Here is a 57,671-nt window from a genome sequence, read left to right on the forward strand (position 1 = left end):
TAGGCTTGCTGGCGTGCCTGACGCAGGCAATGTAAATCTTCACTGTCGAGTAACCGCAGCGCGTGCGGACACGCGGCTTCGACCCGCCAGCCAAATTGCTCTTCCAGCATAAAACGGTCAAACAGCACCACATCCGGCTGCATTTCGCCAAGCCACTGATCAAAAGCATCATCGTTTAGAGGAATTTTTTTTTCTTCAATCTGCCATTGCGCTAATTCAAAACGATGCGGGCCCTGCTCGGCTGGACTGGCAAAAATAATCCGCCAACCTTGTTGCCGATACAGCTGCAACAAACTCAGCATCCGTCGTCCGGCTGCGGAAGAATCTGGCTCCGGCCAGACGTAACCCAGTACTACTAATAACATATGTTGAGTACCCTACTCAATGGCCAGTTCCGGCGCATTCTACCTTGGCTTTTGCCGCACGCCAAACAGACCTTGGCAGCCAGACTGCCAACAGTGGTATGATGAGTTTCATCCAGCGCCTATGAGCCCACCATGAGTTCCAAAGAAAAAAACTATCACGCCACCGAAGAACAGCTGCATTGTCTCAGTCACGCCGCAGCTGCAGTACTGAGCTTAGTCGGTTGTGGTTTATTGGTCGCCAAAAGCTGGCATCTTGGTGGACAAGCGCTGTTTGCCAGTCTGGCCTTTGGTCTGAGTTTATTTTTATTGTACCTGTCATCAAGCTGTTATCACGGCAGTCAGCACCCTGAACGAAAAGCGCTCTGGCGAAAACTGGATCACGCAGCCATCTACGTGCTGATTGCCGGCAGTTATACGCCATTTACGCTGATTAGCATGCGCGACAGCTGGGGTTTCTGGCTGGTTGCCGTGGTTTGGAGCGTGGCCATCATCGGTGTGTTGCTGGAATTTGTCGCCCATCTTAAATTTCAAAAACTCAGTCTGGTGCTGTATCTGGTGATGGGCTGGCTGGCGTTAGTGGCCGCGAATCCGCTGATGCAAACGGTGCCGGCCGAAGGCTTGTGGTGGTTACTGGCCGGCGGTTTGTGTTATTCATTTGGGGTGATTTTTTATCTCTGGCATTCGTTGTTTTTGCATCATGTCATTTGGCATCTGTGGGTGGTCGCCGGCAGTGTTTGTCACTTTGTGTCGATTTACTTTTACGTGCTATGACCTGCGATGACCGGCTTGGCCGCTTTAAAAAACCAATTCAGGTCAAACTCTGTAGTCTGGGCAACGTCACCCAAAAGCAGCTGCCCTGCTGTTCCTGGCTGACAAATCCAATCTGCCCTTGATGGCTTTCAATAATCTTTTTACAAATGGTCAGGCCAAGACCGGTGCCTTCCTGAGTACGGCTATCGGACGCGTCGGCCTGACTAAATTTATCAAACACCCGCGTATGAAAGGATTCCGGAATACCGACGCCCTGATCGGTGATTGCGACTTTAACCTGCAGCTCATCGCCGCAAAGTTCAACCAACACCGCGCCGCCCTGATGCGAGAATTTAATAGCGTTGGACAATAAATTATCCACCACCTGCCGAATGCGCAATGCATCGACATTCACCGTCAGTGGCGTTGCTAAATCGGCTTGTAACGTCACACTGACCTGGTATTTATGGGCATAAGCATTGCTGGCGCTGATCGCCTGCTGCACTAAATCGACCAAATCCACCGGCTTTAATTGCAGCACAAACTTACCGGCTTCAAATTTCTGCACATCCAATAAATCGTTGATGATGCTTGATAACCTTTCGCAATTATTGACTGCCGTTTGAATTAACAACTGATAGGGATCCGATCCCGGCTCCACCACCCGCTGAGCTATCAAGCCAACAGCACCCCGAATAGAGGTGAGCGGCGTGCGCAGTTCATGCGATACCACCGAAATAAACTCATCTTTGAGCTTGTCGAGCCGTTTTAGCTCACGGTTGGCTTTGGCCACTTCCTGCAGACTTTTTTCTAATTGTTTACTACGCAGCGACAGCGTTAACGAACTTTCCTCCAGCGCGCTGGTGCGCTCAGCGACTTTGGTTTCGAGGATCAACTGTGCTTTTGAACGCTCCTGCACCGAGTTCTGCAATAACCGATTGATTTGCCGCACATGCCGCAAGCGGTATTGATGTCCGGCTAAAATCAGCAGCAAGGTTACAATACCCACCAACACCTGGACGGTGCGGTATTGCCACCAGGACGGCAGCACCTGCAGCTGAATTTCAACGGTTTTATCGCTAAACAAACCGTGATTGTTAGAGCCTTTCACTTCCAGCACATAGTCGCCAGCCGGTAAATTTGAATAATAGGCGGCGCGTTTATCGGATTGCAAAATCCAGTCACTGTCAAAACCACGCAGCCGGTATAAAAACTGATTGCGGCTGACATCATGATAATCAAGGCTGGCAAATTTAAACTCGACACTGCTATCGGTTGGTTTCAGCACAATACTCGGCCATTCATTGCTATGGGCCAGCATCGGTAGCGGTTGATGATTAATCAAGATTTCGGGTACTGCTACCGTCGGCGGCAATTCGTTGACCCATAATAGTTCAGGTTCAACAATGGCAAGACCGGCAATAGTGCCAATGTAAATGCTGCCACTCTGATCATTAAAAATGGCTTTAAACACCAACTCGGTTGCCACCAGCCCATCCTGCCGGGTGAAGGTGATAAAACGCGAGCTACCGGCCGGTTTTAGCGTCAGACCTTTAGCCGACAACAACCAGACGTTACTGTCAGCGTCGGTATGCGCACCGACGATATTGTGGGTTAACAATCCGGAGCGCCCATCCCAGAGCTGCTGGGTTAAGGTTTGCGGTTGATACACCACCAAACCTTGTTCAGTACAAATCAGAATACTGTCGGCAGGACCTTTTTCGACACATTGCACATCCTGGCTTGGCAGTACCAGCCCGGACGCCTGATCCGCACTGAGATGACGAATGGCGCCGGAGCTGATGGTGAGCTGAAACAGGCCGGAATAGCGGGTGCCGACCCACAAAAAATCGCCTTGCTGATACAGTGCCTGCACGGCATCCCCAACTTTTTGCTGTATCATCTCGCGCAATAATAACTGGCTCTGCTGCGTTGCCGGATCCCAATACAACACGCCTTCGCCCCATAAACCCAGCCAGAACTGCCCCTGTTCGTTAATGACCAGATCACGAACGTTGTCATTTCTGGCTTTGGCCAAGGTAAAAGGCTGATCGATCCGCTGCAGCGCATCAGACGGCGGGTCATAGCGGAACAAGCCGACATCGGTGGCCGCAAACACCTGACCTTGCGGATCACGACGGATGGTATTTACCCGCCCTGAAGTCTGATAACGCTGCATTGTTTCTAATTTACGATCAATTCGGTACAAATATTCTGCGCTACCGAGCCACAACACATCGCCCTCGCTGAATACTGCCGTCACCGTAAAACCGAGATCACCGGCCGGCTCTCCTGGCAACAACGATGTTAACGATGAGAAAGCCGAAGCACTGTGTCTGGCATAAAACAAACCATTTTCGCGGGATCCCAGCCATAACACGCCGGTGCGGTCAATGAACATCGAACGCACATTAACCGTGGGTAACAATGAATCTTGTTTGCGGAACTTCAAAAACTTTCGTTGCTGCGGATTATAACGAAACAGACCGTTATAGGTGCCGAGTAATAAATTGCCATCGGAATCAAACAGCAAGTGATTGATAATAGGCGTGGTCATCGACTCCGCTACCGGCACCGGGGTTATGTTGCCGGTTGTCGCATCGAGGCTGAATAAACCCAATCGGGTGCCAATCCACAAGGTATTTTGGCTGGTGGTCAAAGCGCGGATTTCGTTGTCGCGACTGCCGGTCGCCGCATTGGGGTAAGGCAATGCCACTGGGCACAAACCAGTTTGCTCGTGCCAGCAATGTAAACCTTCGGCCGTCCCAATCCAGACAGTCCCGTCCGCGGTTTGCTGCAGACTCCAGATCCGTTGATGCTTGAGCGGTTGCGCTGAATTGGCCGCACCAATGCGGCTCATTTTGCCATCCGGGCTAAGCCGGTTCAGTCCGCCGGTGGTACCAATCCACAAATAACCAGCCCGGTCCTGAAATAACGCCTGCACCTGCATGCCAGCGATGCCCTGATCCGAGTTTTTATCGACGACATAACGACTGAGCTGGCCGGTCAGCGCATCAATCCGGCTCAAACCATAGCCCCAGGTACCCGCCCAGATGTTATTTTCACGATCGATCAGCAACACGCCAACGTCCTGATGGCCAAGGTGTTGCATTTCACTGGCGGTCAGCAGCGGAAATTCGGAAAAATTATAACCGTCGTATCTTAATAAACCGGAGTTGGTGGAGGTCAGCCAGATATAACCATGTTGATCCTGGGCCACGCTGTAAATCGTGGCATTGGGTAAGCCGTCATCAACACCAATCCGTTTAAAGTCGGTGTAGCCGAATGTCACTGAAGAGTAAAAAGTCAGTGTGATCAGCAAACAAAACAATTTATGGATCCAATTCAGACCCGGCAAATGAGAATTCAGCATGACCTCCGCATGTCTTTCCTGAACCGGCAAGTCAGCACCAACATGCCGCAGCACAACCGAACTTTGAGCCAACCCGAAGAACTTTGGGACAACCCGATTCACCTTAGCACAGCAAAGCCCGCTTTACAGGCTTGAACAATTAATTTCGTCCGCTGGCTTTCACCAACCGTTGCAATCCCATAAAATCGCCCCATCTAAGCGGGTAATAACTTAATTTTGCAGACCTTCCGGAGTTTTTATGTCAAATCCACAACACAGCCGTTTAATGATTCTGGGCTCTGGCCCTGCCGGTTATACGGCTGCGGTCTATGCCGCCCGTGCCAATTTAAATCCGGTATTAATTACCGGTATGCAGCAAGGTGGTCAGCTGACCACCACCACAGAAGTCGAAAACTGGCCAGGTGACCCGCATGGTCTGACTGGCCCGGCGCTGATGGAGCGAATGCGCGAACACGCCGAAACCTTTAATACCCAGATTATTTTTGACCATATCCACACCGTTGACCTGAAACAACGGCCATTTACCCTGACCGGCGACAATGGCGTGTATACCTGTGATGCGCTGATTATCGCCACCGGCGCTTCGGCTAAATATCTGGGTCTGGAATCTGAACAAAAATTCAGTGGCCGTGGTGTGTCAGCTTGCGCAACTTGTGATGGTTTTTTCTATCGTAATCAAAAAGTTGCGGTGGTTGGTGGTGGTAATACCGCCGTTGAAGAAGCGCTGTATCTGTCAAACATCGCTGCTGAAGTGCATTTAATTCACCGCCGTGACAGCTTCAAAGCAGAGAAAATTCTGGTCGATCGTTTAAATGCCAAAGTTGCCACTGGCAATATCGTGCTGCACACCCATCGCCAACTGGACGAAGTTCTGGGCGATGATATGGGCGTAACCGGTGTGCGTTTAACCTCCACCAAAGGCGAAAGTGATGAAGAACTGGCACTGCAAGGCGTGTTTATCGCTATCGGTCACCAGCCAAATACCGACATTTTTGCCGGTCAGCTGGAAATGAAAGGCGGTTACCTGATGGTGAAAAGCGGCATTGAAGGCAATGCCACTCAGACCAGCATCGAAGGGGTATTCGCTGCCGGTGATGTGTCAGATCACATCTACCGTCAGGCCATTACTTCAGCCGGCACCGGCTGTATGGCAGCGCTTGATGCCGAGCGTTATTTGGACGCTCTGGCCAAATAATTGCCGTTCGCGCAACGCCTGGAGGCCGATGGCTATTTATCTCCCTGAGTTAACGGCGGATCCTTTATGGTTTCCGCCGCTACACTCGACGCTGAAAAATCCTGACGGTTTACTGGCGATGGGCGGTGATTTGTCGGTGCCAAGGTTACAGCAGGCATATCGTAGCGGTATCTTCCCTTGGTTTAGCGATGGTGATCCACTTTTATGGTGGTCGCCATCCACCCGCGCCGTGTTTGCTCCTGGCGAGCTACAGCTCAATCGCAGCTTGCGCAAATATCAAAAACAACAGCAATTTCACTACAGTCGTAATTTAGCTTTTGCACAAGTGATAGCCCATTGTGCTGCGCTGCCACGTCGCAATCAGGCGGGTACCTGGATTGTCGACAACATGCAACAGGCTTACCTGGCTTTGCATCAGGCGGGGCTGGCGCACAGTATCGAAGTCTGGCGGCACAATCAGCTGGTCGGCGGTTTGTATGGTGTAGTTGTCGGCGGTTTGTTTTGTGGTGAATCGATGTTTAATCTAGAGCCGAACACCGCCAAACTGGCGCTTTGTATGCTGCAACAACAACTTACTGGTTACTCTGAAGGTTGGATTGATTGCCAGATGCCCAATCCGTTTTTACTACAACTCGGAGTTCAGCCGTTACCGAAAGCCAAGTATCTGAAGTTGCTGCAGCAATTACGTGATGCGCCTGTACCATCATCGGCCTGGGAACCGGCTGTGCTGGAATTTCAATGATGGATTTACGACAAATTCAGTTAGGTCTTACCGGTGAACACCACTGCAGTTATTTAGCAGAGCAGTCCGAACGACTGGTATTTACCCTACCCGACCAACCACTGAGCCCGGCCGTTTATCAGCAGCTGATGAATTACAATTTCCGTCGCACCGGCCAACAGCTCTACCGGCCTTATTGCAGCAGTTGCCAGGCTTGCCAAGCGGTGCGAATTGCCGCTGAGCATTTTGTGATCAGCACTTCGCAGCGAAAATTACTGCACAAGGCCAAAAAAGCCCAATGGCATTATCGAGTCATTCCAGCTGGCGATGGCATGCAATATATTGATTTATATCAGCAATATATCCGGGGTAAACATGCAGGCGGTGTGATGGATCCGCCGGATCCAGAGCATTTGTACTCGATGTTTCACTGCGACTGGCTGGATATCCTGGTATTGGAGCAATATCAGCAAGAGCAGCTCGTTGGCGTGATGATCCTTGATCAATTACCGGATGGCTTGTCAGCGGTTTATAGTTTCTATCAGCCAGACAGCAATTTAGCACTTGGGAAGTTAGCCATTCTGGCGGCACTTGAGTACCTTAGAGCCAAGCCATTGGCTCAGTTATACCTCGGCTATTACATTTTAGAATGTCAGAAAATGTCATATAAAGCCGATTTTGGTCCGCAACAACGACTGATTGCAGGTAATTGGCAGTCTTTTGATTAAAAAGACCCGAGTTGCTTTACTTATCCTCGTGATTTCGGCACAATCTGCGCAGTTTTTTTCCAGTTTAAACATATTTTTCTAAAGGGGCTCGTACGCTGCATGGCGAAAGAAGACGTGATTGAAATGCAAGGCACAATTTTGGATACCTTGCCAAATACAATGTTCCGGGTCGAACTCGAAAATGGTCACGTGGTTATCGCGCACATTTCGGGTAAAATGCGGAAAAACTACATCCGTATTCTGACCGGCGATAAAGTCACTGTAGAACTGACGCCATACGATTTGACCAAGGGTCGGATCGTCTTCCGTCAACGTTAAGTGGGTAAAGCCTGGTCACTGTTGCATAAAACAAACTAAGCTGCACTAACGTAAAAAAACACCCGGCATCACCGGGTGTTTTTTTGTTTGTTTTTTCAGTGGTTCAACAGCAACGCGGCAAAGAAATACTGCAACGATATAATGCAGAAAGAACGATTAGCTGATGATTTAAGCTAATCGTTTTTTACCATCTTTATGGCTAGCTCTATGACTAGGTCTATGACTAGGCTGGTACTGCCGAATCGAGATAATCAAAACTCAGTTCGTTATCCACCAGGTCAATTCTGACATCGCCGCCGTGTAACAGGCGACCAAACAAAATCTCATTGGCCAGCGGCTTTTTCAGCTGCTCCTGGATCACCCGTGCCATTGGTCTGGCGCCCATCGCTTGGTCATAACCTTTATCAGCGAGCCAAGCGCGTGCAGCCGACGACAACTCCATCGATACCTGCTTTTTATCCAGCTGCACCTGCAAATCACAAATAAACTTATCGACAATTTGCAGAATAATATCGCGTGATAAATGCTTAAACCAAATGATGCCATCAAGCCGGTTACGGAACTCCGGGCTAAAAGTCCGGTTGATTTCTTTGAGTGCATCAAAGCTATGGTCTTGTTGTTTAAACCCAATGGTTTTACGCACGGTTTCCTGGACACCAGCGTTGGTGGTCATGACCAACACTACATTACGAAAATCAATTTTACGGCCGTTGTTGTCCGTTAAAGTGCCGTGATCCATCACCTGCAACAAGATGTTGTAGATATCGGAATGGGCTTTTTCAATTTCATCCAGTAACACTACTGAATATGGATGTTTGGACACCGCATCGGTTAACAGGCCGCCTTGATCAAAACCGACGTAGCCAGGAGGCGCACCAATCAATCGGCTGATTGAATGCCGCTCCATGTACTCGGACATATCAAACCGCAGTAGCTCCACGCCCATGATTTTTGCCAGTTGCTTGGTGACTTCGGTTTTACCCACCCCTGTTGGGCCAGCAAACAGGAAATTACCAATCGGCTTTTCTTCATTACCAAGACCAGAGCGTGACAAACGAATTGCAGAAGTCAGCACTTCAATCGGTTCGTTCTGCCCAAACACCACCAGTTTTAAATTGCGGTCTAAATTGGCCAGCACGTCTTTATCCGAAGCTGATACCGACTTTTCCGGAATACGCGCCATTTTGGCAATCACATGCTCAATCTCTGGCACATTGATAACTTTTTTGCGTTTTGACAGCGGCAACAAACGCTGGCTGGCGCCGGCTTCATCAATCACATCAATGGCTTTGTCCGGCAGATGCCGCTCATTGATGTACTTCGCAGAAAGCTCAGCCGCCGCCCGCAAGGCTTTTTGGGTATACCGCACACCATGATGCGCTTCATACCGCTCTTTTAAACCCTGCAGAATTTGCGTGGTGTCATCCACACTCGGCTCCGTGATATCAATTTTCTGAAAACGACGTACCAAGGCCGTGTCTTTTTCAAAAATGCTTTTAAATTCCTGATAGGTGGTGGAACCGATACAACGCAACCGACCACTCGATAACAGCGGCTTAATCAAGTTGGAAGCATCCATCACACCGCCAGAAGCGGCACCGGCGCCAATCACGGTATGGATTTCATCGATAAATAACACCGCATCTTTTTCGCGTTCGATTTCTTTTAATAACGACTTCAGTCGTTTTTCAAAGTCACCGCGGTATTTGGTACCGGCCAGCAAGGCGCCCATATCCAGCGAGTAAATGGTGGCATTGGCAATCACTTCCGGCACCTGCTTTTGCACAATCCGATACGCCAGACCTTCGGCAATGGCGGTTTTACCGACCCCTGCTTCGCCAACTAGTAGCGGATTGTTTTTCTTGCGGCGACACAATACCTGAATGGTCCGTTCCAGTTCAGTATCACGGCCAACCAGCGGGTCAATCTGACCATTTTTGGCTAACACGTTCAGATTGGCGGTAAAGTTTTCGAGGTATTTATTATCTTCGACACCCACATCGGACGAATCTTCGTGTTGCTCGTCGCTTGGCTCAATTTTGTCGGCTTTAATCACGCCGTGGGAAATGAAATTGACGATATCCAGCCGACTGATATCAATTTTCTTCAGTAAATAAACCGCTTGTGATTCTTGTTCGCTGAAAATAGCCACCAGCACATTGGCACCTGTTACTTCGGCTTTACCAGACGATTGCACATGGAAAACGGCGCGCTGTAACACTCTTTGAAAACCAAGAGTTGGCTGGGTATCACGGTCTAAATCGCCGTCAGGAATGAGCGGCGTGGTTGAATCGATAAAAGTAGATAATTCACTGCGCAGCCGGTCGATATTGGCGCCACAGGATTTTAAGGCATCACCGGCGGCTGGGTTATCTAATAACGCTAACAGCAGATGTTCGACGGTCATATATTCGTGGCGGCGTTCCCTGGCAAACCGAAATGCCAGATTCAGCGTCAACTCAAGATCTTTATTTAACATGCACAGCTCCTAATCCACCTGAGTTACTGACTGATATACCTTTCATCCTTGAAGATTCGGGGTTGTTGGCCGTATCTTCAATGACTTTGGGTATTAGTACCGGCTAAGCCCTTTCCATCGTGCACAACAACGGATGTTCGTGCTCTTTGGCATAACTGCTGACCTGTTGTACTTTGGTCTCAGCGATTTCAGCAGTGAACACACCACAAACCGCCTTGCCCTCGTAATGCACCTTTAACATGATCTCACTGGCTTGTTCATACTGTAGGTTAAAAAAACGGGTTAGCACATCGATGACAAAATCCATTGGGGTGTAATCATCATTGTGCAGAACCACTTTATACATTGGAGGTGGTTCAACTTTCTGTCGGATTAACTCCGCTAAGCCTTCGCCCTGTCCTTTGGTCTGTTTGATGCCGCTCATAAACTATAGTCACGCCTGGTTGATCCATCAAAGGATGTGGAGGTTATATCTACGCTTTTCAATCTTGATTAGTTCGGTAAAAAACTTGACTAGCTGAACAAATTATCTACAGTAACTAATGGAGCTTGAAAAAGCTTTGACGTTGTCATCTTAGAATACAGAAATTAGCTAACTAAGAGAAGGAAGTATGTAGTATGGCTACCGGTAAAGTGAAATGGTTTAATAATGCCAAAGGATTTGGGTTTATTCGTGAAGATGGTCGTGACGAAGACATTTTCGCTCATTACTCAACCATTAGCATGGACGGCTACCGCACGTTGAAAGCTGGCCAGGATGTAACCTTTGAATTATCAGAGGGCCCCAAAGGCCTGCATGCGGTGAATATTGCCCTGCCAGAAGACGGCAAACAGGAATAACACTGCTCCAGTTAGTGACAGGCAGCAGCCATGCAGGGGGACCTGCCTGACACTCATTCCAGATTGATCTTGCCATCATCTGCTTTTCTTCTTTTATTGCTCTCTGAAAACTATCTGTAACTTCTTATCGATACTGATGTTCCGACATAAAGCGCGGACTCATTTCAGACGGTATTCCGCTATCATTTCCATAAAAAAATCCGGTGTTGCCACCGGATTTTTATAGTACAGCTTCGTTAATAGCAGAGCTTAGACTGCAGCCAGCGCCTCATTCAGAGTTGCGCTTGGACGCATCGCTGCTGTCGCTTTCGTGTCGTCTAACCGGTAATAACCACCAATATCCACTGCTTTGCCTTGTACTGAATTCAGTTCATGTACAATTTTCGCTTCGTTTTCAACCAACGTTGCCGCTAAAGGCGCAAAACGTTGTTGTAGCGCGACATCGGCAGTTTGAGTGGCTAACGCTTGTGCCCAGTACATCGCCAGATAAAAATGACTACCACGGTTGTCCAACTGACCCAGTTTACGGGTTGGCGACTTATCGGTATCCAGGAACTTGGCAGTTGCCTGGTCTAAAGTATCCGCCAGCACTTTCGCACCTTTGTTACCCGCAACCTGGCTCAAATGCTCCAGTGACGCCGCTAACGCCAGGAATTCGCCTAAAGAATCCCAACGTAAGTGGTTTTCTTCGACAAATTGCTCAACGTGTTTTGGTGCAGAGCCACCAGCGCCAGTTTCAAACAAGCCGCCGCCGTTCATCAGCGGCACCACTGACAACATTTTAGCGCTGGTGCCTAATTCAAGGATTGGGAACAAGTCGGTCAGGTAATCACGTAATACGTTACCGGTGACAGAAATGGTGTCCAGACCTTGTTTGATCCGCACCAGACTGGCTTTGGTCGCCTGCTCTGGCGTCATGATAGAAATATCAAGACCTGCAGTGTCATGTTGCGCCAGGTAACTGTTCACTTTAGTAATCAGCTGGGCGTCATGGGCACGCGCTGCGTCTAACCAGAAAATAGCTGGTGTGTTGCTCAGACGTGCGCGGCTGACTGCTAATTTCACCCAGTCCTGAATTGGCGCATCTTTGGTCTGACACATCCGCCAGATATCACCTGCTTCAACTTTGTGCGACATCAGCACTGTGCCTGCAGCATCAACCACATTCACCACGCCAGCAGCTGGAATGACGAATGTTTTGTCATGCGAGCCGTATTCTTCCGCTTTTTGCGCCATCAAACCAACATTCGGTACTGAGCCCATGGTTTTCGGGTCAAAAGCACCGTTTTCTTTACAGAAATTGATAGTTTCCTGATACACACCGGCGTAACAACGATCCGGGATCACAAATTTAGTATCTTTTAACTTGCCGTCCGGGCCCCACATCTGGCCTGAAGTACGAATAGCGGCAGGCATCGAAGCGTCGATAATCACATCACTTGGCACGTGCAGGTTAGTGATACCTTTATCGGAATTCACCATCGCAAGCAGCGGCTGTGCGGCGTAAACGGCAGCGATATCGGCTTCAATTTCAGCGCGTTTTTCAGCTGGCAATTGCTGAATTTTCGCCAGTAAATCGCCAAAACCGTTGTTGACATCAACACCTAAGTCTTTCAGCACAGCAGCATGTTTGGCGAAAACGTCCGCGAAAAACACCGTCACCACATGGCCGAAAATGACTGGATCCGACACTTTCATCATGGTGGCTTTTAAATGCACTGAAAACAGCACACCTTGCGCCTTGGCATTGCTGATTTCAGCCGCCAGAAATTCACGTAAAGCGCTGACACTTAATACTGATGCATCAATCACTTCAGCGGCAGACAAGCTGGTTTTTTCTTTCAGAACTTTTACTGAACCATCGGCTTGTGCCAGCTCAATCCGTACTGCGGTTGCAGTTGGCACTGTCACTGACTTTTCACTACCGTAGAAATCACCGCCGCTCATATGAGCGACATGAGATTTAGACGTTGACGACCAACCGCCCATTGAATGTGGGTTTTTCCGGGCGTATTGCTTGACCGATAACGGCGCACGACGATCCGAGTTACCTTCACGCAGTACCGGGTTGACCGCACTGCCTTTGATTTTGTCGTAACGCGATTTCGCGTCTTTTTCAGCATCGGTACGGGCTTCTTCCGGATAATCCGGCAGCGCATAACCTTTGGCTTGTAATTCTTTAATCGCAGCAATTAATTGAGGCACAGAAGCACTGATATTTGGCAGCTTGATAATGTTGGCATCAGGTTGTGTTGCCAGCTGACCTAATTCAGCCAAGGCGTCAGCCTGTTGCTGCGCCGGAGCTAAATAGTCAGAGAATGCGGCGATAATACGGCCAGACAACGAAATATCACGGGTTTCTACCAGAACGCCAGCCGCTTTGGCAAAAGTCTGCACTATTGGCAACAGTGAATAAGTAGCCAGCGCTGGTGCTTCGTCAGTCTGGGTATAGATGATTTTTGAAGTTTCAGTGGTCATGTAATTTCCTGGATCAGCAACAATGATGCCGATACTGGCTGCAGTTATAGCGGGATCACCACCAACCATCGGGTGATCAAGGTGCTATTTCCGGCCAATACCAGCTGGATTTGTTGAATAAGTTTATCAGTTAAGTTTCCACCGCAGTAGAGCGTCTGCTGTCGCAACTTCAAATGCCGGAAGCTTTCGCCATGCAGATATCAGATATGGAACAACCGATGAATCAAACAGCCTGCACATAGTACAGACTTCAAATAAAGAGCAAAACCTTTCGTGGCCTGACCACTTCAAAAAAAGTAGGAAATCAGCGAAAAATGTGGCGCTTTGTGCTGATCTTGCTGCGACGTCAACCGGACAATAGACCAGGATGCTGTTTTCGCCGTAGTATGAGGTCATCAATATGTGAGCATCAATTCAAAGCCTCGCCTTAAGGATCAAGATGGACCGAAGTCAGTTACATCTCACGGTGGCCGCCGTGGTGGTTTATCAGGGAAAATTTTTGCTGGTGGAAGAACGTGATAAACAAAGCCAGCGGCTCGTGCTGAATCAGCCGGCTGGTCATGTTGAAAGTGACGAAGATTTAATTGCCGCGATTGAACGCGAACTTTTTGAAGAAACCGGTCTGGTGTTAACAGCCGACGGTTGGCTGGGTATTTCGCAGCTGGTCGCCGGTAACGGCCACCGCTATGTGCGGGTCAACTTCTACTTTGAACCAGACGCCTTGCCATCCGGGCATCAGCCGCAGGATGCAGATATTCTGGCCTTGCACTGGCTGACCCTTGAGGAGCTTGCTGCGCATGCCTTGCCAGAGCGCAGCCAGCTGGTTTCTGACGCCATTTTGCAATACCAACAAGGGGTGCGGCTACCATTGGCGCTGATTAAAAGCCCGGTCAGCTCTGTGTCAGCGTCTAAAACGGTGTTATAATCCGCGCCTCGTTTTCGTCTCGAAGCCTGGAATATGTCAGCAAACAGCAGTAAAAAAGTCATTGTCGGGATGTCCGGCGGCGTTGATTCGTCGGTGTCGGCCTATTTGTTACTTCAGCAAGGTTATCAGGTCGAAGGCCTGTTTATGAAGAACTGGGAAGAAGACGACAACGATGAATACTGCGCTGCAGCGGAAGACTTAAAAGATGCGCAGCAAGTCTGCGACAAACTCGGCATTAAACTGCACAAAGTGAATTTCGCTAGCGAATACTGGGACAATGTCTTTGAGTACTTCCTGGCAGAATACAAAGCCGGCCGGACCCCAAATCCGGACATCATGTGCAACAAAGAAATCAAATTTAAAGCCTTTCTTGAATTCGCGGCTGAAGCCTTAGCGGCGGACTATATTGCGACCGGTCATTATGTGCAGCGCCGGGAAGTTGACGGCCACTGGCAGTTATTACGTGGCCTTGATGGCAATAAAGATCAAAGTTATTTCCTCTATACCATTGGCGAACAGCATGTCGCCCAAACCTTGTTTCCGGTTGGCGATCTGGAAAAACCAGCGGTTCGCGCCATCGCCGAACAACAAGGTTTAATCACTGCCAATAAAAAAGACAGCACCGGCATTTGTTTTATCGGTGAGCGTAAATTTAAAGATTTCCTGCAAAAATATCTGCCGGCGCAACCTGGTGATATCGTCACCGTCGACGGTGACACCATTGGTCGTCACGAAGGCTTGATGTACCACACTTTGGGTCAGCGTAAAGGCTTAGGCATTGGCGGACTGAAAGACGGTGCCGAAGATCCCTGGTATGTGGTGGCTAAAGATTTAGTTAATAATCATCTTATCGTGGCGCAAGGTCATGATCATCCAAGTTTATTTGCCAAAGGTCTGGTTGCCGATCAGCTGCACTGGGTCGATAGAACTGGCCCGTCATCTGCCTTACGCTGTACCGTGAAAACCCGATATCGGCAGCAGGATATCGACTGTACACTGACACCCAATCCCGACGGCACCGTCACGGTATTATTCGACCAGCCACAAAAAGCAGTCACCCCCGGTCAATCGGCGGTGTTTTATTTAAATGATGTTTGCCTTGGCGGCGGCATTATTGATCAGGCGGTACTCTAAGCATGCAATTTTCTTATACCACGCAAACCTTAGCCTTGGCCGCGTTATGTCAGGCCATTCGTTTAGTCCAGCAAATCGCCCGCGGTGATGAAGCAAGCAATACTGAGCTGGAATTATGCCTGCAAAGTGTCTCAGTGCAGGACGCGGCAGAGCCGGTGGATATTTTTGGCGGCAAACTGGCGGATCTGGCCAACGGTTATCATGTGTTACAAGCGCAGCTTGGCGATAACCCGAAAAAAGATCTGGAGCTAACCCGCTACGCGATGGCGGTGATCACGCTGGAACGTAAACTTGCAAAAAGTGGTGACAGTTTGCAGGCCGTGGGGAAACGCATTGAGCGCCTGCAACAACAACTGCAGCATTTTCAATTACTTGATGAGACCATTTTGGCGAGCATGGCCGACATCTATATCGAACATGTCAGCCCATTAGGTCAGCGCATCCAGATTGCCGGACAGCCTGCGGCATTAAAACAACCGATGGTGCAACATAAAATCCGCGCATTACTGCTGGCGGCAATCCGCGCTGCAGTGCTGTGGCGTCAGGCCGGTGGCCGTAAATATCATTTTATTCTGCAGCGTAAACGACTGCTGCAGGAAGTAAAAACCGTTTTACAACAATTAGCCCAAGCATAGGAGTTTCCATGGAACTGAACGCATTAACCGCCATCTCCCCGGTCGATGGTCGTTACGGCAGTCGCACTGTTGAGCTGAGAGACATTTTCAGTGAATTCGGTTTGATTAAATACCGTGTCACTGTTGAAGTGCGCTGGTTACAGCAAATGGCTGGTATTGCCGGTATTGCCGAAGTTCCGGCGCTGAGCGCTGAAGCAAACAACCTACTGAATGCAATTGTCGACAATTTCAGCCTGGCCGATGCCCAGCGCGTGAAAGACATTGAGCGCACCACCAATCACGATGTGAAAGCGGTGGAATATCTGCTGAAAGAAAAAGTTGCTGATGTACCTGAACTGGCCGCAGTCAGCGAGTTTATTCACTTTGCTTGTACTTCTGAAGATATCAATAACTTATCACACGGTCTGATGTTAAAAACGGCTCGTGACGAAGTGCTGTTACCACTGTGTGATCAATTACTTGGCGCGTTAAAAGAGTTGGCAGTGCGTTACAAAACCATGCCAATGATGGCGCGCACTCATGGTCAGCCAGCATCGCCAACCACCCTTGGCAAAGAAATGGCCAATGTGTATATCCGTCTGCTGCGTCAGCGTGAACAGATTGCTGCGGTGCAGATGTTGGGCAAATTTAACGGCGCCGTCGGTAACTACAATGCGCATTTATCGGCGTACCCTGATTTAAACTGGCATCAGATTTCTGAGCAGTTTGTCACTAGCCTGGGCCTTGAATGGAACCCGTTCACCACCCAAATTGAACCGCATGATTACATTGCAGAATTGTTTGATGCAGTAGCGCGTTTTAACACCATCCTGATTGATTTTGACCGCGATGTCTGGGGCTATATTGCCCTCGGTCACTTTAAGCAAAAAACCATCGCCGGTGAAATTGGCTCTTCGACCATGCCGCATAAAGTCAACCCGATTGACTTTGAAAACTCGGAAGGCAACCTGGGTCTGGCCAACGCCATTTTCCAACACCTGGCGAGCAAACTGCCAATTTCTCGTTGGCAGCGTGATTTAACCGACTCAACGGTGTTACGTAATCTGGGTATTGGTTTTGGTTACACGGTCATCGCCTACCACGCCACGCTCAAAGGCATCAGCAAACTGGAAGTTAGCGAAGCCAATCTGCTGCAGGAACTGGATCAAAACTGGGAACTGCTGGCTGAGCCGGTACAAACAGTGATGCGTCGTTATGGCGTTGAAAAACCGTATGAAAAACTGAAAGAACTGACGCGCGGCAAACGTATTACGCCAGCTGATTTACACGCCTTTATCGATAAGCTGGACGTTCCGGCGCAGGCCAAAGTGCAAATGAAGCAGTTCACGCCAGACAATTATATTGGCGCGGCCATCGCACTGGTCGACAGCCTGAACTAATCTTGGCTACATCGTAAGTTGTTTCGAGGCAGCACGTCCTTTATGGATGCGCTGCCTTTTCTTTCTTCTCCTTATTTCCGGAATTTAGCCATGTATCAACTGAACCTGCATGATTTAACCGTCGAGCAATTTCTCGCCGAATATTGGCAGAAAAAACCTTTATTAATCAAAGGTGGTTTCGCTAATTTTGAAGATCCAATCAGCCCGGACGAATTGGCTGGCCTCGCCGCCGAAGAAGAGATTGAATCGCGCATCGTCAGTAAGTCAAAAGGCGAATGGCAACTCGAAACCGGCCCTTTTGAAGATTACAGTGCTTTTGGCGAACAAGACTGGACCTTGCTGCTGCAGGCTGTTGATCACTGGCATCCGGAATCTGCGGTTCTTATCGAGCCGTTCCGTTTTATTCCAAACTGGCGGATTGATGATCTGATGATTAGCTTTTCGACACCAGGTGGCGGCGTTGGTCCACATTTGGATCAGTATGACGTGTTCATCATTCAGGGCATGGGTAAACGTCACTGGCGGGTGGGCATGCCGGACGCAACCTTGACCCAACATTGTCCGCATCCACGTTTATTGCAAATCAGCCCTTTTGTTGATTGTATTGATGTGATCACTGAACCTGGCGACATTTTATATATTCCACCAGGCTGCCCGCACGAAGGTATTTCGGTAGATGCCAGCCTGAACTATTCAGTTGGCTTTCGGGCTCCGGCGCAAAAAGATTTATTAACTGGCCTTGCTGATTATTTAATTGAAAACGAAATTCAGGGCGAGCGTTATACCGATGCCGGCCGCACTGTCGCCACCAACATTGGTGAAATCACATCAGCTGATTTAGCTTCTGTGCAGCAGATGCTGCAAGGCCTGATTAACGATCCAAAACTATTGGCGCAATATTTTGGCAGTTATATCACCCATGCCAAACATGAGCTGGACGCGACCGAACCGGATCCACATTATCATCTGGATGAAATTGCTGAATATTTATTAGAAGGTTCGGTACTAGCAAGACTCGGTGGTTTACGTTGTTGTTATATTCAGGCAACTGCTGCAGATGATATTTCGCTGTTTATTAATGGCCATACCATCACAGTCCCCGCCACTGAATTGTCGACAGTCAAACAGCTTTGTGAGCAAATTCAACTGGATGCACAAACCTGTATCGCCTTTGCCGAAGATCCGTCAAAACTGAAGTTACTGACGATGCTGATTAATCAGGGTTATTGGTATTTTGTCGAATAAGCAGCTTGCTGGTTAACGGCTTTATAAGCTCCTCAAATAAAAAAACCGGCATTGCCGGTTTTTTTACAGCGACACATTTCAAGCATTTGACGTATTGGCTTTTGCCCAAAATTGCTCGTTTTCAAACAAATCGTACAGTGAATGGGCTCTGGAAATCAGTAAGTTGACATAGTCTGCTGACGTTTGATCCTGCACCCCGGCATCGATCAATTGCTGCGCCTTCATTTGCCATCTGAACGAAAAGACACGCAGTGCGTCACGGGCATCGGCAGCAGCCGTCAATGCCAGGTGATCGGTGGGTAAATCACCGGAAATCACCCAGTAACTTTGCCGGTCTAAACCGTTAATTTTCCAAACGGCCACCATCGGTGGTAAATATCGTGAATCCTGCACCGCGACACTGTCCATCAGGATGCCTTTTTCGGCCAGAAACAGGTTGGCTTTTTGAAACTGGGCGCGGACCCATTCGCTGATTTGCGCTGCATCTAAAGCGGCCGCAGGCTGTTGGTTAGTGGATTCCATGATACTGCTCTTTCATTGATGTCAAAAATAACACTCTAAGCCAGCAGCCTCCTGATGACAAGTCACTCGATAAATTGTCGACAATATGCTGGACTGACCAGCGGATATTTTTGCAGATCCATAGCGAAAACTCAGCCGAAATGGTACATTCCGCCGCGAAAAACCGGACCGAAAGCGCCGCTGTACCCTACCCCCACAGCACGCTAATATTCGTTGCTGCAATTACCCACGCAGCGCGCATCACCCAACGGAGAACCAGACGTGGCAGTATTTAATCATCCAGAATTTGATAACCATGAACAAGTGGTATTTTGTAGCGATAAAGAAACGGGCCTCAAAGCCATTATCGCCATTCACAGCACCAAACTCGGCCCGTCCGTGGGTGGCTGCCGGATGTGGGACTATGTCGCCGACGAAGATGCACTGGTTGATGTGTTGCGTTTATCCCGTGGCATGACTTACAAAAATGCGATGGCCGGTTTACCAATTGGTGGTGGCAAATCAGTCATCATCGGCAATGCCAAAACCATCAAATCTGAAGCCTTGTTCCGTAAATTTGGTCAGTACGTGCATTCCTTAAGTGGCCGTTATATCAGTGCTGAAGACGTGAATATTACCACCGCCGACATTTCAATCGTGCATAAAGAAACACCTTATGTCGCTGGTTTAGAAGGTAAAAGTGGCAACCCTGGTCCATTTACTGCCCTCGGAACTTATCAGGGTTTAAAAGCGGCTGCACTGCATAAATTTGGTTCCGCTTCACTGCAGGGTTTAACTGTTGCCGTGCAGGGTCTTGGTAGTGTTGGTTTTTATCTGTGTGAATATCTGCACAAAGAAGGCGCCAAACTGATCGTCACCGACATCAACCCGGACGCTATCAGCCGTGCCGTTGCACAGTTTGATGCCACTGCAGTTGGCCTGGATGAAATTTATAGCCAACAGTGCGACATTTACGCGCCATGTGCTTTAGGTGCGACCATTAACGATCACAGCATCGAACAGTTTAAGTGCAAAATTATCGCCGGTTGTGCCAATAACCAGCTTAAAGAAACCCGTCATGGTGAAGTACTGCGCCAAAAAGGTATTTTATACGCGCCGGACTACGTGATTAATGCCGGCGGCATTATCAACGTTTATTCAGAAATGAGCCCACAAGGCTATGATGAAGCTTGGTCAACCAGCAAAGTGATGGACATTTACAGCACCTTGCTGAACATCTTCCAACGCGCCGATGCTGAACAACAACCGACGAATGCGGTGGCTGATTTAATGGCGCAGGAAATTATCGCTCGCGGTAAAAAATAATTCTGATTGTATTTGGTAGAAAAAACCGCCATTACTGGCGGTTTTTTATGGCGTCCGATTTATACCAATCGGACCAACCCTTCGTTAAATCATACACATAGTAACTGCTCATCTCGGCTGTCAATTTGGCGAACAAGTCATAGTTCGACAAATTTACCGTTAGAAAACACACGGCGCCGCAGTTTACCGGCCGGAAAGTTGAACTTGGTGACGCATAAACTTTGGCATCAAATAAATATTGCTCTGCCAGTTTTTTCACCCGAAACGCATGGTAATCACTGCTGACAAACACCAGCGGATGTTGCCGATCCAACCTATCTGCTAACTGATAAAACTCGTGGTAGGTGGTTGAACCGCCGTGAAAACAATCCAGATCGACGCCAGCCGGAACCTTAGGTCGCAGATAATCCAGATAAGGCTGACAAAATAAGGTAGTGATATGCACTATGGGTTGGTCGGTCCGCGTTGAAATAACACTGCTCAGCTGATCCAGCCGGCTACGGGCACAATCCGGGATCGCCGTCGCAGTGCCACCACAGCCCAGCACCACATAATTACCGCTAAAATCGGCGGCCACCGTATCGGTGCTGATGACGCTGTTGTACCAATGGCGCACCTGGTTAGCGGCGTAACCATTACCAAAAGCATAAAACCAGACGAACAACAGCAACAAACCGGTTTTACGGTAGCGTAATACGGCAAACAACAGGCCCCATAAAAACAGATTATGCGGGTATAAAAAGGGTTCAATTAAGTCTTTCACAGCAGACTCCATCACGACAATAACACAGTTGCATCATGACAGTTTGCCGCGGCGACTGCCAGTAGCCGCTTGCCCAACATAAATATTTTTGCCGCAAGCTATTCGCTCATGCTTATAAAACATTGAGCTGTGGTAAGATCTGGCGCAAAATCTACGCAACAACCAGCGTGAAATAGCAAGCAATCGGAGTGAAGCTATGTTGAAGACAGTCTCAGTGATCGGTTTAGGTTATATCGGCTTACCCACAGCCGCCATGTTGGCATCACGCAAGCTGCGGGTCATCGGCGTCGATGTGAACCAACACGCGGTCGATACCATTAATCAGGGCAAAATTCATATCGTCGAACCAGAGCTGGATTTACTGGTGCACGCGGCAGTCACTGGTGGTTATTTATCCGCCCAAACCAAAGCAGCACCAGCTGACGCTTTTATGATTGCAGTACCAACGCCATTTTTTGATGATCTGTCGCCAGATTTGTCTTATGTTGAAGCTGCAGTCAAATCGATTGCCCCGGTACTGACCAAAGGCAACCTGATTGTGCTGGAATCTACCAGCCCGGTTGGCACCACCGAACTGATGTGCAAATGGATCAAAGAAATCCGCCCGGATTTAACTTTGCCAACAGATTCAAACACCCCGGATTTACATGTTGCTTATTGCCCTGAGCGCGTGCTGCCAGGCAAAGTAGTACATGAACTGATTTCCAACGACCGCATTATTGGTGGTTTAACCGCAGCCTGTTCAGAAATGGCCAAAGCACTTTACAGCACTTTTGTTGCTGGCGAACTGCTGGTAACTGATGCGCGCACCGCTGAAATGTCAAAACTGACTGAAAATGCCTTCCGTGACGTCAACATCGCTTTTGCCAATGAGCTGTCATTAATCTGTGACAAGCTAAACATCAACGTCTGGGAATTGATCCGGATGGCAAACCGCCACCCACGGGTCAATATCCTGACACCTGGTGCTGGTGTGGGTGGCCATTGTATCGCAGTTGACCCATGGTTTATCGTGCATTCTGCGCCAGAGCAAGCGAAGCTCATCCGTACTTCACGTGAAGTGAACGACTTCAAACCTGAGTGGGTCCTGCAGAAAATTCTATCGACTGTTGCCAATCACAGCCTGAACAAGCCGTCAGTCGCCTGTTTTGGTCTGGCATTTAAGCCGGATATCGACGATTTACGCGAAAGCCCGGCATTGCATATTGTGAATAAACTGGCCGCTGAATATAACGGTAAAGTATTGGCAGTTGAGCCAAACATTCACAGCACCAATAAACTGCATGCGAATGCTGAGCTGGTGAGCATCGAGCAAGGTTTAGCGGCCGACATTATCGTGATCCTGGTAAAACACAAAGCGTTTAACGCCTGTGATTTTAAAGGTAAAACTGTGATCAATGTCGTTGGCGAGTAACATCTATATACCCGTCATCCTTGAAGATTCGGGGTTGTTGCCTTCGTTCGTTCGCCCCAGTCACATAGTACAGCTATGCTCCTGGGGTCTCACTCACTTGTCGCCTACCCGAATATTCAATGATTTTGGGTATATTCAATGAAAAAGCGCCGTTTGGCGCTTTTTTTATGGCTGTTGCACAGCCTTTGCTTTTAACTGCCGATACGACCAGCCGCAAATCAACTGCAATAAAACCACCGCCGCCAGATTAGACAATACAAAAATCCAGGCTGCCGCAGCCGGATCCAACTCGGAATTGAGCCAGATATAGGCCAGCGAGCTTAAGATTGCCACCACGGTCACATTGGCAGCGCGTAAATCGGTGCGCCCCACTGCGGTGATCCAGACCTCAAAATAGGTTTTAAGCAGCGTCAACCATAACGTAATCACCACCAACATCGTCACCAGTTCAGACTCCGGGGTCAGCTGTTCGTTAAGTAGCCAGGGATACAACCAGGGGTACAACACAAGTAACAGCACATAAGGCAATGATAACAATGGGAAGGTCAGCAAAAAACTGCGCCGGAACAACACCACCTTATCCGCCAGCAGCACTTTATTCGACAGTTTTGACAACAACACCTGCGAAAATACCACCGGTAACAAAGTCACCGGCATAAACAAAATAAAGGCTTTGCGGAATTGGCCAAGTGCGGTCAGGCTGCTGAAAATCGCCAGAAAAATAAACGGGATATTGGTCAGATAAATAGCAAACACGTCGTGCCAGGCATAACTGAGCCGGGCCCGCCAAACCGATTTTTGCCACAAATCCCGCCATAGTTTGGCAAGTTGCAAATTTTGTAGTTGCAGCTCAGGCCAGACGGCGCGCACGCCAACCACCAGTGGAGCCAGACTTAACAGCAAAATACACCAAAGCACAGTCGCTGTTTCATCGATGGTTCCAAACCATACCGCCACCACCAGCATTAACATCAGACAACCGCCAAGCAATTGGCTTTTCACTTCAATGGCAAATTGCTGCGCACCTTTGAGATAACAAAACAGTGCCTGATGCAGCGCCCAGACCAGACCAATCGCCAGACTCAACAAATACAGCTGATAATCCAACGCCTGTTGGTCCCACACCGCGTAACCCAATAACAGCAGGCTGAACAAGGTAAACATCAACAAGCTGATGGTAATACTGCTGATAAGGTCACCGACTTGCCGAAAGGTGGCAGCCTGATGAATTAAATAAAAATTTGCACCAAAGGCAATGGCCGGAAAAAACAAATTCGCCAGCATATACACAAAGCTGAACACGCCAAATTCAACCTCCAGGAAATGCCGCGCTAAAGCCAGATTTAATAACCAGCGCGAGCCAAAGTTCAGGCCTTGCGCCACGCTGTTACTCATCATTTTACGGGCGAAGTCACTGCGGATCATGATCGGTGATCCTGTGTTTGACCCTGAGTTTGATCAAAGGCTTGCTGCTGTATTTGATCCGGTGTCTGCTGCAGCCATAACAGATAAGCGCCATTGAGCATGCCCCAGGGGATCCACAACATTCCGGACGTCAGCACATGCCCCGCCATACAGGCCACCAACAGCAGCACCGCATTCACCGTCAATACTCCAGCCATTATGCTGGCCGGGGCTTGTTGATAACTGCGAAAACTTTGACTCAGTACAAAACCAAACCACAACACAAAAAATCCAAGACCAAAACCACCGTACCAGATGAACAAATCAACCGGGTCCAGCTCTGCCAAGGGTTTTGAGGTGTAAAGCTCCAGCCCGGTCACGCCAATTCCCGCCAGCAGATGCCAGTGCTGAAAATAGCTGGTGGCAAGCTGCCAGTTTTGCAGCGCATATTGGTCGCGCGACGATAAAATAACCCCGAGCACACCTTGTTGCTGATACACCCACAGTAATTTCTGACCGATGCCCAGCGTTTCCAAAATCAACGGCAGTTGCCACAGCAGTAAGACTGTGAACAACATCAGCACCAGCAATGAAACCGCAATTGACCGGCTATAGCGTTGCCAGGATGACTTGCTTTGTAACAGCGGAATAAACACCGCCAGCAGCAGCACGCCACCAATGCCGGTTTTCGTTAACATGGAACCGGCACAAAACAGGCTGAATCCCAGCACCAGCGCAAATTTTAACTTCGCTTGCGGCCAATAACTGGCAAACAAATAACCCGACAGCACCAATAACAACGCCGACAACTCGTTGGTCGCTTTAAAAAAGCCTTTGGTACCTAAATTCTGATCCGGCAGATAATCGTTTGGCAAATAGGCTTCAAAGCCATAACCCAATCGTCCCAACAACAAATTCAGCAATAAGATGCCAAAGCTAAACAACATAATTTGATGCAAAGCCTGTCTGGCCTGAACGGGATCACGTTGCACCAGATTGTAAAAGTACAGCGCGGCTAACAATGGCGACACGATTTTCAGCAGCATACCGGCATCGTAACTAAAACCAGCACTGTTGCCGGTTTGCAGCAAACTGTAAAACGGTCCCAGCAACATCAGTAGTAACAGCAGCAGCGGCAGGATCAACCCACGCACCTGATGCCACAGCAAAGCAGCAGTGATCAGCACTAACAACAAACTTTTATAGGCGGCCGACAACGGCACACTCTGCCCGAACAGCTGCAACAACACGCCATTGCCGGCATCAACCAGCAAGTACCATTTGGCCAGCAATAAAATCAATACATCAAGCACCGCAGCAGTGGTATAGGGCTTGGTGGTGGACAGATATTGGCTGATCATCGGCGAGCAAACACCAGTGCCAACAGCATGGCCAATAAAGTGGCAAGCAGCGCGCCGACGACAGCACTAAATACCAGCGACTTTGGTTTGGCGGCGTGCACTTGCTGCGGTAACAGTGGATGCAGTACTTGCTGCGCACCTTGTTGCCATAAATGAATGTCGGCCAGCACCGGATCCAGCCGACTGCTTAATTCAGTCCGTTCGCCAATCGAATTGATCGTCGCGAGTGCGCTTTGTAAGGCATCGCGTTGTTGAGTTAACTGCGCTAATCGTTGCTGCTGATACTGCAAGGTAGCGCTTTGCAGTAAAGCCTGCAGCAATAAGCCAGCGCTTTTGGCATCCGCATGACGCCACTGCACACTGAGCACGTTGCCACGCCGTTTATGCTCAAATTGAAATCCGCCACGCCAACTCTGGGTTTGCGCCTTAGCTTTTGCCGGATCTTCTAACGCGCAAAAATCCGTGACCGGCTGACATAATAACGGTGTTGACCACAGTTGTTGCCAGACATCCGGGTGTTGCAGCAGCAAACTAAACCGTGACAGTTCATCAATTTCCAGTGCACCCAGCATCAGCTGGGTATTCGCAGGCAAACCAGCATAAACACGGGCGAGTTCCTGCACTCTGGCATCGGCTAAAGTAAAGCTGGCTTTGGCAACACCGGTTTTTGGCAGATACTTCAGTGCGACCACTGTGCCTAAAGCGCCAGCCAGCGCAAACACCGCAATCCACAATTTAAATTGCCACAGCGCCTGCAATAATAGATTTGCCAGATCCCGTTCCTGACTCAGCATTGAAGATTGATTCATTTTTGCCCGAACAGTCCTTTTATCCCTTTATTCAAAATCTGCTTTCTCAGCTTAATCGCCCACTGCATTTTATGTTTAAAGTAATAACGGACTTTAATTTCTACCAATCCATAACGAACTGATGACAGCAGCTCGGTAAAAGACATTGGCAGTTGTTGCATGGTGCGCCGGTAAAATGCCTGATTGTGCAAATTGCGCTCGTTCATCAGGCCCTGATGTTTATCGACAAACTGTGCCTGAGCATCCAGCCGTTTTGGCGAATGGGTGATACGGCCTAATTCATGCCCGACGTGCACCACATAAGTCGCATCGGATAACCGCAGCGCCGGACCATAAGCAGCCACCATCCGCAGCCACATATCGTAGTCTTGAAAAGCGGCCAGAGTTTCATCAAAACCGCCTTGGGCAAGCATCCGGCTTTTACGGACCAAGGCCTGATTTGACAGGCAATGCACATCCAGCAATTCCGGTAAACGAACTATTTTTTGCTCTGGATACAACTGCTTACGAATAGTGCCATAGTCCCAGAAATAGCTGGAACAGACGCACGAATACTGATCATCATAGGCGTTCATCAGGCTTGATAGCCGATTGGGTAAAAATTCATCGTCATCATCGAGGCCGGTAACAAAGTCGCCGGCAGCGGCTTTGATTGCCAGATTGCGTGCAGCGCAGGCACCCTGACCTTTTTCCTGCCGGAACAAGCGGATTTTTGGGTTGTCGCCGTACAGTTGATTCAGCACGTCCCAAGTATCGTCTTTCGAACAATCGTCGACGATCAGCAGCTCATAATGGGGGTAATCCTGTGCCAAAACCGAGGCGATGGCACGCTGCACCATCTGGCTGCGGTTGTAGGTTGGCATATAAACGCTGATCAGGGGTGGCGTAACCACGGTCGCACTTACTGAATGTTGATCTGACAAAGCTACAGTCTCTTGAATTATAGTTTTAAGAAAATCAATCGGGACAACGCTGTACACCTGGCACTATAACTTACCGCGCAGATACAACCATAGATATTCCACCAGATTCCATTGGCGTTTAATTCTTGATGGTTGGTCGACTAAGCGATACGCCCATTCCAGATTCAATTTGCACCACAGCTCTGGCGCTCTTTTTACATTACCGGTAAACACATCATAAGTACCGCCAACGCCCATAAAATAGGCATGCGGCAGGCTTTGTTTGGCCAAGGCAATAAACTGTTCTTGTTTGGGTGAACCCATCGCCACAGTGACTATTTTGGCGCCACTTTCGACCACTTGGGCAATTAATGCCGGTGCATCTTTAAAATAGCCATCCACAGCGCCGACCACCGACACTCCATTGGCTTCTAGCTTCTGTTTGGTTTGGGCTAATACTTCGGGTTTGGCGCCGATTAAAAACACCGGTACGTTTTTGCTGGCAGCCCGCGCCATAATCGCTTCCCAGGTTTCACAACCCGGTACCCGTTGCACCGGTTTGCCCAGTTTTTGCCGCATCACTTTCACCACGCCCATACCATCGGCATAACGCAGTTCGGCGCTGTTGAGCATGGTTTTGATCGCAGGGTCTTGCCGCGCTTTCATCACTTTTTCCGGATTAATCGCTACGGCCGCACCAGCAAATACGGTGCCATCGTCATGCACAATAAAATTGACCAGTTGTTGCATACTTTCGAATGCCATCACTTCGACACCGCCGACGTTGACCACTTCCGGTTGAAAAGACATAGTTTGTTCCTGTTACAAATGGCGACCACGATTGAACGTTAAAAGCATCACAGAGCTAGGCATCATTCAACGTCCAATAATGATTGATAGAGACGTTGCAACTGGCCAGCCACCTGGCTGACCAGGTATTGTTCGGAGTCTTGTCGGCCCGCCAGCTGCAACTGTAGGTAATCTGCGGCTGGCATGGTTAATAGCAGCTGAATTGAATCGAGTAGCTGTCGCTGCAACTGTGCTTCATCCTGCTGTGACAACATATAACCGCTGACGCCATGATTAATTTGCGCTTGCGAGCCATCGGTATCCGTGGCAATCACCGGAGTGTAGCAGGCCATGGCTTCGGTCATCACCAAGCCAAAAGATTCATTGCGCGACAAGCTTAAAAAACAGCGGCTGTCCTGATAATAATGTTGCAGTTCGGCCGGGCTTTTTGGACTGAATAATAGCAACCCTGGATATTGCAACGCAGCGGTTGCCAGTTGCGAGCGATAACTACCCTGCCCAACCACCGCAATTTGCAGAGTCGGCACCGCAGCGAACAAAGCTGGCAACAATGCCAATAACCGGTCCATGCCTTTATTATGATCGAGGCTGCCGACATACAGCAGATCAAAGGTTTTTTCAGTACGCGATTTCAGCAAAGCCTCGCCAAACACCGGGTGAATGCCAGCTGGTAACACCGTATTGGCAACCTGCTGATTAAAAAAACGTTGTTTAAGCTTCTCGCTGGTAAAAATCCAATAATCAACCGCTTTGGCCGCGAATTTATACCATGCCGATTCCGGCTGATATAAGTAGATATCGCTGCCATGGCAAGTGACGACAATTTTAACTTTTGGATTGCGCAGCCAGCGATAGGTTAATGCCAGCCAAATAGTGGGATAAAAATAGTGGACATGAATAAGATCAAAGGTGGTTCGACTCAGCACATAGCGGCCAAAAAACTGTAACCACAACACCGGATACTTCAACACTCGATTAAGCAAAGAATCATTGTGCCAGCGCATATAAAAATAAGCGGGTTGCAGATCCAACAGTGCGTCCACCTGATTTTTGACAAACTGCCCCTGGAAAGGAGCTGACGGCTTTGGGCCCATGTTGGTTACAATCAGGATCTTCTTCTTCATACCGGCATCAATCAGAGCGCAATTGGCTGATCATACTGCGGAAGCTCAACTAACAACAACTGCCACTCTGACAAATATCTGCGGTTGTACTGTGAATTATCGCGTCCTTGTGCTGAACGGGCAAAATTCAGGCTATTCAGCTCCTGCTTTCGTGAAAGCCAGATAGTAAGTCCGGATAACTTCACCTATAATCGGCGTTACAGAGGTCTTCAGACCTGCAATAACAACAAAAATCAATTCTTTAGCGGACTTTTTATGCGTGAACACTTTGTGTTGTTTTCGACCACCTTTGTCCTCACCTTGCTTGCCATTTTTATCCTGATCCCACTGGCCCATAAAATTGGCCTGGTCGATAAGCCGCATGGTCGGAAACAACATGTTGGTTCTATTCCACTGATTGGCGGCATTTCGATATTTAGCGGTGTGGCAATTACCTTAGTTATTTTTGGCCTGCCGCAAGACAACCATTGGTACTATTTACTCTGCGGCGGCAGCATTGTGCTGCTGGGCGTGTTTGATGATTTCCTCGATTTAAGCGTCAAGCTGCGGTTGTGTGCGCAGCTGGTGATTGGCGCAGTGATGATCTACGGGCTGCAACTTTACGTCGGCAATCTGGGCGATTTGATTGGGCTGGGCGATATTAAACTTGGTTATCTCGGTATTCCTTTGACGCTGATCGCCGTCATTGCCGCCATCAATGCTTTTAATATGATTGACGGGATTGACGGCCTGGCCGGGATGCTCAGCGGTGTCAGTTTTGTGTCGCTGACGCTGATGATGGGCATTGGCGGTCAACTCGAACATGCGTTATTGCCGATGGTTTTAGTATTTGCACTTATTCCGTACTTACTGTTTAACCTGGATTTAATTGGCAAAGGTAAAGGCAAAATCTTTATGGGTGATGCCGGCAGTATGCTGATTGGCTTGTCGGTGATTTGGCTACTGATTATCGGTAGTCAAAGCAGTACCGCCAGTTTCCGGCCGGTCACTGCCCTTTGGATCATTGCAGTACCGCTGATGGATATGGTGGCGATTATGATCCGCCGTATGCGTAAAGGCCAGTCCCCTTTTATGGCCGATCGTGAGCACTTACATCACATCTTCTTACGGCTTGGTTTAACCTCGCGTCAGGCATTGGTGCTGATCACCAGCTTGGCCAGTATGCTGGCGACTATCGGCATTGTCGGTGAATATCTGATGGTGCCGGATCTGGTGATGCTGCTGCTGTTTTTAGTGATGTTCAGTCTTTATTCACTGTCACTGCAATATATCTGGCGTATCACCCGTTTCATAAAACGCTACAAAGCGAAAAATCGTGCTAAAAAACATCCGTAAACTGCTGCAAGCGCGCGCCATCATTATGTTGATGGAGCGCTTTTTCCGCTTGGGCGCCGGCGCGATTATTACCTTTATGGTGGCGAGGATGCTCGGTGACGAAGCGCTGGGTACCTATGGCGTGGTGATGGTTTGGGCCGCCTTTTTGGCGCCGCTGTCCGGCATGGGGCTGAATAATCTGGTGCAGAAAATGGCCAGTAGCCAGAGCTCAGCGGAACAGTCGCGGGTATATTTACAAACCGCATTGTGGTTACGTCTGTTATCCGGCGTCTTGTTTGGCGGCTTGATGATTCTCGGATTTGCCCTGTTTTATCCGCACTATTTCCAGTCAGGTCCATGGCAAATCAGTACCTTGTTTATGCTACAAACATTCAGCGCCATGATGTTATGTGAGTATGAACAAAATTACCGTGGCCATTTCCGGGCTGTAGCCCTGTCCAAAGTGCTGGTTTCAGTGCTGACACTAGCAGCAAGGATTATTGCGCTGATATACGGTGCCGGCATCGACATGTTGCTACTGGTGGTTGGGATCGAGTTTCTGCTGACCGGTGTGATGCAGTATTACTGGTATCGTCGGTATGCAGCGGATGAACCAGGTTTACAGCTGCGCTGGTTGCAGTGGTCCGCCGCAAAAGCGTTGTTAGCCCGCTCCAGCTGGATTTGGATGTCAGCCATTGTCTCAGTCATTTATCTGAAAATTGACACCATTATGATTGAGCAAATGATCGGGATCGCTGCCACAGGTCAGTACACCGCTGTCGCCCGACTTTCAGAACTTTGGTATGTCATCCCAGCGACACTAGCGGCCCGGTATTACCCCGATTTATTAAAAGCTTACCATCAGAGCTGGGACGGTTATCTCTGGATCCTGAAAAAACGCAGCATCCAGTTTTTTGCATTGGCGGTGGTGATTGCCATCGCGATGACGCTGACCGCCAAGTGGATTATGTTACTGGCCTATGGCGAGAAGTTTGTGGAGTCGGCCACAGTGCTGCAAATCCATGTCTGGGCTGGCTGTTTTATTTTCGTGCGGGCGCTGATTAGCCAACATCTGATCATTACCGGCAATGAGCCGTTAAGTTTATTAAGCCACGGTGTAGGCGCTATTTTAAATGTGCTGCTGAATATGTGGCTCATTCCGATTTATGGCATCGAAGGTGCCGCCTGGGCGACGCTGATTTCCTATGCGTATGCCTCGTTTTTCTTTTTGTTGTTCGCCAAAAGTACCAGGACGCATTTATGGCAGCTTTGCAAAGTCAAAGCCAAGCCAGCTGCACCTGCTGTGACACCGGAGTAAGAATTTGTGATCAAGAAGCTCATCCATCGTGTGTACGCCCGTCTGGATTTAATGTTGCTGCCACTGGCAGCACGCAACCGTAAATTCGCTGGCGTCTATTACGCTTTTTTTAACCCGCATTTTCGCCGTGAGATGCACGCCACTGCTGCCGGTCGCCAGCACTATCGGCTGCATGAAGAAAGTTCAACCATCGCCACCGTGATTATCCGCCGTAATATCCACCGGCTGGAAAAAGGGTTAAGTATGGTGCCGCGCAAAAGCTTGTTTGCGCTGGATTATATCGATGAAACCCTGACTGCCCTTGGCAATCTGCTGCAAGACGACGCGGTGGATTTGGTACTGCTGAAATATGCGCATGATGTGCTGGAAAGTTATTTTGCGGTGACGCAGTGGCCTGAGGCCGCGCCGCAACCGTTGTTATATCAGCAACTGAGTCTGCAGGTTAAACCCAAACTGGCGGCGCAGCAGGCTGCAAGTTGCCAGCAACAACGGTTAGCGGCTCCAGCGCCATATCAGACCCGCCCGCGCGCAGCCATTTCATATGACGAATTTTTAATCCTCTGCCAGCAACGTTGTTCGGTACGGACTTTCCTGCCAAAACCGGTACCTAAAGATGTGCTGGAGCAAGCAGTCGCCGCGGCTAGTCAGGCGCCAAGTGCTTGTAACCGCCAGCCATTTCGTTATGTGGCAGCGATGGAGCAACCGGTATTGAACAAACTGGCCAATTTGCCGATGGGCACCGCCGGTTATGCCGATGGTTTGCCTTGTGTACTGGCGGTGGTTGGTGACTTAAGTGCATATCCGTTTGAACGGGACCGCCATGTGATTTACATTGATGCCAGCCTCGCCAATATGCAATTGATGCTGGCGCTGGAAACTTTAGGTCTGGCTTCATGCTCTATTAACTGGCCGGACATTGAAAATTACGAAATTAAAATTGCCAAATTGCTGAAACTGCAGCCGTTTGAACGCGTGGTGATGCTCATTGCGGTCGGATATCCGGATCCGGATGCGCTGATCCCACACTCTGAAAAGAAATCTCCAGCTGGATTACTCAGTTATGTCTGATGCAAAAACATTAAAAATTGAAGTCAAAGGCGTGCAATTTCGCAATAAAGGCGCTTACCTGATGCTGCTGGGTTGCTTACAGGGTTTGCAGCAACTTGGCCGGCCATTTGAGCTGGTGTTATCGCCAGGACCAAACCTGCCCTACCGCGAACGCGCGCAGCTAGGCGCCTGGCAAAAACTGTCGTTCCGCCGCAAAAGCATCGATTTAACGCCTTGGTTTGGTAAGTTGCCACAAGCCATCCGCAATACCTTTGCCCGGTATGGCATTGTCACCGAGCGTGATGTGGATGTGATTTTAGAAGCCTCTGGTTTTGCTTATGGCGACCAGTGGCCGCTGCAGTTTTTGCAAAATACTGCGCGTGAAGTGAAACGTTTTGGCGAAGCTGGAAAACCTTTTATCTTTATGCCACAAGCTTTTGGACCTTTTCAGTCGGCCGAAAGTAAAGCGGCGATGCGCGACATTATCACCCATGCGCGGTTGGTATTTGTGCGCGATCCGGTCTCTTTGGAGCATGTGAAATCCTGTATTGATGTGCTGCCGGACTCCGTGGTGCTGACGCCAGACTTTACTGTGGGCCTCAAAGGCAATACCGCGGCAGAATTACCGGCCATTGATGGTCCTTTTGCCGCGCTAATTCCCAACAATAAAGTGATTTCAAAGTTCAACCACGCCAACGCCGAAGCGCAGCGTACCCGCTATGTGGAAGCTTTTGCCGCAGCGGCCAATCAGCTCACTGAGCTTGGCATGCAAGTGGTGTTGGTCAATCACGAAGGCAAAGAAGATGACTTGCTGTGCAAAGAAATCGCTTTGCTGGCGCCTTGCCAAATCATCGCGATTGAAGACCCACTTGCGGTCAAAGCCTTTATCGGTAAAGCAGAGCTTGCGGTTAGCTCCCGTTTTCACGGCGCTATTAATGCGTTAAGCCAGGGCGTACCTTGTATCGCCACCAGCTGGAGCCATAAATATCACGCTATGATGACCGACTTTGGCATGGCTGATTATTGTATCGAGCAGTTATCGGCTTTGACTTTGACGCAGAAGATCTCTGAACTGATGGCCAATAAAGCGCAAATTCAACCGGTGCTGGCCGAAAACTCAGCCGCGCTGAAAGCGAAAAACCAGCTGATGTGGCAAAAGTTATGGGCTGAGCTGAAGTAATAGTCGCAATTTTGTTGCGTGATAAAAGTCGGCAACTGATGTTCGCCGACTTTTTTATTTTGTTGCGTGCGACGATTATAAATCTTTGATTAAAAATTTAAAATTTGATTTATGAGGCATTCCAAACCGTAGGTCGGATAAGCGAAGCGCCATCCGACATCCCGCCGTTAAACATGTCACCGCAATCCGCGCCGAAACTCCTTGCCGCGCTATGATCACCAAATAGAACCAACCACCAGCAACTACGCCGTTCGCCCGTTCGCACCTCCGGCGCTCACTCTTGAATGCTCACTCTGTAGTTCCCGGCGTTTGGTTCTTGCTGCGAAATTTTAATTTCAACATGATCCCCGAAAAACAACCGTAGGGCGTCACTCACCGCGTCAGCGGTAGTGCGCCTAATGGTGGTTTAAAAAACAGACAAAGGGTCAAGTCTTGCCTTTTGCCTCGTCTTAGCAACCGAGCAAATAAGCAAAAAAACAGACAAAGGGTCAAGTCTTGCCTTTTGCCTCGTCTTAGCCACCGACCAAATAAGCAAAAAGCAAGACCTACACTCATGGAAGTTACTCGATCGTGCCCAGACGCTCAAAACGTACACCAATAGGGATCCCGGCCGGTAACCAGTGATTTGGATCTTCACTGAATTCGAAACTCATCCATTTTAACACTGCTTTGCCTACCAAATTTTGCTCAGGGACAAATCCCCAGAATCGACTGTCATGGCTATGATCCCGATTATCGCCGAGCACAAAATAATGGCTATCTGGCACAATGAATTCGCCTGTATCATTCCCAGGCTGACGATAATAATTGTGGATAGCTTCTGGCAACAAGGTGTTTTGTAGAATGCCGTATTGACCCGCCGGACCTTGTTCAACAAAGCGTTTTAGTGGATATGGACCGACAAAAAAATCACCTTCGGATTTGAACTCCTGATGCATTGGTTCCAACACCGGACAAGCCTGTGCTGAGGAGTTGTCACAACGCTTTTTGATATATAACTGTTTGTTTTTATAAACAATACGATCGCCAGGTAACCCTATCACCCGTTTGATAAAATCAACTGTTGGCTGCTGCGGGTTTTTAAATACCGCCACATCACCATGCTGTGGTTTACCGGTTTCAAGCAAGGTCGTTCGCCATACCGGATCTTTTACATCATAGGAATATTTCTCAACCAGAATAAAATCGCCGTCCAACAGCGTTGGCATCATCGAGTCAGACGGAATCTGAAATGGTTCGTACAAAAAGGAGCGAAGAATAGTAATCACCGCAATTATCGGAAATATCGATTGGGCGGTTTCTGCAAGATAAGACTGCGGTGCAATATGATGTTTAGCATCGTCGGTGAGCGTGCTACCGGCTGCCCTTTCAGCCTGCACCAAAATTAAATTCCGTTTTGGTGCCAGTACCACGGCATCAAACAGCCAAATCAAACCACTACTAATCGTAAGTGCGACTAAAAAAATTGCAAAATACCCTGCCATGAAAAATCCTGTACTGGTTGCGGCCCGATGGGGACTGTCGATAAGTTAATGTCGACAAAGCAATAGCTTACCGTTGATTTGATCAGAACAGTGCAAATGGTATTCAATAATATTGTTACCAGCTGTAACACTAGGGGTCAGGGATGCTGGAGTCATCACAAGGGGTTAAGTCTTGCCTTTTGCTTCGCCTTAGCTATCGAGTAAATAAGCAAAAAGCAAGACCTGCCCCCCATCGTGCAATAATTCAGGACGCCGTTAGCCAGATCATATTTGCCAAAAGTCATAAATAGTTTAATTAGGCACGGTGCAAGACCTGACGCTATGAGTTCAAGCTAATTCAAATCTATTTCAGGGTGATCCGTAATCCCATACATTTCCTCCAAGAGTTTTCTATAAAACTCCAGAGGAGGCATTTTCATTTCAGCTCTTCGTTCATCAACTGTTGTTGGATCATCAATTGGTTTGAAAATTACTTTGCCATCGCGAATATCAGCTTGCGTCCCATAGCGCTGCTGCTGACCTTTGCTAATAAGTACTCGATCAGTGAGAAGGGCGACCTCTTGACCTGAAACACCGTCGCCATTTAAGTATGCCTGTTTCAAAACAGGTAACATTCGTTCTTTTAATTCATTATCTGGCGAATGTTGAATAATTAAGAATGCAGCGCCGATACCATCTATTCCAACTTCTGCTTTGCTGAACCAAGCACGATTACTGAGCATGGATTTTAGCTTTGAAGTATTTTTTTCATCTATTGCCGAAACCTTATCCAGTAGTTCTTTCGGAGCTTTATCCCAACCCGCTTCTCCGAGTTCTTTACGTATGGATTGATCCAATTCAGCCATCGTTAGCAGCTGTTTTTGTAAGGCTTGATTTATTTCAGCAGACGCACCAAAAGAGAGCAATAAAAGTAAAAAAAATCAATCGCATTATCAAAATTCCTTTTCGCATATAAGCGTATTTTTCAATGACAGAACATCGGCAAGCTGCAGCCGTCATTCATCATTTTAAGTAGCTTAAGCTATCGGCTTTTTGCACGATTATCAACAATAAATAAACATTTGTTGCTACATAGAGAGCGAGGGGGCGGAATATTTTAACCCGCAAAATGCAGAAAAATAGCTCATGGTTGCTAGTCGGCAATTTCAATTTAACTAGGCAATAAAAAACCCGGCATCAAGCCGGGTTCTTTCAATCCAACACATCAATTTTGCCAGCAAGCATCAACAGCTTCCAGGCAAAACCGCAGCAACCAACTAAAAAGCAGCAGTCGCCCAATCAATCCAACCCAGTTGCCAGCTCAGTAGGATAAATCCGCCAAAGGCGATGCGGTACCAGGCGAAGATTTCGTAGCTGTGTTTGCTGACAAATTTGACCAAGGTGCGCACTGCGAGCCAGGCGGCGAAAAATGCGGTGATAAAACCGACCGCAAACATTGGGATATCTTCCGAGCCTAGCAAATCACGGTGTTTAAACAAATCATAAAAAGTGGCGGCGAACATGGTCGGTACGGCGAGGAAAAACGAGAATTCGGCGGCGACTTTGCGATCCAGGCCAATAAACAAACCGCCGATGATGGTGGCACCGGAACGGGAAGTGCCTGGGATCATTGAGACGACCTGGGCAAAACCAATTTTTAAGGCGTCTTTCCAGCTGATGTCGTCGACATCCAGCACCCGTACCTGATGGGCGCGGCGTTCGGCCCATAGGATCACCAAACCACCGAGGATCAACATCACGGCAACGGTAATTGGGTTAAATAAATATTGTTTAATCAACGAGATAAACATCAAACCAATCACCGCAGCCGGTAAAAAAGCGATAAACAGGTTCAGTATAAATTTTTGCGCTTTGCTGTCGCTGAACATGCCGGTGGCGACACTGGTGAAACGCTGCCGGTATTCAAACACGATGGCTAGAATGGCGCCTAACTGGATGGCAATTTCAAATACCCGGCCGTCATTTTGAAAGCCAATTAAATCGGCGACGACAATCAAGTGCCCGGTACTAGACACCGGTAAGAACTCGGTCAAGCCTTCGACAATACCTAAAATAAAGGCCTGAATTAACAACCACCAATCCATGTTTGCTCCGTTAACTGACAACTTAGGCGGCTATTATCAAGGCTTTTGCCAAACAGGCAAGTAAATTGTCGATGACACGACCGGGGTCGCCGCCAAAAAAGCCGGCAGCTTCCCCTGGATTTAAAGGTGTATGTTGTTTTGATCTTTTGCTGGATTAAATCCGGTTTAAGCCAAAAGGATCATCCACGCTATACGCAGGCTCGGTAAACCAACGTGGGCCTTGTTCAGTCATATAAAAATGATCTTCCAGCCGCACGCCAAATTCGCCTTCTAAGCAAATCATTGGTTCATTGCTAAAACACATTCCTGGCAATAACGGCTGGGTGTTACCGCGCACCAGGTACGGCCATTCGTGAATATCCAGACCAATGCCATGTCCGGTGCGATGTGGCAGGCCAGGCAAGTCGTAATCTTTGCTTAAACCACCAGCGGCTAATACCGCGCGGGCTGCGGTATCGACTTCACCACAAGCGACTCCTAGCTGCGCTTTGGCAAAAGCCGCCGCTTGGGCCGCTTTTTCCAGTTGCCAGATTTCACGCTGGCGCGCTGAAGGTTCGCCAAACACATAGGTGCGGGTGATATCGGAAATGTAGTCGTGTAATTTGCAGCCGGTGTCGATCAGCACGGTATCGCCGTTTTTCAGAATTTGTGGCTCTTTCACACCATGTGGAAAGGCCGTGGCCGGTCCAAATAACACAATCACAAAATAAGAACCGCTGGCGCCGACTTTCCGATGCGCTGCCGCGATAAAAGCTTCGACTTCGGTGGTGCTGATGCCTTCATACAACATACTGGCGGTCGCACGATGTACCGCGAGCGTCATATCCATCGCCTGTTGCATTAACGCCAGTTCCGCCGGGGATTTTTGCTGACGACAGCCAGCCGTCACTGCTTTGGCACTGGTCCAGCGCTGCGCGGGTGCGGCCTGACGTAAACCATCCGCAATAAAAAACGCGGTACTTTCGTCAAGGCCAACTGCTGCATCTGCGGCAATTCCAAGCTGATTTAAAAGGTTGGCCACCAACTGATACGGGCTTTCATCTTCCTGCCAGCCGTGCAGCTGCCCTTCGATCACCCAATACTCCCGCAAGGTGCCAAGTTCAAACACCGGTGCGATGTAATGCAGCTCGCCGCTTGCGGTTAAAATAGCGCCGACCAGTCGTTCACTGGAGTACCAGACGGTGCCGGTGAAATACTTTAAATTGGTGCCGGCATTTAAATACACCGCCGCCAGCTGCTGCTTTTGCATCAGCGCGCAGGCTTTTTTGATCCGCGCTTGATATTCGTCCCGCCCTATCGGCGTTGCGCCAGCTGTCATATTTTGCAAACTGGCTAATGCCGCTTCTTTAGGGGTACCACCAACGCCAACGGTCATACTGTGCTCCGGAATTGTTGTGCTGAATGTTGCGATAAATACTTAAGTCAGTATCTCCAGACATTAGCATGAATAAAAATGATATGAATTCAGCACGACATGAATTAAATTCACGGCATCACCTAGAAATTCAGACTCAGGCATCCGTAATGATTCCGTCACGTTTACCGCCCCTTAAAGCGTTACAAGCATTTGAAGCCACCGCCCGCTTAAAAAGTTTTAGTAAAGCTGCCGACGAGCTTTGTGTCAGCCAAAGTGCCATTAGTCATCAAATCAGAAGCTTAGAAGATTTTATTGGCTGTAGTTTGTTGCTCAGGCAAGCCAAACCTCTGCAGCTCACAGAAGCAGGCGCCACTTTATATACGGTGGTGGGTGACTGTTTTTTCCGGTTACATTCGGTGAGTCACCATCTGACCAAAAGCAAAAGCCAGCCGCTTCGAATTGTCGCGCAAACCTCGATTGCGGTGGAATGGCTGGCGCCGCGCTTACCGCTGTTTCAGCAGCAGTATCCGGACATCGCCACTTTGCTCCATATGGAATCGAGCGCCGACAGTCTGCAACCAGCACAGGCCGACGTGATTATCGGCACCTGGCCAACCCCTGAAGGTTTTGTCGCCAAAAGATTAAGAACTGAATGGTGGTTTCCAGTTTGTGCGCCAGCGCAATTTCAAAAACTCGATTTAACCAAACCAGAGTCGGTGTTTGAGTTTCCGCTGTATAGCTCGGAGCAAGGCGAAGACTGGCAACTATGGCGGCAGCAGCTGCAATTACGTGAGCCCGCACATAGCCAGATGTTTCAGGTGAGTTTAGCGCTGCTCGCCACCAAAGCGGTGAGCTCTGGCAGCGGCTTAGCGCTAAGTAACAGTTTTATTGCCGGTGATGCCATTCGCCAAGGGTTATTGCATGCCATTACCGACTGGCGCTATTTGCTGCCCTGGGGCCAATATCAAATTCACTTTCGTCAGGACAGTTTGCAGCGTCAGGCCATTAGCGTATTTACCGAGTGGCTGGAACAACAAGCCGCCAGCTCGTTATTGCCGGAGCTGGCGTTGTTGTCCAAGGCTTGATATCCAAGGCTTGAAGTTGAATTGCCGATAGCTGACAGCAATCTGCAACGCCTTATAACGATGACAAGCGTAAGCCGCCACTCCGTTCATTGCGCTGCAGCACCGCTTGTTGCAGTACTTTGCCATCGGCACATAACAAACTGAATTGCTGGGCGGCGCGGGTGATGCCGGTGTAAATCAGCTCGCGGTTTAACAAGCGACTACCCTGCTCTGGCAACACCAGCACCACGTGACCAAATTCCGATCCTTGTGATTTATGCACTGTCATGGCGTAGACGGTTTCTACTTGCGGCAAACGGCTTGGTAGCAACCAGCGCACTGGCGTCGTTGGATCGGCCGAAATAAACACCACCCGCAATTGCGGCTCGCCAGCTGCAGTTTCCGCGCGTGGCAGGCAAATGCCCACATCACCATTCATCAACCCGGTGCTGTAGTCATTTTGCACCACCATCACCGGCCGTCCCGGATACCAACCTTCGGTACGCGGGATCAACTGCTGCTTCGCTAAAATAGCTGCGATACGCGCATTCAGCTGTTCAACGCCAAACTTACCTTGCCGTACTGCCGCCAGCACTTGAAAACTTGCGAATTTTTGCAGCACCGCCAGTGCCCAGCGATCGTACTCTGCTGAACTTGCCGTGGCCGCCGGTGGATTTTTGACCAAGGCTAAATAGCCAGCAAACCCCTCTGCCAGCGCTTGGTGTGGCGAGCCGTGTTGCACCAAATGGCTGAAATCAGCGCTTTCCGGACTGAATTGCAACCAGCGCAGATCCGCAGGTGGTTGCTGTAAAATCTGCAGCGCAGTTGTATCGTCACCAAGATTGACGGCAGTCGCCAACTGACCAATGCCGCTGTCAGCACCAAAACGATGGCTGGTGCGAAGCATCACTAGCTGTTGCTCCAGCAGTTGCGGCGCCGGGCTGATAAATGTCGCCGGTAGTTGCTGACCGGTAAGCGTTGTTAACCAGTCGGCTGTCTGTTGGCTATAACCGCCCTGCTGCGCGTCACGACAGAGTTCCGCCATTACCGCGCCGGCTTCAACCGAAGCCAACTGATCTTTATCACCCAGTAAAATCAACCGGGCTGAGGCCGGGAGTGCTTGTAGCATGGCCGCAAACATCGCCACATCGACCATCGACGCTTCATCGACCACCAGCACATCCAGCGGCAGCGGGAAATCCCGGTGATACCGAAATTGCGCCCGATCCGGGCCGCTGCCTAATAACCGGTGCAGGGTTTGTGCTTCGGTTGGAATACTGCCGGTGACCGCAGGGTCCCAGTCTAATTTTTGCGTTAGATCCTTTAACGCCAGCGTTACCGATAAACTCAATCGCGCCGCAGCTTTGCCGGTTGGCGCCGCTAAACGGATGGTCAGTGGTCGTGATGATTTGTTTTGACCGTTTTGCTGCGCTTTTTGTTCCTGCTGCGCTTGTTGCAACAACAATAATAACTTTACCACTGTGGTGGTTTTGCCGGTGCCAGGGCCGCCGGTAATCACCGCAAATCTGCTGCTCACCGCCATGGCGCACGCGAGCTGCTGCCAATCGGGTTGTTGCTGTGCTTGTGTTTTAGCAGCAGGAAACAGCTTTACCGGAAACAATTGCGTCAGCCAGCGTTGCACCTGGCTCGCCGGAAATTGCTGACGTAGTTGCTGTGTCAACAGGCTACTTTGCTGAATAAAATCAGCGATATGTTGCTCATACTGCCAATAACGGCGCAGATATAACCGCTCGCCACTGAGCACAAAAGGTGTCGATGCAGGTGAATGCAAATCCGGATCTGATAATTCCGATGAGCGCACTTCAACCCAGGTTCGGCCCTGACTGAATAAAACGAGCAGCTGCGGCAGTTGCTGTGTTCGCACAAAGGCATTGAGTTCCGCGCTTACTGCTTTTGCAAACTGACCCGGGTTTTGTAAACTATCGGGTTTGACAAAAGCTTGTGCTAAATCCAGACAAAGATGACCTTGCGCCAACTGGCTGCTGCCAAGCGCCAGCCATAACCAAAATTCGTCCGGCATGGCATTGGCTGAAACTGCTGGTGGCAGCTCTGAAGCTTTGCTCTGTAACATTTGCACCAGCACCACATCGAGCGGCCGCAATAAACCAAGCTGCTGCCAGCGTTGCAGTTTCGGCATCAATGTCGATGTTTCTGCAATAGGATAAGTCGCTACACTGATCATTCGACCTCCGCCAGCTGCTTGAGTGTACGACCGGCAAACAACGCATCCAGCGCCAGCACTAATTGCGATGGAATCTCCAGCTGCAGCATGCCTTGCGATGTCGTTTCGGCTACGGCTTCGACCGGGCAACCACGCACAAACCAATACCAGGCGCTGCCCAGATGTTGGCTGATGTCATAATCCGGCAAGCGGCTACGTAATAACCGGTGCAACGCCAGCGCATATAACGCCGCCTGTAAATCGTAACGTTTTTCCAGCATGATCAGCCGTATATTGTCAGCGCTATAGTGGCCACTTTCGATAAAGTTACTTTTATAATCAAGTACATGATAGCGGCCGTCTTGCTCAAAGGTTAAGTCGATAAAGCCTTTTAGCATGCCGTTGACGGTGCGTGGCTGTAGCGCCGGGCGTGGCTCGCCCGGCCATAACCATTGCTGTAATAACGCATCAATGGCGCGGGTTGGCACCTCACTGGCGGCAAACCAGAATTCCAGTTCGGCTTTATATAGCGCCAGGCTACTCAAAGACGTTGCCTTATCCAGACAAAGCCACTGACTTTGCAGCAATACCAGTAGCCATTGATATAAAGGTTCAATCGCTTGCTCGGCCGTATCGAAGTGATTGAGATCGCTCGCATCGCTCACCAATAACCGCCGTTGCCAGCGCTTTGATGTCGGGTCTAGCCATAACCAATGTTGTTGCTGGCAATGCTTTAATAAATAATTTTGCAGCAATAACGGCTCGGCCAACACCGTAGCAAACCCTTGTTCCGCCGCCCATTCCAGCGTGTCATGTAAAAAGGTACCGGCTTTGGCACCGCGCAGATATTGCTGACTAAAATCCTCCGATGCAGCCGTAACTACATAAATGTCGGTCGCAATAGTACTGTTGTTTGTTGTCAGACTGGCCACAGCTGAACGGTCCAAGCCATCAGATCCAAGCTGCAGCGCCCTCTCAGCTTTAAGCTCCTGATAAAGTTCGGTATTTTTCACTAGATCAACGCCAGACCACGCACCGCCTGGCGCCAGCGGCTGAGTTGCAACAGCTTTACTTTCACCTGCACCTTCGGCCAAAGCACTGTAGCTGGCTGCCCACCACTGATACCGTGGTCGCTGCGGCATGGTGGCATAACTACGCAGCGGCGGCTGAATTTCCAACTGGGGATCCGGCATACTTGCGAAGGTTGGCGATTCTGCGCTCTGCCACGGCCTGATCAACAGCGCCGGATGAGCCGCAGGGTGTTGCAATAACGCCAATCGCGCTGCCAGTCCAGTTGGTTCCAACAAACCGCTGTCACTTAATAAATAACCAATGGCGGAACGTTCTTTTAGTGCTGCCAAACCCAGGTAGCAATAATGCCGCGAGCGGGTTAACGCCACATACAACTTGCGTAAATCTTCGCCGAGCTGCTCAAATTCAGCTTTGGCGAAAATCTGTTCATCCGGTTGATAACAAAGCTGTAATTGCTGTTGTTCGTCGTGATAACGATACGGCAACTGCTTTGGATCCAGCGATCGCGCCGCCGCAATAAAAGGCAAAAATACCAACGGATATTCAAGCCCTTTGGATTTGTGAATGGTCACCACCCGAACCAGCGCTTCGTCACTTTCAAGGCGCAGTTTTAGCTGATCGGCATCCAGTTGCTGCTCGCCGGCTAAATGCTCTTTAAAATAACGTAATAGCGCCAACTCGCCTTCCAGCGTACGGCTAACCTGCTGTAATAACTCGGCTAAATGTAGTAAATCGGTCAGTTGCCGCTCGCCATCGGCTTGTACTGCAAAAGTCTGTACCAGTTGGAATTCCAGCAATAATTGCCGCACTAACGGCAGTACCCCTTGCTGCTGCCACAGCTGGGAAAAATGGCTAAACCGGGCTAACCAATGTTCAAAAAACCATTCGTCTTGCTGCAACCGGGCAAGTTCAGCATAACTCCAACCCAGACTTTGACTGGCCAGCGCCGACCGTACTTTTTGTTCATGCAAAGGATCGGCGCAGGCTTCCAGCCATAACAATAAATCGTGGGCGATGGCGGTGGTAAATACCGAACCACGATCGGACAAATACACCGAACGCACACCAACCCGCGCCAGTGCGCTGCGAATAGCCGAGGCTTCCTGCTGATTATTCACCAGCACCGCAATATCGGCCGGTTGTAATGGGCTAAAACTGCTGCTGCCATCGGCGGCGATTTTCGCAAAACCGGTTTGCTGCAACTGCCCTTCCTGCAACAACTGGCTGATTTGCGCGGCGCAGTGTTTTGCCATGGCATCAAAATAACCGGCTTTGCTGAGGACTTTATCTGAGCTGTCGAGATACACCAAATCCAGCGCCGGCAGCGGCTCGCCGTTTCGCGTGAATTGCTCGTCGCGACCTTTGGCTTTAACGGGTTCAAACTGCACCAGATTTTGTTGCTGGCGAAATAAAAAGGCGCCGCAGCCAGTGTCGCGCTGCTCGGCTTTTAAAAACAATAAATTCACCGTTTCGACCATCGCTTTGGTGGAACGGAAGTTGGTATCCAGCGAATAATGCCGTGGTGCTGTCGCTTGTTTTGCTTGCAAATAGGTATAAATATCGGCACCACGAAAGGCGTAAATCGCTTGTTTCGGATCGCCAATCAGCAATAAACCACAATCAGTACGGGGTGTGGTGAGCGGATAAATCTGCTGGAAAATGCCGTATTGTGTTGGGTCGGTGTCCTGAAATTCGTCAATCAACGCCAGCGGAAATTGCGAGCGAATTCGTTCGGCCAAAGCCGCGCCCCGTTCACTTTTAAGCGCCTGATGCAGCCGGTCGAGCATGTCATCAAAGCCAAAACAGCCAAGCTGGCGCTGCGTGTTTTCGAAACGAAGCTGACACCAGGCCAGGGCGTGCTGACGTAAATCTTCAGTACAATCCGGAAGTTGCTCCAACGCTTTGACTAAAGCAGCCATCGCGGCAAAAGCCGGATGCTGCAAGGGTTCACCTTTACAGGCATCGGCGATACCTTCAGGTGTTAACCTGAAGCTGCCCGTACCAATATCCAGCGAATCTGCCGCTGGATCGCTCGCGAACCTTAAAATACCATCCAGCCACTTTTGCACATAATCGGCACGCATTTTGGTACCGTTCAGCCTTTTTTCACTACGCGCTTGTTCGATCAGCACCGCAAGCTCTGGCACCCAGGCTAGCCACGGTGTTTTGAGGGCAATAAGTTGTTGTTGGCGCTGCTGTTGTTCGGTGTTGATTAACACCGTCGGCTCATTGCTGACCGGCAACGGCTGCTCCCGCCACACCGCATACAGCGCTTTTTGCAGTAACGCCGGGTTTTGAAAACTGCGTTGCCAGCGTAATAAGGCTTCGGTGGACAGCGGATAGACAAAACAGCGCCAATAATCTTCAACCACCTGGGTCATCAGCTCGGACTGGTCGGTACTGAGCTCTTCTTCAAAACGGCTGCCACTATCAAAAGCATGCTCCGACAACATCCGGTTGCACCAGCCGTGAATGGTGGAAATGGCGGCTTCATCCATCCACTGCGCCGCCAGTTCCAGCTGCATGGCGCACTGTGGCCACTGCGCAATTGGATAATCCGCCGCCAACTGTTGCAACACTGGATCGGCCTCAAGCAGCTCGCCGCGAAAATACCGTGCTGCGCCGCTTAGTCGCTGCCGGATCCGCTCGGTCAGTTCGCCGGTAGCGGCTTCGGTGAAGGTCACCACTAAAATCTGCGGCGGCAATAATGGTACTCGTCCGGAGGCTTCATGAGGCTCATCACACGCTTCAGCATGTGCGCCATGCCCAAGCACAGCCCGCAAATACAAAGCGGCAATGGTGTAAGTTTTACCGGTACCGGCACTTGCTTCAATCAGCGCGTTGCCAAAAAGCGGTAATTTTAATAAATCTAGTTTAAGCATTAGAAATGGCTCCAGCCCTGGCGCATGTTATTGCCGCTCCGCGATACCGGCTTGCGCCAGATAATCCCGCAGTCCCTGATACAGCGCCATCGATACCGGCACCAGTTCGCCATCCGCCCACAAGGCCTTAAAATCCGGAAAAGCGCGCGCCAGATATGGATTCCGTGCCAGCACGCCAGCGTTAAATCCATCACCCTGATAACGTTTTTCCAGCTGATTTTGTAGCTTGTCATCCGGTGCAGAGCCAGCGGCCAGCTCGGCCTGCAGCACCAACCGGGCACAACCTAATTCGACCGGCAGCGGTCGGCATAAACTCTGCTGAAGCCAGCTCAACAGTTGTTGTAACTGCGTTTTGGCTTGATCAGCCTGATAGGCCGGTAAACTGAAAACACCATCGACCGCCACAATGTCAGTTTGCAGCGCCACGCCACTGGCCGCGGCCAATAGTTGTTGCAACCAGGGTTTTAATAACTGCTTATAATCCAGTTGCTTATCTTTGTATAAAGCACCAACTAACCAATGCAGCTGGACAAAACTGGCGGCAGCCAAGGGCCGCAGCTCGCGCAACCAGTCACCAGCTTGTTGACCTTCCGCCGCAAATTCACACCAAACCGGCTGCGGCATCGGCGCGCCATATTGACTGACTAACTGCTGCAGCTGCTCGGCTTGCGGCGATAACAATTGCGTAAATTGCTCCGCCAATAAAGTAGCCGCCGACGCCACCGGCAATAAACCTTCGGCGCCAATCAATGCCAGTTCCTGGTTTAACGCCTGTTGCCATGGCTCGCCTGCGGTAAGGGCTTTACTGATCCTCTGCTGCAACCGCTGCTGTAGTTGCCAACGTTCCAATCCGTCCAGTCCAAAGTTTTCGGTATTTTGCTGGCTGCCATGGTCGGTTTCAAAACTGACTTTCAGCCGCTGGCGGAAGAAAAACTTCACCGGATCTTTCAGCCAGCCACTAAGACGGTCTAGATCCCACGCCGGCACTTGGTCTGGTGCGCTCAGCATATTGCTGGCAGGAGCAGCTTCAGCGTTTTTCGGCGGCGACTGATGGAGCGCCAGCCATTCGTGCTGATAACTCACCAGTGTCGAATCTGCGGCCAGATAACGGCGGCTAAAAGGTTGCAACGGATGGTGCACCGTGATCGCATCAAGTACGTCTTCGCCTTGTTGTACTGAGCCTGATCCAACTTCAACCCGCCACACTGCGGCCAAATGATCACGCAGTTGCCCGACTAACACTGACGGCGATCGTTCGCTGTTATCGTGCACACTATGACCAACCCAACTAATGCGCAGCCGCTGCCGTGCCGAAAGCAAAGCTTCAAGGAATAAATAACGATCGTCATCGCGGCGCGAGCGATCGCCCGGCCGGTAATTCGTCGCCATTAAATCAAAATCTTGTTTAATCATTTGCCGTGGAAAATCACCGTCGTTCATCCCCAGCAAATGAATTTGCGCAAAAGGAATAGCGCGCATTGGCATTAAAGTCGCGAAGTTTACTGCGCCTGCCAAAAAGCGTTGTGCCAGGCCTTGTGCCGAAAAACCTTCCAACCAGGCGACGCTGACCACATTAAGTTCCAGCGCATCGGTAAGATTTGCCTGCTGACATTGTTCCAGCCACTCGGTCAGCGCCTGTTGCAATTTATCCAGCAGGCTTTGCTGCACTTCATCTTCAGCGGCAAAAAAATCCGCCAGCAGTTGCGGCAGCCACGCCGCCCATTGTTCTGGTGTGCGTTTCTCCGCACTTTGTTGCCAGGCCTGTTGTAATTGATCCAGTAATTGTGCCAGTTGTCCGGCAAGCGCCGCCGACAATCCACTGACCTGCGCACAAGGCGCGATGCCCTGCCAGGGTTCACTTTGACCGATGGCGTAACCTAAAAGCATCCGCTGTAAGCCGCTGTGCCAGCTATTCTGGGCAAAATCTTCTGGCAGCCCCAGGCTTTGGCGCTGCGCGGCGTTTAAGCCCCAGCGAATATTGGCCGCTTCAATCCAGCTTTTAAGCAGTTGAATATCGGTTTCTGTAAAGCCAAACCGCAGTTGCAACGCCGGTAATTGCAATAAATCGAGCACAGTACTGGCGGTAAAACGCTCGGTGCGCAGTTGCAGCAATAATTGCAGCGCCTGTAATAACGGCTCTTGCTGCACGGCGCTTTGGTCGGCGATGGTAAAAGGAATATAGCGGGCGTCGTCTTTACTGATCCGGCCAAATACCGCACTGATGGCGGCGGCGTACAGATGAATATCCGGCACCATCACCATCACATCAGCGGGCTTCAATTGCGGATCAGCAGCAAATTGCGCCAATAAATCATCATGCAAAATTTCCACTTCGCGCATCGCACTGTGCGCCGTAGCAAAACACAAACTTTGCGCCTGCGCCGGATTTAACGCTGGCCAAAAAGCAGCACTTTCCACCGCGGGTCGCAGTTCCAGAATATCGTTTTGCAGTTGTGCCAATAAATGCGTCGGCGGGTTGCTGCTAAATAAATCAATGCGCTGTCCACGGAATAAATCCAGATGCGCCTGGGTTTCATCAAATTGATCTAATAACCGGATGTAATCACGGCCTTGTTTGCCCCAGGCCGCAAGCAATGGCTGCGCTTGATTGTGCAGTTGCTCTGGCGCAATGCTTTCCAGCGCTGAATGATCGGATTCCGGTTTTTGCTGTGTTGGCGCTTTGCGGCTTTGCCGCTGCTGCTGGGTTTTCAGTAAATCTTTGTCGGCAATAATATCGGCCCAATAATGCTGACAAGGGTTATGTACTGCTAACAAGACCTGGGTATAAGGTGCGATGGCCGCCAGCGCTTCCAGCACTTGTTGCGGCAAACTGGAAATACCAAATACGATCACCCGCCGCGGCAAACCAGCAGGCCTGGAATCCATCCTGTACTTTTTCGCTGCTTGCAGAAAATTGCGGTGCAGCATCGCCCGGCTAAATTGCTGCTCAGCGCTTGGCACATCGGCAATAATGGCGCGCCATAACGCCGCTTGCCAGCGTTGATCAGCCGTTAACGGCGTTGTATGCCCGAGGTGATCCAGCACCACATCCTTGCCCTGTTGCCAGGCCGCCAGCCAATCGGCGCGATACACCTGATATTGGTCAAACAAATCGGCCAGCTTAAACGCCAATTGCTGCAATTTGCGCTGCTCTTCATCGGCTGCCAGGTAACTGTGCAGCAGCTGAAACTCTTGTTGTTCTGCCAGCAGCGGCAACAACCGAAATAACCGCCAACGCAGCTGATTTTTATCAAATCCGGATTGTTCAGGAATATCTGAAGCTGGTAATAACCAACGATACAGTTGCCAGATAAAACGGCCGGGCATTTGCAGACTTAAGTTACTGGCAATGCCTGCACCACCTTCGGTTGGGTCGTTGAAGTCAGGATCAGCCGCCAGCGCCAGTTTTAACCACTGCGCAATACCATTACTTTGCACCAGCACAGTTTCGGTTTCGAGCACCGCCAGCGGATAGGCTTTGGTCCAGGATACGACTAAGGCGCGAAGTTGCTCGGGCAAATTGGCATGAACCACTAAAAAACCGGGGGTCAGTGCAGTGTGATGGGCGTTAAACAACCGGGAAATCCTTTTTAATACGAGTTGTCAGAATGGGCAATGACTCAGGCTGAAACTACTTTGTTCCGGCCTAATGATTTAGCCTGATACAACGCCGCATCGGCGCGGCTCATCGCTTCGCGTACATCTTCATGCCGGCCCGCTTCAGCCACACCGACACTGACGGTAATTTTAACCTCGCCATAAGGGGCAAAAGTCAGCTGCGCCACCACTTGACGCAAACGTTCGGCAATAGCGGTGGCAGCGTGAAGATCCATGTCCGGTAGTACCAACAGAAATTCTTCACCGCCGGTACGGCCGACCCGATCGGAATTTCTAAGCAGACTTTTCATCGCAGCGGCGGTTTGCACCAACACCTGATCGCCAGCATCGTGACCAAAACTATCGTTACACTGTTTAAAATAATCGATATCAATCAACAGCAAACACCAATGTTGTTGCTGAGCAATTGCTTTGAGCCGGGTTTGTTCGGCGAACCACAAGATACTGCGACGGTTCGCTACTTGCGTCAGTTCGTCAGTCATCGCCAACCGATGTAATTGCCGATTACGCTGAATTTGCGATATCGCGTAAAACAATGCGATCAGCGCCAGAATAATAAACAAGCCAATCGCAATATATTGCCAACGTTGTGCCGATTCAAGTACCAAAACCTGTTGTGCAGACAGCTGATTTTCCGCTTTCAACTGATTATTTTTTTCATCCTGCAGCGCCGTATCAAACTGATAACGCAATAACGACTCACGCTGCCTTTTGGCCTGCGAATTCAATCCGTCTTGTAATTGATTCGCCTCCAACAGCCGCTGGTACGCCTGATCATGCATGCCGGCATCGGCCAGCGCTTTTGACCAGGCACGCATCAGCCACAACATATAGCGCGGATTATTCAGCGCGCCAATTTCCTGATGCGCTTGGGTGAACTGTTGCAACGCCTCTGGCAGCTTGCCGGTCCCCGCTAAAGCTTCAGCCCGATACAGTTGAAATAATCCCTGGTTGACCACTTGCTGGCCTTCGCCTTGCTGCTGATAACCGGCCAGTTGGGTTAAAACCTGATCAGCAAGCTCCAGACTTTCGCTGTAGCGCTGCTCCATATTGGCAATCCACATCAAATCGATGTCGGTGGCAGTAACAAAAGTTGGTTCGCCAATTTGCTGATAAATTTGCCGGACCCGGCTAAACAATTGTTTAGCGACGGCAGGTTTACCTAGTTCGCCGTAAACAAAAGCTTTTTGCTGCAGTAAAAACCCAAGTCGATATTGATCACCAGGCGCCACAAACTCTTTTTCGCTGAGATCCAGATACTCAATGGCTTTTTCATATTCACCCATTCGCCGAAAAGCGGTGGCAATATTTTCAACACTAAATCCAATGCCATACCGATGCCCCAATTTTTTATATAAATCATGGGCTTTGAAATGCAATACCAAGGAATCAGCATGTTGACCACGGGCCGAGTACATTTCGGCGGTGCTTGATAACATCAGCGCCTGAGACAACGCGTCTTCACTGCGGTTTGCCAGATCCAGCGCGGTGGTTAAGTCTTGTTCCTGCTCTTTATTGCGGTTCTGGCTGGCATAATGCTGCGCCCGGCACAAATAAAAGTGGCTTAAGTTCACCAGATCCTGCGTTGCTGCTAATTCTTCGATAAATTTGTTGGCGAAAACAATGCCTTGTTCCGGCTTGTCCAGATAATCACCCAAACAAAGCTCGCGATTTAACCTCAGTACACGAACCGGATCGTCTACCGGCACCACACTTTTGATCAGTTGGCTAAATGTATCGAGTTCCGCACGGGTGGTGAAAATCACTTCACCTTGTTCCAATTGCAGGATCAGCTGATCAAATTTCGCGCTGTCGCTGGCCCATGACACACTGCTGTAACTTAATAAGCTGATGAATGCCCATCCGACACAGGACCTCTGAGCCAACTGACGCCATGCTTGACGTTGTGACTGGAAATTTATGACCTGTGCTGGATTCGGATCAGACAACCATCAGCTCCTTATTGTTTTTGCTGCTGCAGCATGGCTGCACTTTACCCGGCAGGTGGATACCCATCCGGATTTTGTTGTTGCCAACGCCAGGCATCGCGCACCATATCGGTCAGACTACGCTGCGCCTGCCAGCCCAATAACGCGGTGGCATAAGCCGGATCGGCATAACACACCGCGATATCACCCGGTCGACGAGCAACCAGCTGATACGGCACTGCGACATCATTCACTTCGCTGAACGCCTTGACCATCTGCAGGACGCTGTAGCCTTGGCCTGTGCCAAGATTTACTGCAACAAAGCCCTGATTTTGCTGTAAATATTGCAACGCTTTGACATGGCCATCGGCTAAATCCATCACATGAATATAGTCGCGGACACCGGTGCCATCAACAGTCGGATAATCCGCACCAAACACCGAGAGCTGCGCCCGCTTGCCCACCGCCACCTGGCTGATAAATGGCATTAAATTGTTTGGCGGACCATTTGGATCCTCGCCAATCAGGCCGCTGCTATGCGCGCCGACCGGATTAAAATACCGCAGTACCGCAATGCGCCAGGCGGGATCTGATGCCTGTAAATCCGCCAGAATATATTCCAGCATTAACTTACTCTGGCCATAAGGGTTAGTTGCTGATCGAGGTGCATCTTCACGAATAGGCATCACTTTGGCGTCACCATAAACAGTGGCCGACGAACTGAACACCAGCTGTTTCACACCATGCGCCGCCATCACCCGACACAAAGTGACAGTGCCAGCGACGTTGTTGTCGTAATAAGCCAAAGGTTTTTCGGTGGATTCACCCACCGCTTTAAGCCCGGCAAAATGCACCACTGCATCGATGTGATGGCTGCTGAACAGTTGGGTCAGCGCCGCTTCATCACGAATATCACCGGCGATCAGTTTGACCTGACGACCGCTGATCTGCTCCACTCGTCGCACCGATTCGGCTGAAGAGTTGGAGAAATTATCCAGCGCAATCACCTCAAAGCCAGCTTCAAGCAAGCAAATTGCGGTATGGCTGGCGATATAACCGGCGCCGCCGGTCAATAAAATTGTCGACATCCAGGTCTTCCTTATGGCGAAACGGTTGGTAAAACTTTGCGAAATGGCTTGACGGTACTGCGCGCATAAACGCCAGCGGCAAGGTACGGATCGGCAGCTGCCCACTGCTCAGCTTCTGCTAACGAGGCAAATTCTGCCACCACCAATGAACCCGTGAAGCCGGCATCCTGCGGATCTTCGGCATCAATGGCTGGTAATGGCCCGGCAAGTAACAACCGCTCTGCAGCAGCAAGTTGTTGCAAACGCTCCAGATGCGCCGGACGCGTTAATTTACGTTGGGCCAGGCTATCGGCAACATCTTCAGAATAGATCATGTAATACATATCGGCTCCCTTTGCGCTTTGTTCGAAGATACCAGATAGCCACCGTATTTTCCAATTTGCTGCGTTAAACGACGGCAGGCTTTTGCGGGTTACTTCATAGATAAAATATTGATTTTATGGTGTTAGGTAAAACTGAGGTGCGCTTGCTGATCCGGCTGATTGCCGGGTAGAGAGTGGACGATATTTGTAATGAAACTGTGTGGTCAGTGCAGGACAACGCGAGGACAAGCCAAGGAAAAAAGTGCAACAGACTGCCAGTGTCGTGCCGGCAGTCCATCCGATCGCATGTGTTTAATCGGCAATGGCTAACGTTGCTTTTCGTTCATTATAGAGATCAACTAAACCCTGCATTTGCGCTGCATCGTACGGTACCAGACTGCTTAAAATCATCCGTTTTTCACCAGCGCCAATCACTTCAGCACCGTCCAATAATTGAAATTCCAGCAGTACATTGCCACGTTTGCCGTCAATTTGCAGACTGGAGCCTGACAATTTCAACTGTGGGCAGTTGTCACTGAATCGGAAAAAGTGCAACGCCATGCTTTGGTAAATCACCAGCGGCCGTTGCGGGTGGATCATCACCTGATGTTGTTCCATCAGCGGTTGTAAAATATGCGGGAAATTCTGACCGGAAAACCGCACGTAATCCTGAATTAAAGCGCCAATAAACTGGCAGTTGTGATGCACTTTGCCGCTCTGGGTCAAACTCAGATACGACTTGTCGTTTTGATCAAGAATTTGCACCGTATCGCCTTGCTGCTGGCAATGCAAGGGCACGTCAGATCCAACCATGCCGTTAAAACTGCAACTTAATTGCTCAGAAAGACCATATTTGTGCAGTAAAAAGGCGAATAACAGATCACCGGGCACACAAAATCTTTTACTGTCTTCATCGTGGATCGGATTAAAATCCGTCGCCACCTGTTTGGCAAACTGACTGGCCTGCTGCCGGCTGAACCAGAACTGTTCATCCTGCTGCTGCACAAAATTCTGTAACAACATTTTTTATCTCTTCCTCAACTTCAGCCGTAAAGTTTACCTCAGCCGACTGCGATAAATGGTTTAACCAGTAACTAGCTAGGCACTGTGCAAAGCTCAAGCTAACCGAAGTTGCGACCAAAATCTACTAAGCTACTGATCTAACATAAAATAATTTCGAACAGTTTTTACATACAGTTCTACATTAAAATAATACTGTATATTTAAACAGTTCATGCTTGCTTTTTATACCGACACTGATTACTGTACATACATACATACATACATACACTGTATAAATGAACAGTTTTCATCTCAAGGGCGGAGCAACACATGTTAAACAGTCAGAGCCATCAGTTTCAAAGCGGTACTTCAGTCAACCCATTGTTGGGTCGCTCATCTGCCGGGCAATTTGGTTCTGGCAGCAATCCGGTCGACACCACGCATCTGCTGCAACTTATTGGTACGCTGGCCGCGCAAACCGATACCCAACAAGGCTGGTTGTTGGTGATAGCCCCACCACAGCCGCTGACGAAATCAATACTCGGACAGCTGAATATCAACAGCAAACGTATATTGGTCATTCAACAACGCCAAATTACTCATTTTGATAATCTGATGCGGGATGCTTTAACTTGCTCCACCTGCTGCGCCGTCGTCAGCTTTTTAGCCGCCGAACATCCGCAGCTCGAAGACTATCAGTACCTTTCAGCCAAATACGGTACCGCTTTAGTCAATGTAAATACCCACAACCAACAAACAGTCACCACACACTAATTGACATACCCAAAATCATTGAAGATGCGGGTAGGCCACGGTGGAACTGCGGCAACTGAGCGAGACTGGAACGCCAGCCCGGCCCGGAGCATAGCTGTTCTATGTGACTGGGTCGGACTGACGCTTCAGCGAGTGAAGGCGGCCAACAACCTCGCAGCTTCAAGGATGACGGGGGAGATTCCCAGAGCGTTTGGGTAGCACTGAAAAACGCAGTACACTGCCGCAGAATAATTGTTGTGGGAGTGAAAAATGAATTGTTATTGCCAATCAGGCCGCAACTTTAATGACTGTTGTCAGCCGTTTATTCAGGGGCAACAACTACCGGGCACAGCAGAGCAACTGATGCGCTCCCGTTTTAGTGCTTATTGCGATGGATCCGATGTTGCGACGCAGTATGTTGCGAATAGCTATCATCCATTGTCACAAGCAGATAATCCGGTGGCTGAAATTACCGCTTTTGCCAAAGCTGCGCATTTTATTGGTCTGCAAGTGATTGATGTCAGCGATGAGTTATCGCTGCCGGAAAGTCTGCAACAGCGGCTTCCTGAATTCGCCGCTGGCAGCCCCCTCAGCTTCAGCACTGTGCATTTTAAAGTGCAATTTATCATGCAGGATAAACTGCATCTGCTGGAAGAGAACTCTCTATTTATCAGAACGGATCTGCAATGGTCTTATCTGGATGGCACACTTTGGGATCATCCCACACAGAAGTTAAGCCGGAACGATAGCTGCCCCTGCCACAGTGGCAAAAAATATAAAAACTGCCGACCACATCGGGCGGCTGGTCAGCCAGTTTAGCGCTACGAGTTCATCGCCGACATCTGCTGCAGCATGTCATACATCAAGGTGGGATCGGCCGTTGGCATGGTCACTGGTGTTGCGGACATCCGCCTTTTGGTATGAAAACTAAGACTCTCGGTGACATCGGCTGACAACTTTTTCGGGTCATGCTTTATCACCACCGGATTTGGGTTTAGCAGCGATAACAATCGCCATTGACTAAAACCATCGGCCACCAACGCCTGGTGCTGGGTATCAAATAATTCCACATCATGGTGTTGCATCGCATAATCACGCTGTGGACTGACGCCGAGTTGCTGATACAAGGTCGGTTTTTTTGGCTCATCATCCAAAGGTTGTGGGAAAAACTGTGCCATTTCTTCAACGGCTGGGGATAACATCGCCAACCACAACGAAAAGTCAGCCCGGTGTTGGGTTTGCAATGCCTGATTTAATTGGCTTTGAAGTTGCCATTCATTAACCAGTGGGATCATTTTGAGTTCTTTAAGCAGGAATATGCTGACTTTATCGGCAATCAGTTCAGTTTCTATAGTTTATTTCTTTACAACAGCCAATGATTTGATAAGATGCCGGCCACGTGGAGGGGTTCCCGAGTGGCCAAAGGGATCAGACTGTAAATCTGCCGGCACTGCCTTCGAAGGTTCGAATCCTTCCCCCTCCACCATTTCAACCGCCACTTCTGCTTTTGTTCGCTCGAAATATCAAACCGCAACGCAAAAAAACATAACACTCTGAAAAAACAAGATAAGTTCCCGTCCTTACGATAATAATATCTGCTTTGTCTGTCTCAATTTTTACGCCAGCTTGCTTAATCGCTAAAGGTTTCCCACACTGAAGCAACATAATTGCAATCTGGCGTTGTTGCATGTTTAAACTACAGCTATCTGGTTTAATGGTGTTGGTCGTCGATGATCAACGGCCATTTCAGGTGATGCTCAAAGGGATTTTAAGCAGCCTGGGGATAGCTCACATTCATTTCGCCAACCATGGTGAGCAAGCACTGCAGCGCTGCAGTCAGAATGAATATGATTTGTTGTTTGTCGATTACAACCTGGGCTCAGGTAAAAATGGCCGGCAGTTATTAGCAGATTTACGCCAGAAACAACTGCTCAAAGCCAGCAGCATTTTTATTATCGTGACAGGCGAAAATACCGTGACTATGGTGATGAGCGCAGTCGAGCTGGAACCCGACGATTATCTAATCAAACCTTTTTCCCAAAGTTTGCTCAAAAGCCGATTACAAAAACTGGCCGAAAAAAAACAGCATCTGGCAGGCCTCTATCAGGCATTGTTGCAACAACAGCCTGAGCAAATCATGCAACAGTGTCAGCAGGAAATTGACGCGTCCGGACGTTATGAGCAATTTTGCCGACGGGTGCTGGCCGAAACCTTATTTGAACAACAACGCTTTACTGAACTTGAGTCTCTATTGTCAGACAGCATGAGTCAACGCCGGCCAAGCTGGGCTTTGCTACTGGAAGCAAAATTCCGCTTACAACAACAGGAATACCAACGTTGTCTGGAGATCTGTCAGGAATCGATTGAAATCAATAGATTATGCGCACAGGCTTATGATTTAAAGGCCAGTTGTCTATTAGCACAAGGCGATCCCGAAGCCGCCATGATCAGTATCAATCAAGCACTTGCCATCGCACCTTATCATTTACCACGGCAATATCTAACGCTGAAAGTCGCCCGTGCTGCCGGGCAAATTCCGGAAATGGTCTCGGCCAGTAAACAAATTTTTGATTTAACCCGAAAAACCAGTCAACAGGATATCAGCCACCTGTTTAACTACATCCGCACTTTACTCGATGCCATTGGTCACACCACCGACGCCAGTAAGCGCAATCGCTTGCAGCAAGAAACCATGTTGACCTTACATCGCAGTCAAAATGATGAACAGCTGATCCGCGACACCAATTTCGACCGGTTTGAACAAATTTGTGTCGCACGACTGGAAGCATTGGATGGCAGATTCCAGCCGGCAAAAAAGACCGCCGCGACGCTGAGCCCACAAATGGCGTTGCAGGATCCGGATATTCCGGACTTGGCGATGTTGCTGCTCAGCATTGGTGAGTTTGAAGACGCAGGTCAGTTTATTGCACAGCTGTCAGATACCGAACAAAACGACCCGATCCTGAGTGAACTCCTCGAACAACAACAGCAGAAATTTGCCGGTGCCGCAGAGCAGCTGGCCGAATTAAACCGTACCGGCATGCAGCTTTATCAGGA

46 protein-coding genes and 1 tRNA gene (2 of these 47 cut by a window edge) are annotated in these 57,671 nt (G+C 49.5%); 22 read left to right on the forward strand and 25 right to left on the reverse strand.

Annotation, left to right across the window (positions count from 1 at the left end):
• A protein-coding gene (locus EOE67_RS02655) for a glycosyltransferase (RefSeq protein ID WP_206099412.1) crosses the window boundary here: on the reverse strand, positions 1 to 365 show its beginning. It extends 979 nt beyond the left edge of the window; the window shows 365 of its 1,344 coding nt (coding positions 1-365); the start codon lies at positions 363 to 365; its stop codon lies beyond the left edge, outside the window.
• A 132-nt stretch (positions 366 to 497) separates the two neighbouring features.
• Here EOE67_RS02655 and trhA point away from each other — a divergent pair, with 132 nt between their 5' ends.
• Positions 498 to 1,136 (forward strand): PAQR family membrane homeostasis protein TrhA, encoded by a 639-nt coding sequence (trhA, locus tag EOE67_RS02660; RefSeq protein WP_127697513.1) that lies wholly within the window; start codon positions 498 to 500, stop codon positions 1,134 to 1,136.
• Positions 1,137 to 1,173: 37 nt separating this feature from the next.
• Here trhA and EOE67_RS02665 read toward each other — a convergent pair whose 3' ends face one another.
• Complete coding sequence (locus EOE67_RS02665; protein ID WP_127697514.1) at positions 1,174 to 4,488, reverse strand: sensor histidine kinase; 3,315 nt, start codon at positions 4,486 to 4,488, stop codon at positions 1,174 to 1,176.
• 238 nt (positions 4,489 to 4,726) lie between these two features.
• On the opposite strand from EOE67_RS02665, the gene trxB reads away from it, so the two are divergent.
• The 4 genes from trxB (at position 4,727) to infA (ending at position 7,450) form a co-directional block, all read left to right on the forward strand.
• Positions 4,727 to 5,683 carry a thioredoxin-disulfide reductase gene (trxB, locus tag EOE67_RS02670; protein WP_068063495.1) on the forward strand — a complete coding sequence of 319 codons (957 nt, stop codon included), beginning with the start codon at positions 4,727 to 4,729 and terminating at the stop codon, positions 5,681 to 5,683.
• 28 nt (positions 5,684 to 5,711) lie between these two features.
• Complete coding sequence (aat, locus tag EOE67_RS02675; protein ID WP_127697515.1) at positions 5,712 to 6,425, forward strand: leucyl/phenylalanyl-tRNA--protein transferase; 714 nt, start codon at positions 5,712 to 5,714, stop codon at positions 6,423 to 6,425.
• Complete coding sequence (locus EOE67_RS02680) at positions 6,422 to 7,132, forward strand: arginyltransferase (RefSeq protein WP_240652690.1); 711 nt, start codon at positions 6,422 to 6,424, stop codon at positions 7,130 to 7,132. Before aat ends, EOE67_RS02680 begins: the two co-directional genes overlap by 4 nt.
• Positions 7,133 to 7,231: 99 nt before the next feature.
• Positions 7,232 to 7,450 (forward strand): translation initiation factor IF-1, encoded by a 219-nt coding sequence (infA, locus tag EOE67_RS02685; protein WP_068063502.1) that lies wholly within the window; start codon positions 7,232 to 7,234, stop codon positions 7,448 to 7,450.
• 223 nt (positions 7,451 to 7,673) lie between these two features.
• On the opposite strand, the gene clpA is transcribed toward infA, so the two are convergent.
• Entirely contained in the window at positions 7,674 to 9,929 is a 2,256-nt protein-coding gene (clpA, locus tag EOE67_RS02690; protein ID WP_127697516.1) for an ATP-dependent Clp protease ATP-binding subunit ClpA, read from the reverse strand.
• Positions 9,930 to 10,032: 103 nt separating this feature from the next.
• The gene (clpS, locus tag EOE67_RS02695) at positions 10,033 to 10,353 is read right to left on the reverse strand and encodes an ATP-dependent Clp protease adapter ClpS (RefSeq protein ID WP_068063505.1); all 321 of its coding nucleotides are present in this window, start codon (positions 10,351 to 10,353) and stop codon (positions 10,033 to 10,035) included.
• Positions 10,354 to 10,547: 194 nt separating this feature from the next.
• On the opposite strand from clpS, the gene cspD reads away from it, so the two are divergent.
• Positions 10,548 to 10,769, forward strand: a complete 222-nt coding sequence (cspD, locus tag EOE67_RS02700) for a cold shock domain-containing protein CspD (protein WP_068063506.1) — start codon at positions 10,548 to 10,550, stop codon at positions 10,767 to 10,769.
• Positions 10,770 to 11,018: 249 nt separating this feature from the next.
• Here the strand turns inward: cspD and EOE67_RS02705 are convergent, their stop codons facing one another.
• Positions 11,019 to 13,247 (reverse strand): NADP-dependent isocitrate dehydrogenase, encoded by a 2,229-nt coding sequence (locus EOE67_RS02705; RefSeq protein WP_127697517.1) that lies wholly within the window; start codon positions 13,245 to 13,247, stop codon positions 11,019 to 11,021.
• Between the two features lie 439 nt (positions 13,248 to 13,686).
• Between EOE67_RS02705 and EOE67_RS02710 the strand changes: the two genes are divergently transcribed.
• The 5 genes from EOE67_RS02710 to EOE67_RS02730 all read left to right on the forward strand — a co-directional run bounded on the left by EOE67_RS02710 (position 13,687) and on the right by EOE67_RS02730 (position 18,565).
• On the forward strand, positions 13,687 to 14,172 hold the full coding sequence (locus tag EOE67_RS02710) for an NUDIX domain-containing protein (protein WP_127697518.1): 486 nt from the start codon (positions 13,687 to 13,689) through the stop codon (positions 14,170 to 14,172).
• Between the two features lie 33 nt (positions 14,173 to 14,205).
• Complete coding sequence (mnmA, locus tag EOE67_RS02715) at positions 14,206 to 15,306, forward strand: tRNA 2-thiouridine(34) synthase MnmA (protein WP_127697519.1); 1,101 nt, start codon at positions 14,206 to 14,208, stop codon at positions 15,304 to 15,306.
• 2 nt (positions 15,307 to 15,308) lie between these two features.
• Entirely contained in the window at positions 15,309 to 15,941 is a 633-nt protein-coding gene (hflD, locus tag EOE67_RS02720) for a high frequency lysogenization protein HflD (protein ID WP_127697520.1), read from the forward strand.
• An 8-nt stretch (positions 15,942 to 15,949) separates the two neighbouring features.
• Positions 15,950 to 17,320, forward strand: coding sequence for an adenylosuccinate lyase (gene purB / locus EOE67_RS02725; RefSeq protein ID WP_127697521.1), 1,371 nt, complete (start codon positions 15,950 to 15,952; stop codon positions 17,318 to 17,320).
• A 90-nt stretch (positions 17,321 to 17,410) separates the two neighbouring features.
• Complete coding sequence (locus EOE67_RS02730) at positions 17,411 to 18,565, forward strand: ribosomal protein uL16 3-hydroxylase (RefSeq protein WP_127697522.1); 1,155 nt, start codon at positions 17,411 to 17,413, stop codon at positions 18,563 to 18,565.
• Between the two features lie 78 nt (positions 18,566 to 18,643).
• Here EOE67_RS02730 and EOE67_RS02735 read toward each other — a convergent pair whose 3' ends face one another.
• Entirely contained in the window at positions 18,644 to 19,087 is a 444-nt protein-coding gene (locus tag EOE67_RS02735; RefSeq protein WP_127697523.1) for a DUF4826 family protein, read from the reverse strand.
• 261 nt (positions 19,088 to 19,348) lie between these two features.
• On the opposite strand from EOE67_RS02735, the gene EOE67_RS02740 reads away from it, so the two are divergent.
• Complete coding sequence (locus tag EOE67_RS02740; RefSeq protein ID WP_127697524.1) at positions 19,349 to 20,392, forward strand: Leu/Phe/Val dehydrogenase; 1,044 nt, start codon at positions 19,349 to 19,351, stop codon at positions 20,390 to 20,392.
• Between the two features lie 31 nt (positions 20,393 to 20,423).
• Here EOE67_RS02740 and EOE67_RS02745 read toward each other — a convergent pair whose 3' ends face one another.
• A complete protein-coding gene (locus EOE67_RS02745; protein WP_127697525.1) occupies positions 20,424 to 21,155 on the reverse strand; it encodes a YdcF family protein in 732 nt (243 codons plus the stop codon).
• Positions 21,156 to 21,351: 196 nt separating this feature from the next.
• On the opposite strand from EOE67_RS02745, the gene wecC reads away from it, so the two are divergent.
• The gene (gene wecC, locus EOE67_RS02750; protein ID WP_127697526.1) at positions 21,352 to 22,569 is read left to right on the forward strand and encodes a UDP-N-acetyl-D-mannosamine dehydrogenase; all 1,218 of its coding nucleotides are present in this window, start codon (positions 21,352 to 21,354) and stop codon (positions 22,567 to 22,569) included.
• 165 nt (positions 22,570 to 22,734) lie between these two features.
• Here wecC and EOE67_RS02755 read toward each other — a convergent pair whose 3' ends face one another.
• The 6 genes from EOE67_RS02755 to EOE67_RS02780 all read right to left on the reverse strand — a co-directional run bounded on the left by EOE67_RS02755 (position 22,735) and on the right by EOE67_RS02780 (position 28,979).
• Positions 22,735 to 23,994 carry a lipopolysaccharide biosynthesis protein gene (locus EOE67_RS02755; protein WP_127697527.1) on the reverse strand — a complete coding sequence of 420 codons (1,260 nt, stop codon included), beginning with the start codon at positions 23,992 to 23,994 and terminating at the stop codon, positions 22,735 to 22,737.
• A complete protein-coding gene (locus tag EOE67_RS02760) occupies positions 23,991 to 25,334 on the reverse strand; it encodes an O-antigen ligase family protein (protein ID WP_127697528.1) in 1,344 nt (447 codons plus the stop codon). The genes EOE67_RS02755 and EOE67_RS02760 overlap by 4 nt, the downstream gene beginning before the upstream one ends.
• Positions 25,331 to 26,143, reverse strand: a complete 813-nt coding sequence (locus EOE67_RS02765) for a hypothetical protein (RefSeq protein ID WP_127697529.1) — start codon at positions 26,141 to 26,143, stop codon at positions 25,331 to 25,333. Before EOE67_RS02765 ends, EOE67_RS02760 begins: the two co-directional genes overlap by 4 nt.
• Positions 26,140 to 27,066, reverse strand: a complete 927-nt coding sequence (locus EOE67_RS02770; protein WP_240652691.1) for a glycosyltransferase — start codon at positions 27,064 to 27,066, stop codon at positions 26,140 to 26,142. Before EOE67_RS02770 ends, EOE67_RS02765 begins: the two co-directional genes overlap by 4 nt.
• Positions 27,067 to 27,129: 63 nt before the next feature.
• Positions 27,130 to 27,855 carry a WecB/TagA/CpsF family glycosyltransferase gene (locus EOE67_RS02775; RefSeq protein WP_127697530.1) on the reverse strand — a complete coding sequence of 242 codons (726 nt, stop codon included), beginning with the start codon at positions 27,853 to 27,855 and terminating at the stop codon, positions 27,130 to 27,132.
• Between the two features lie 62 nt (positions 27,856 to 27,917).
• On the reverse strand, positions 27,918 to 28,979 hold the full coding sequence (locus EOE67_RS02780; protein WP_206099413.1) for a glycosyltransferase family 4 protein: 1,062 nt from the start codon (positions 28,977 to 28,979) through the stop codon (positions 27,918 to 27,920).
• Between the two features lie 255 nt (positions 28,980 to 29,234).
• On the opposite strand from EOE67_RS02780, the gene wecA reads away from it, so the two are divergent.
• From wecA to EOE67_RS02800, 4 genes are read left to right on the forward strand one after another with little or no spacing between them, the layout of a single operon-like run.
• Entirely contained in the window at positions 29,235 to 30,314 is a 1,080-nt protein-coding gene (wecA, locus tag EOE67_RS02785) for a UDP-N-acetylglucosamine--undecaprenyl-phosphate N-acetylglucosaminephosphotransferase (RefSeq protein WP_127697531.1), read from the forward strand.
• Complete coding sequence (locus tag EOE67_RS02790; protein ID WP_240652692.1) at positions 30,295 to 31,611, forward strand: flippase; 1,317 nt, start codon at positions 30,295 to 30,297, stop codon at positions 31,609 to 31,611. The genes wecA and EOE67_RS02790 overlap by 20 nt, the downstream gene beginning before the upstream one ends.
• A gap of 6 nt (positions 31,612 to 31,617) precedes the next feature.
• Positions 31,618 to 32,679: a nitroreductase family protein gene (locus EOE67_RS02795; protein WP_127697532.1), complete on the forward strand. Its 1,062-nt coding sequence runs from the start codon at positions 31,618 to 31,620 to the stop codon at positions 32,677 to 32,679.
• Complete coding sequence (locus tag EOE67_RS02800; RefSeq protein ID WP_127697533.1) at positions 32,672 to 33,838, forward strand: polysaccharide pyruvyl transferase family protein; 1,167 nt, start codon at positions 32,672 to 32,674, stop codon at positions 33,836 to 33,838. Before EOE67_RS02795 ends, EOE67_RS02800 begins: the two co-directional genes overlap by 8 nt.
• Before the next feature lie 560 nt (positions 33,839 to 34,398).
• On the opposite strand, the gene lepB is transcribed toward EOE67_RS02800, so the two are convergent.
• The 4 genes from lepB to EOE67_RS02820 all read right to left on the reverse strand — a co-directional run bounded on the left by lepB (position 34,399) and on the right by EOE67_RS02820 (position 38,781).
• Positions 34,399 to 35,322 carry a signal peptidase I gene (lepB, locus tag EOE67_RS02805; protein ID WP_127697534.1) on the reverse strand — a complete coding sequence of 308 codons (924 nt, stop codon included), beginning with the start codon at positions 35,320 to 35,322 and terminating at the stop codon, positions 34,399 to 34,401.
• A gap of 332 nt (positions 35,323 to 35,654) precedes the next feature.
• Positions 35,655 to 36,227, reverse strand: a complete 573-nt coding sequence (locus tag EOE67_RS02810; protein ID WP_127697535.1) for a DUF6624 domain-containing protein — start codon at positions 36,225 to 36,227, stop codon at positions 35,655 to 35,657.
• 351 nt (positions 36,228 to 36,578) lie between these two features.
• Entirely contained in the window at positions 36,579 to 37,406 is an 828-nt protein-coding gene (locus EOE67_RS02815) for an undecaprenyl-diphosphate phosphatase (protein ID WP_127697536.1), read from the reverse strand.
• 154 nt (positions 37,407 to 37,560) lie between these two features.
• On the reverse strand, positions 37,561 to 38,781 hold the full coding sequence (locus EOE67_RS02820) for a M24 family metallopeptidase (protein WP_127697537.1): 1,221 nt from the start codon (positions 38,779 to 38,781) through the stop codon (positions 37,561 to 37,563).
• Positions 38,782 to 38,930: 149 nt separating this feature from the next.
• Between EOE67_RS02820 and EOE67_RS02825 the strand changes: the two genes are divergently transcribed.
• Positions 38,931 to 39,848, forward strand: coding sequence for a LysR substrate-binding domain-containing protein (locus EOE67_RS02825; protein WP_127697538.1), 918 nt, complete (start codon positions 38,931 to 38,933; stop codon positions 39,846 to 39,848).
• 52 nt (positions 39,849 to 39,900) lie between these two features.
• Here EOE67_RS02825 and recD read toward each other — a convergent pair whose 3' ends face one another.
• The 7 genes from recD to EOE67_RS02860 all read right to left on the reverse strand — a co-directional run bounded on the left by recD (position 39,901) and on the right by EOE67_RS02860 (position 53,882).
• Positions 39,901 to 42,030, reverse strand: a complete 2,130-nt coding sequence (recD, locus tag EOE67_RS02830; RefSeq protein ID WP_206099415.1) for an exodeoxyribonuclease V subunit alpha — start codon at positions 42,028 to 42,030, stop codon at positions 39,901 to 39,903.
• Positions 42,027 to 45,923, reverse strand: coding sequence for an exodeoxyribonuclease V subunit beta (recB, locus tag EOE67_RS02835; protein ID WP_127697539.1), 3,897 nt, complete (start codon positions 45,921 to 45,923; stop codon positions 42,027 to 42,029). The genes recD and recB overlap by 4 nt, the downstream gene beginning before the upstream one ends.
• A 27-nt stretch (positions 45,924 to 45,950) precedes the next feature.
• Positions 45,951 to 49,499 (reverse strand): exodeoxyribonuclease V subunit gamma, encoded by a 3,549-nt coding sequence (recC, locus tag EOE67_RS02840; protein ID WP_164852198.1) that lies wholly within the window; start codon positions 49,497 to 49,499, stop codon positions 45,951 to 45,953.
• A gap of 44 nt (positions 49,500 to 49,543) precedes the next feature.
• Positions 49,544 to 51,490 carry a GGDEF domain-containing protein gene (locus EOE67_RS02845; protein WP_164852199.1) on the reverse strand — a complete coding sequence of 649 codons (1,947 nt, stop codon included), beginning with the start codon at positions 51,488 to 51,490 and terminating at the stop codon, positions 49,544 to 49,546.
• 44 nt (positions 51,491 to 51,534) lie between these two features.
• Positions 51,535 to 52,557, reverse strand: a complete 1,023-nt coding sequence (galE, locus tag EOE67_RS02850) for a UDP-glucose 4-epimerase GalE (RefSeq protein WP_127697542.1) — start codon at positions 52,555 to 52,557, stop codon at positions 51,535 to 51,537.
• A gap of 11 nt (positions 52,558 to 52,568) precedes the next feature.
• Complete coding sequence (locus tag EOE67_RS02855; RefSeq protein WP_127697543.1) at positions 52,569 to 52,880, reverse strand: YciI family protein; 312 nt, start codon at positions 52,878 to 52,880, stop codon at positions 52,569 to 52,571.
• A 291-nt stretch (positions 52,881 to 53,171) separates the two neighbouring features.
• Positions 53,172 to 53,882 carry a DUF3581 family protein gene (locus EOE67_RS02860; RefSeq protein WP_127697544.1) on the reverse strand — a complete coding sequence of 237 codons (711 nt, stop codon included), beginning with the start codon at positions 53,880 to 53,882 and terminating at the stop codon, positions 53,172 to 53,174.
• Between the two features lie 309 nt (positions 53,883 to 54,191).
• On the opposite strand from EOE67_RS02860, the gene EOE67_RS02865 reads away from it, so the two are divergent.
• A complete protein-coding gene (locus tag EOE67_RS02865) occupies positions 54,192 to 54,635 on the forward strand; it encodes a hypothetical protein (RefSeq protein WP_127697545.1) in 444 nt (147 codons plus the stop codon).
• A 249-nt stretch (positions 54,636 to 54,884) separates the two neighbouring features.
• Positions 54,885 to 55,433: a YchJ family protein gene (locus tag EOE67_RS02870; RefSeq protein WP_127697546.1), complete on the forward strand. Its 549-nt coding sequence runs from the start codon at positions 54,885 to 54,887 to the stop codon at positions 55,431 to 55,433.
• Between the two features lie 2 nt (positions 55,434 to 55,435).
• Here the strand turns inward: EOE67_RS02870 and EOE67_RS02875 are convergent, their stop codons facing one another.
• Positions 55,436 to 55,909 (reverse strand): VC2046/SO_2500 family protein, encoded by a 474-nt coding sequence (locus tag EOE67_RS02875; RefSeq protein ID WP_127697547.1) that lies wholly within the window; start codon positions 55,907 to 55,909, stop codon positions 55,436 to 55,438.
• A 106-nt stretch (positions 55,910 to 56,015) separates the two neighbouring features.
• Here EOE67_RS02875 and EOE67_RS02880 point away from each other — a divergent pair.
• Positions 56,016 to 56,100: transfer RNA gene (locus tag EOE67_RS02880), tRNA-Tyr, on the forward strand.
• 201 nt (positions 56,101 to 56,301) lie between these two features.
• Positions 56,302 to 57,671, forward strand: partial view of a tetratricopeptide repeat-containing response regulator gene (locus EOE67_RS02885; RefSeq protein WP_127697548.1) — the 5' portion only. It continues 268 nt past the right edge of the window; 1,370 of the gene's 1,638 nt are visible here — the first part of the coding sequence; its start codon is at positions 56,302 to 56,304; its stop codon lies off the right edge, out of view.

Origin of the sequence: Rheinheimera riviphila (assembly GCF_004005945.1) — a bacterium.
Lineage (GTDB): Bacteria > Pseudomonadota > Gammaproteobacteria > Enterobacterales > Alteromonadaceae > Pararheinheimera > Pararheinheimera riviphila.

Coding starts and splice junctions, on each gene's coding strand:
- trhA (WP_127697513.1), top strand. CDS start 498: ATGAGTTCCAAAGAAAAAAACTATCACGCCACCGAAGAACAGCTGCAT.
- EOE67_RS02665 (WP_127697514.1), bottom strand. CDS start 4,488: ATGCTGAATTCTCATTTGCCGGGTCTGAATTGGATCCATAAATTGTTT.
- trxB (WP_068063495.1), top strand. CDS start 4,727: ATGTCAAATCCACAACACAGCCGTTTAATGATTCTGGGCTCTGGCCCT.
- aat (WP_127697515.1), top strand. CDS start 5,712: ATGGCTATTTATCTCCCTGAGTTAACGGCGGATCCTTTATGGTTTCCG.
- EOE67_RS02680 (WP_240652690.1), top strand. CDS start 6,422: ATGATGGATTTACGACAAATTCAGTTAGGTCTTACCGGTGAACACCAC.
- infA (WP_068063502.1), top strand. CDS start 7,232: ATGGCGAAAGAAGACGTGATTGAAATGCAAGGCACAATTTTGGATACC.
- clpA (WP_127697516.1), bottom strand. CDS start 9,929: ATGTTAAATAAAGATCTTGAGTTGACGCTGAATCTGGCATTTCGGTTT.
- clpS (WP_068063505.1), bottom strand. CDS start 10,353: ATGAGCGGCATCAAACAGACCAAAGGACAGGGCGAAGGCTTAGCGGAG.
- cspD (WP_068063506.1), top strand. CDS start 10,548: ATGGCTACCGGTAAAGTGAAATGGTTTAATAATGCCAAAGGATTTGGG.
- EOE67_RS02705 (WP_127697517.1), bottom strand. CDS start 13,247: ATGACCACTGAAACTTCAAAAATCATCTATACCCAGACTGACGAAGCA.
- EOE67_RS02710 (WP_127697518.1), top strand. CDS start 13,687: ATGGACCGAAGTCAGTTACATCTCACGGTGGCCGCCGTGGTGGTTTAT.
- mnmA (WP_127697519.1), top strand. CDS start 14,206: ATGTCAGCAAACAGCAGTAAAAAAGTCATTGTCGGGATGTCCGGCGGC.
- hflD (WP_127697520.1), top strand. CDS start 15,309: ATGCAATTTTCTTATACCACGCAAACCTTAGCCTTGGCCGCGTTATGT.
- purB (WP_127697521.1), top strand. CDS start 15,950: ATGGAACTGAACGCATTAACCGCCATCTCCCCGGTCGATGGTCGTTAC.
- EOE67_RS02730 (WP_127697522.1), top strand. CDS start 17,411: ATGTATCAACTGAACCTGCATGATTTAACCGTCGAGCAATTTCTCGCC.
- EOE67_RS02735 (WP_127697523.1), bottom strand. CDS start 19,087: ATGGAATCCACTAACCAACAGCCTGCGGCCGCTTTAGATGCAGCGCAA.
- wecC (WP_127697526.1), top strand. CDS start 21,352: ATGTTGAAGACAGTCTCAGTGATCGGTTTAGGTTATATCGGCTTACCC.
- EOE67_RS02755 (WP_127697527.1), bottom strand. CDS start 23,994: ATGATCCGCAGTGACTTCGCCCGTAAAATGATGAGTAACAGCGTGGCG.
- EOE67_RS02760 (WP_127697528.1), bottom strand. CDS start 25,334: ATGATCAGCCAATATCTGTCCACCACCAAGCCCTATACCACTGCTGCG.
- EOE67_RS02765 (WP_127697529.1), bottom strand. CDS start 26,143: ATGAATCAATCTTCAATGCTGAGTCAGGAACGGGATCTGGCAAATCTA.
- EOE67_RS02775 (WP_127697530.1), bottom strand. CDS start 27,855: ATGTCTTTTCAACCGGAAGTGGTCAACGTCGGCGGTGTCGAAGTGATG.
- EOE67_RS02780 (WP_206099413.1), bottom strand. CDS start 28,979: ATGAAGAAGAAGATCCTGATTGTAACCAACATGGGCCCAAAGCCGTCA.
- wecA (WP_127697531.1), top strand. CDS start 29,235: ATGCGTGAACACTTTGTGTTGTTTTCGACCACCTTTGTCCTCACCTTG.
- EOE67_RS02800 (WP_127697533.1), top strand. CDS start 32,672: ATGTCTGATGCAAAAACATTAAAAATTGAAGTCAAAGGCGTGCAATTT.
- lepB (WP_127697534.1), bottom strand. CDS start 35,322: ATGGCAGGGTATTTTGCAATTTTTTTAGTCGCACTTACGATTAGTAGT.
- EOE67_RS02815 (WP_127697536.1), bottom strand. CDS start 37,406: ATGGATTGGTGGTTGTTAATTCAGGCCTTTATTTTAGGTATTGTCGAA.
- EOE67_RS02820 (WP_127697537.1), bottom strand. CDS start 38,781: ATGACCGTTGGCGTTGGTGGTACCCCTAAAGAAGCGGCATTAGCCAGT.
- EOE67_RS02825 (WP_127697538.1), top strand. CDS start 38,931: ATGATTCCGTCACGTTTACCGCCCCTTAAAGCGTTACAAGCATTTGAA.
- recD (WP_206099415.1), bottom strand. CDS start 42,030: ATGATCAGTGTAGCGACTTATCCTATTGCAGAAACATCGACATTGATG.
- recB (WP_127697539.1), bottom strand. CDS start 45,923: ATGCTTAAACTAGATTTATTAAAATTACCGCTTTTTGGCAACGCGCTG.
- galE (WP_127697542.1), bottom strand. CDS start 52,557: ATGTCGACAATTTTATTGACCGGCGGCGCCGGTTATATCGCCAGCCAT.
- EOE67_RS02855 (WP_127697543.1), bottom strand. CDS start 52,880: ATGTATTACATGATCTATTCTGAAGATGTTGCCGATAGCCTGGCCCAA.
- EOE67_RS02860 (WP_127697544.1), bottom strand. CDS start 53,882: ATGTTGTTACAGAATTTTGTGCAGCAGCAGGATGAACAGTTCTGGTTC.
- EOE67_RS02865 (WP_127697545.1), top strand. CDS start 54,192: ATGTTAAACAGTCAGAGCCATCAGTTTCAAAGCGGTACTTCAGTCAAC.
- EOE67_RS02870 (WP_127697546.1), top strand. CDS start 54,885: ATGAATTGTTATTGCCAATCAGGCCGCAACTTTAATGACTGTTGTCAG.
- EOE67_RS02875 (WP_127697547.1), bottom strand. CDS start 55,909: ATGATCCCACTGGTTAATGAATGGCAACTTCAAAGCCAATTAAATCAG.